Source organism: Bacteroidota bacterium (assembly GCA_013696965.1).
In the GTDB taxonomy this organism is placed as follows: domain Bacteria; phylum Bacteroidota; class Bacteroidia; order JACCXN01; family JACCXN01; genus JACCXN01.
Genome location: JACCXN010000083.1, coordinates 1 through 57,671, shown reverse-complemented (window position 1 = coordinate 57,671; position 57,671 = coordinate 1). Strand labels below are relative to the sequence as shown.

62 protein-coding genes are annotated in these 57,671 nt (G+C 33.7%); 16 read left to right on the top strand and 46 right to left on the bottom strand.

Features of this window, described 5'->3' with window-relative positions:
- The first annotated feature begins 39 nt into the window (after nucleotides 1-39).
- Nucleotides 40-1,488 carry a transporter substrate-binding domain-containing protein gene (locus H0V01_12385; protein ID MBA2584172.1) on the top strand — a complete coding sequence of 483 codons (1,449 nt, stop codon included), beginning with the start codon at nucleotides 40-42 and terminating at the stop codon, nucleotides 1,486-1,488.
- Nucleotides 1,489-1,509: 21 nt separating this feature from the next.
- The gene (locus H0V01_12380) at nucleotides 1,510-1,698 is read left to right on the top strand and encodes a hypothetical protein (protein ID MBA2584171.1); all 189 of its coding nucleotides are present in this window, start codon (nucleotides 1,510-1,512) and stop codon (nucleotides 1,696-1,698) included.
- A 73-nt stretch (nucleotides 1,699-1,771) separates the two neighbouring features.
- On the opposite strand, the gene H0V01_12375 is transcribed toward H0V01_12380, so the two are convergent.
- A complete protein-coding gene (locus H0V01_12375) occupies nucleotides 1,772-2,602 on the bottom strand; it encodes a hypothetical protein (GenBank protein ID MBA2584170.1) in 831 nt (276 codons plus the stop codon).
- An 85-nt stretch (nucleotides 2,603-2,687) separates the two neighbouring features.
- Here H0V01_12375 and H0V01_12370 point away from each other — a divergent pair, with 85 nt between their 5' ends.
- Nucleotides 2,688-3,137, top strand: coding sequence for a PaaI family thioesterase (locus H0V01_12370; GenBank protein MBA2584169.1), 450 nt, complete (start codon nucleotides 2,688-2,690; stop codon nucleotides 3,135-3,137).
- 28 nt (nucleotides 3,138-3,165) lie between these two features.
- On the opposite strand, the gene H0V01_12365 is transcribed toward H0V01_12370, so the two are convergent.
- The 3 genes from H0V01_12365 to H0V01_12355 form a co-directional block, all read right to left on the bottom strand.
- The gene (locus tag H0V01_12365) at nucleotides 3,166-6,543 is read right to left on the bottom strand and encodes a methylmalonyl-CoA mutase family protein (GenBank protein ID MBA2584168.1); all 3,378 of its coding nucleotides are present in this window, start codon (nucleotides 6,541-6,543) and stop codon (nucleotides 3,166-3,168) included.
- A 76-nt stretch (nucleotides 6,544-6,619) separates the two neighbouring features.
- Nucleotides 6,620-7,330: a DUF2807 domain-containing protein gene (locus H0V01_12360; protein MBA2584167.1), complete on the bottom strand. Its 711-nt coding sequence runs from the start codon at nucleotides 7,328-7,330 to the stop codon at nucleotides 6,620-6,622.
- Between the two features lie 82 nt (nucleotides 7,331-7,412).
- Nucleotides 7,413-8,456 carry an aminopeptidase gene (locus tag H0V01_12355; protein ID MBA2584166.1) on the bottom strand — a complete coding sequence of 348 codons (1,044 nt, stop codon included), beginning with the start codon at nucleotides 8,454-8,456 and terminating at the stop codon, nucleotides 7,413-7,415.
- 150 nt (nucleotides 8,457-8,606) lie between these two features.
- Between H0V01_12355 and H0V01_12350 the strand changes: the two genes are divergently transcribed.
- The 4 genes from H0V01_12350 (at nucleotide 8,607) to H0V01_12335 (ending at nucleotide 11,390) form a co-directional block, all read left to right on the top strand.
- Nucleotides 8,607-9,371, top strand: coding sequence for a YdcF family protein (locus tag H0V01_12350; GenBank protein ID MBA2584165.1), 765 nt, complete (start codon nucleotides 8,607-8,609; stop codon nucleotides 9,369-9,371).
- Nucleotides 9,372-9,569: 198 nt separating this feature from the next.
- A complete protein-coding gene (locus H0V01_12345) occupies nucleotides 9,570-10,019 on the top strand; it encodes a MarR family transcriptional regulator (protein MBA2584164.1) in 450 nt (149 codons plus the stop codon).
- Nucleotides 10,020-10,024: 5 nt separating this feature from the next.
- Complete coding sequence (locus H0V01_12340) at nucleotides 10,025-10,735, top strand: pirin family protein (GenBank protein ID MBA2584163.1); 711 nt, start codon at nucleotides 10,025-10,027, stop codon at nucleotides 10,733-10,735.
- A gap of 49 nt (nucleotides 10,736-10,784) precedes the next feature.
- Nucleotides 10,785-11,390, top strand: coding sequence for a YceI family protein (locus H0V01_12335; protein MBA2584162.1), 606 nt, complete (start codon nucleotides 10,785-10,787; stop codon nucleotides 11,388-11,390).
- A gap of 112 nt (nucleotides 11,391-11,502) precedes the next feature.
- Here H0V01_12335 and H0V01_12330 read toward each other — a convergent pair whose 3' ends face one another.
- Nucleotides 11,503-13,620, bottom strand: coding sequence for a WG repeat-containing protein (locus H0V01_12330; GenBank protein ID MBA2584161.1), 2,118 nt, complete (start codon nucleotides 13,618-13,620; stop codon nucleotides 11,503-11,505).
- 457 nt (nucleotides 13,621-14,077) lie between these two features.
- On the opposite strand from H0V01_12330, the gene H0V01_12325 reads away from it, so the two are divergent.
- Nucleotides 14,078-14,893 carry a hypothetical protein gene (locus H0V01_12325; GenBank protein MBA2584160.1) on the top strand — a complete coding sequence of 272 codons (816 nt, stop codon included), beginning with the start codon at nucleotides 14,078-14,080 and terminating at the stop codon, nucleotides 14,891-14,893.
- 213 nt (nucleotides 14,894-15,106) lie between these two features.
- Here the strand turns inward: H0V01_12325 and H0V01_12320 are convergent, their stop codons facing one another.
- From H0V01_12320 to H0V01_12310, 3 genes are all read right to left on the bottom strand, one after another.
- Nucleotides 15,107-15,676: a CoA pyrophosphatase gene (locus H0V01_12320; protein MBA2584159.1), complete on the bottom strand. Its 570-nt coding sequence runs from the start codon at nucleotides 15,674-15,676 to the stop codon at nucleotides 15,107-15,109.
- Nucleotides 15,677-15,759: 83 nt separating this feature from the next.
- On the bottom strand, nucleotides 15,760-16,095 hold the full coding sequence (locus tag H0V01_12315; GenBank protein MBA2584158.1) for a hypothetical protein: 336 nt from the start codon (nucleotides 16,093-16,095) through the stop codon (nucleotides 15,760-15,762).
- A gap of 9 nt (nucleotides 16,096-16,104) precedes the next feature.
- The gene (locus H0V01_12310) at nucleotides 16,105-17,271 is read right to left on the bottom strand and encodes a peptidoglycan DD-metalloendopeptidase family protein (protein ID MBA2584157.1); all 1,167 of its coding nucleotides are present in this window, start codon (nucleotides 17,269-17,271) and stop codon (nucleotides 16,105-16,107) included.
- A 169-nt stretch (nucleotides 17,272-17,440) separates the two neighbouring features.
- Between H0V01_12310 and H0V01_12305 the strand changes: the two genes are divergently transcribed.
- Nucleotides 17,441-19,078, top strand: a complete 1,638-nt coding sequence (locus H0V01_12305) for a cation:proton antiporter (GenBank protein MBA2584156.1) — start codon at nucleotides 17,441-17,443, stop codon at nucleotides 19,076-19,078.
- 62 nt (nucleotides 19,079-19,140) lie between these two features.
- On the opposite strand, the gene H0V01_12300 is transcribed toward H0V01_12305, so the two are convergent.
- From H0V01_12300 to paaZ, 9 genes are all read right to left on the bottom strand, one after another.
- Nucleotides 19,141-20,094: an NAD(P)-dependent oxidoreductase gene (locus tag H0V01_12300; GenBank protein ID MBA2584155.1), complete on the bottom strand. Its 954-nt coding sequence runs from the start codon at nucleotides 20,092-20,094 to the stop codon at nucleotides 19,141-19,143.
- 206 nt (nucleotides 20,095-20,300) lie between these two features.
- The gene (locus tag H0V01_12295) at nucleotides 20,301-22,253 is read right to left on the bottom strand and encodes a cation:proton antiporter (GenBank protein ID MBA2584154.1); all 1,953 of its coding nucleotides are present in this window, start codon (nucleotides 22,251-22,253) and stop codon (nucleotides 20,301-20,303) included.
- Nucleotides 22,254-22,292: 39 nt separating this feature from the next.
- The gene (locus H0V01_12290) at nucleotides 22,293-22,523 is read right to left on the bottom strand and encodes a PspC domain-containing protein (protein ID MBA2584153.1); all 231 of its coding nucleotides are present in this window, start codon (nucleotides 22,521-22,523) and stop codon (nucleotides 22,293-22,295) included.
- A 244-nt stretch (nucleotides 22,524-22,767) separates the two neighbouring features.
- Nucleotides 22,768-24,045, bottom strand: coding sequence for a DUF2851 family protein (locus H0V01_12285; protein ID MBA2584152.1), 1,278 nt, complete (start codon nucleotides 24,043-24,045; stop codon nucleotides 22,768-22,770).
- Between the two features lie 64 nt (nucleotides 24,046-24,109).
- The gene (locus tag H0V01_12280) at nucleotides 24,110-26,191 is read right to left on the bottom strand and encodes a tungsten formylmethanofuran dehydrogenase (protein ID MBA2584151.1); all 2,082 of its coding nucleotides are present in this window, start codon (nucleotides 26,189-26,191) and stop codon (nucleotides 24,110-24,112) included.
- A gap of 114 nt (nucleotides 26,192-26,305) precedes the next feature.
- Nucleotides 26,306-27,070: an enoyl-CoA hydratase/isomerase family protein gene (locus H0V01_12275; GenBank protein MBA2584150.1), complete on the bottom strand. Its 765-nt coding sequence runs from the start codon at nucleotides 27,068-27,070 to the stop codon at nucleotides 26,306-26,308.
- 224 nt (nucleotides 27,071-27,294) lie between these two features.
- Nucleotides 27,295-27,768, bottom strand: coding sequence for a hypothetical protein (locus tag H0V01_12270; protein ID MBA2584149.1), 474 nt, complete (start codon nucleotides 27,766-27,768; stop codon nucleotides 27,295-27,297).
- A gap of 171 nt (nucleotides 27,769-27,939) precedes the next feature.
- Nucleotides 27,940-28,131, bottom strand: a complete 192-nt coding sequence (locus H0V01_12265; GenBank protein MBA2584148.1) for a cold shock domain-containing protein — start codon at nucleotides 28,129-28,131, stop codon at nucleotides 27,940-27,942.
- 189 nt (nucleotides 28,132-28,320) lie between these two features.
- A complete protein-coding gene (gene paaZ, locus H0V01_12260; protein MBA2584147.1) occupies nucleotides 28,321-30,360 on the bottom strand; it encodes a phenylacetic acid degradation bifunctional protein PaaZ in 2,040 nt (679 codons plus the stop codon).
- Between the two features lie 307 nt (nucleotides 30,361-30,667).
- Between paaZ and H0V01_12255 the strand changes: the two genes are divergently transcribed.
- From H0V01_12255 to rlmB, 6 genes are all read left to right on the top strand, one after another.
- The gene (locus H0V01_12255) at nucleotides 30,668-30,862 is read left to right on the top strand and encodes a hypothetical protein (GenBank protein ID MBA2584146.1); all 195 of its coding nucleotides are present in this window, start codon (nucleotides 30,668-30,670) and stop codon (nucleotides 30,860-30,862) included.
- A 285-nt stretch (nucleotides 30,863-31,147) separates the two neighbouring features.
- Entirely contained in the window at nucleotides 31,148-31,852 is a 705-nt protein-coding gene (gene ung / locus H0V01_12250; GenBank protein ID MBA2584145.1) for a uracil-DNA glycosylase, read from the top strand.
- 19 nt (nucleotides 31,853-31,871) lie between these two features.
- The gene (locus H0V01_12245; protein ID MBA2584144.1) at nucleotides 31,872-33,623 is read left to right on the top strand and encodes a BamA/TamA family outer membrane protein; all 1,752 of its coding nucleotides are present in this window, start codon (nucleotides 31,872-31,874) and stop codon (nucleotides 33,621-33,623) included.
- 388 nt (nucleotides 33,624-34,011) lie between these two features.
- Complete coding sequence (locus tag H0V01_12240) at nucleotides 34,012-35,085, top strand: DNA recombination protein RmuC (protein MBA2584143.1); 1,074 nt, start codon at nucleotides 34,012-34,014, stop codon at nucleotides 35,083-35,085.
- Nucleotides 35,060-36,346: a GWxTD domain-containing protein gene (locus tag H0V01_12235; protein ID MBA2584142.1), complete on the top strand. Its 1,287-nt coding sequence runs from the start codon at nucleotides 35,060-35,062 to the stop codon at nucleotides 36,344-36,346. The genes H0V01_12240 and H0V01_12235 overlap by 26 nt, the downstream gene beginning before the upstream one ends.
- A 104-nt stretch (nucleotides 36,347-36,450) precedes the next feature.
- Nucleotides 36,451-37,212 (top strand): 23S rRNA (guanosine(2251)-2'-O)-methyltransferase RlmB, encoded by a 762-nt coding sequence (gene rlmB, locus H0V01_12230; GenBank protein MBA2584141.1) that lies wholly within the window; start codon nucleotides 36,451-36,453, stop codon nucleotides 37,210-37,212.
- Here the strand turns inward: rlmB and H0V01_12225 are convergent.
- A complete protein-coding gene (locus tag H0V01_12225; GenBank protein ID MBA2584140.1) occupies nucleotides 37,199-38,740 on the bottom strand; it encodes a hypothetical protein in 1,542 nt (513 codons plus the stop codon). The two genes, rlmB and H0V01_12225, sit on opposite strands and share 14 nt — an antisense overlap.
- A 168-nt stretch (nucleotides 38,741-38,908) precedes the next feature.
- Entirely contained in the window at nucleotides 38,909-39,103 is a 195-nt protein-coding gene (locus H0V01_12220) for a hypothetical protein (protein MBA2584139.1), read from the bottom strand.
- Between the two features lie 256 nt (nucleotides 39,104-39,359).
- Between H0V01_12220 and H0V01_12215 the strand changes: the two genes are divergently transcribed.
- Nucleotides 39,360-41,201, top strand: a complete 1,842-nt coding sequence (locus H0V01_12215; GenBank protein MBA2584138.1) for a UbiD family decarboxylase — start codon at nucleotides 39,360-39,362, stop codon at nucleotides 41,199-41,201.
- 98 nt (nucleotides 41,202-41,299) lie between these two features.
- On the opposite strand, the gene H0V01_12210 is transcribed toward H0V01_12215, so the two are convergent.
- The 27 genes from H0V01_12210 to rplV form a co-directional block, all read right to left on the bottom strand.
- Nucleotides 41,300-42,613 (bottom strand): citrate (Si)-synthase, eukaryotic, encoded by a 1,314-nt coding sequence (locus tag H0V01_12210; GenBank protein ID MBA2584137.1) that lies wholly within the window; start codon nucleotides 42,611-42,613, stop codon nucleotides 41,300-41,302.
- A gap of 146 nt (nucleotides 42,614-42,759) precedes the next feature.
- Entirely contained in the window at nucleotides 42,760-44,091 is a 1,332-nt protein-coding gene (eno, locus tag H0V01_12205; GenBank protein MBA2584136.1) for a phosphopyruvate hydratase, read from the bottom strand.
- A 38-nt stretch (nucleotides 44,092-44,129) separates the two neighbouring features.
- Nucleotides 44,130-45,266: a glutamine-hydrolyzing carbamoyl-phosphate synthase small subunit gene (gene carA / locus H0V01_12200; protein MBA2584135.1), complete on the bottom strand. Its 1,137-nt coding sequence runs from the start codon at nucleotides 45,264-45,266 to the stop codon at nucleotides 44,130-44,132.
- A 262-nt stretch (nucleotides 45,267-45,528) separates the two neighbouring features.
- Nucleotides 45,529-46,131: a 50S ribosomal protein L17 gene (rplQ, locus tag H0V01_12195; protein MBA2584134.1), complete on the bottom strand. Its 603-nt coding sequence runs from the start codon at nucleotides 46,129-46,131 to the stop codon at nucleotides 45,529-45,531.
- A gap of 60 nt (nucleotides 46,132-46,191) precedes the next feature.
- Nucleotides 46,192-47,184, bottom strand: a complete 993-nt coding sequence (locus H0V01_12190; protein ID MBA2584133.1) for a DNA-directed RNA polymerase subunit alpha — start codon at nucleotides 47,182-47,184, stop codon at nucleotides 46,192-46,194.
- 81 nt (nucleotides 47,185-47,265) lie between these two features.
- Complete coding sequence (gene rpsD, locus H0V01_12185; protein MBA2584132.1) at nucleotides 47,266-47,868, bottom strand: 30S ribosomal protein S4; 603 nt, start codon at nucleotides 47,866-47,868, stop codon at nucleotides 47,266-47,268.
- A gap of 56 nt (nucleotides 47,869-47,924) precedes the next feature.
- Nucleotides 47,925-48,329: a 30S ribosomal protein S11 gene (rpsK, locus tag H0V01_12180; protein ID MBA2584131.1), complete on the bottom strand. Its 405-nt coding sequence runs from the start codon at nucleotides 48,327-48,329 to the stop codon at nucleotides 47,925-47,927.
- 91 nt (nucleotides 48,330-48,420) lie between these two features.
- On the bottom strand, nucleotides 48,421-48,798 hold the full coding sequence (gene rpsM / locus H0V01_12175) for a 30S ribosomal protein S13 (protein ID MBA2584130.1): 378 nt from the start codon (nucleotides 48,796-48,798) through the stop codon (nucleotides 48,421-48,423).
- 30 nt (nucleotides 48,799-48,828) lie between these two features.
- The gene (gene rpmJ, locus H0V01_12170) at nucleotides 48,829-48,945 is read right to left on the bottom strand and encodes a 50S ribosomal protein L36 (protein MBA2584129.1); all 117 of its coding nucleotides are present in this window, start codon (nucleotides 48,943-48,945) and stop codon (nucleotides 48,829-48,831) included.
- 30 nt (nucleotides 48,946-48,975) lie between these two features.
- The gene (gene infA / locus H0V01_12165; protein ID MBA2584128.1) at nucleotides 48,976-49,194 is read right to left on the bottom strand and encodes a translation initiation factor IF-1; all 219 of its coding nucleotides are present in this window, start codon (nucleotides 49,192-49,194) and stop codon (nucleotides 48,976-48,978) included.
- Nucleotides 49,195-49,202: 8 nt separating this feature from the next.
- Nucleotides 49,203-49,982 carry a type I methionyl aminopeptidase gene (map, locus tag H0V01_12160; GenBank protein MBA2584127.1) on the bottom strand — a complete coding sequence of 260 codons (780 nt, stop codon included), beginning with the start codon at nucleotides 49,980-49,982 and terminating at the stop codon, nucleotides 49,203-49,205.
- A gap of 18 nt (nucleotides 49,983-50,000) precedes the next feature.
- A complete protein-coding gene (gene secY / locus H0V01_12155) occupies nucleotides 50,001-51,341 on the bottom strand; it encodes a preprotein translocase subunit SecY (protein MBA2584126.1) in 1,341 nt (446 codons plus the stop codon).
- A 6-nt stretch (nucleotides 51,342-51,347) separates the two neighbouring features.
- Nucleotides 51,348-51,794 (bottom strand): 50S ribosomal protein L15, encoded by a 447-nt coding sequence (rplO, locus tag H0V01_12150; protein ID MBA2584125.1) that lies wholly within the window; start codon nucleotides 51,792-51,794, stop codon nucleotides 51,348-51,350.
- Nucleotides 51,795-51,829: 35 nt separating this feature from the next.
- Nucleotides 51,830-52,009, bottom strand: a complete 180-nt coding sequence (gene rpmD, locus H0V01_12145; GenBank protein MBA2584124.1) for a 50S ribosomal protein L30 — start codon at nucleotides 52,007-52,009, stop codon at nucleotides 51,830-51,832.
- Between the two features lie 44 nt (nucleotides 52,010-52,053).
- A complete protein-coding gene (gene rpsE / locus H0V01_12140; protein MBA2584123.1) occupies nucleotides 52,054-52,572 on the bottom strand; it encodes a 30S ribosomal protein S5 in 519 nt (172 codons plus the stop codon).
- Between the two features lie 6 nt (nucleotides 52,573-52,578).
- Nucleotides 52,579-52,938, bottom strand: coding sequence for a 50S ribosomal protein L18 (rplR, locus tag H0V01_12135; protein ID MBA2584122.1), 360 nt, complete (start codon nucleotides 52,936-52,938; stop codon nucleotides 52,579-52,581).
- A gap of 89 nt (nucleotides 52,939-53,027) precedes the next feature.
- A complete protein-coding gene (gene rplF / locus H0V01_12130; GenBank protein ID MBA2584121.1) occupies nucleotides 53,028-53,579 on the bottom strand; it encodes a 50S ribosomal protein L6 in 552 nt (183 codons plus the stop codon).
- A gap of 27 nt (nucleotides 53,580-53,606) precedes the next feature.
- Nucleotides 53,607-54,002 carry a 30S ribosomal protein S8 gene (gene rpsH, locus H0V01_12125; GenBank protein ID MBA2584120.1) on the bottom strand — a complete coding sequence of 132 codons (396 nt, stop codon included), beginning with the start codon at nucleotides 54,000-54,002 and terminating at the stop codon, nucleotides 53,607-53,609.
- Between the two features lie 33 nt (nucleotides 54,003-54,035).
- A complete protein-coding gene (gene rpsN / locus H0V01_12120) occupies nucleotides 54,036-54,305 on the bottom strand; it encodes a 30S ribosomal protein S14 (protein ID MBA2584119.1) in 270 nt (89 codons plus the stop codon).
- 15 nt (nucleotides 54,306-54,320) lie between these two features.
- Nucleotides 54,321-54,875 (bottom strand): 50S ribosomal protein L5, encoded by a 555-nt coding sequence (gene rplE, locus H0V01_12115; GenBank protein ID MBA2584118.1) that lies wholly within the window; start codon nucleotides 54,873-54,875, stop codon nucleotides 54,321-54,323.
- Nucleotides 54,875-55,186: a 50S ribosomal protein L24 gene (gene rplX / locus H0V01_12110; protein MBA2584117.1), complete on the bottom strand. Its 312-nt coding sequence runs from the start codon at nucleotides 55,184-55,186 to the stop codon at nucleotides 54,875-54,877. The genes rplE and rplX overlap by 1 nt, the downstream gene beginning before the upstream one ends.
- A gap of 20 nt (nucleotides 55,187-55,206) precedes the next feature.
- Nucleotides 55,207-55,575 (bottom strand): 50S ribosomal protein L14, encoded by a 369-nt coding sequence (rplN, locus tag H0V01_12105; GenBank protein ID MBA2584116.1) that lies wholly within the window; start codon nucleotides 55,573-55,575, stop codon nucleotides 55,207-55,209.
- A 46-nt stretch (nucleotides 55,576-55,621) separates the two neighbouring features.
- Nucleotides 55,622-55,879: a 30S ribosomal protein S17 gene (gene rpsQ / locus H0V01_12100; protein MBA2584115.1), complete on the bottom strand. Its 258-nt coding sequence runs from the start codon at nucleotides 55,877-55,879 to the stop codon at nucleotides 55,622-55,624.
- 5 nt (nucleotides 55,880-55,884) lie between these two features.
- Nucleotides 55,885-56,091: a 50S ribosomal protein L29 gene (gene rpmC, locus H0V01_12095; protein ID MBA2584114.1), complete on the bottom strand. Its 207-nt coding sequence runs from the start codon at nucleotides 56,089-56,091 to the stop codon at nucleotides 55,885-55,887.
- 3 nt (nucleotides 56,092-56,094) lie between these two features.
- Complete coding sequence (rplP, locus tag H0V01_12090) at nucleotides 56,095-56,523, bottom strand: 50S ribosomal protein L16 (GenBank protein ID MBA2584113.1); 429 nt, start codon at nucleotides 56,521-56,523, stop codon at nucleotides 56,095-56,097.
- Between the two features lie 43 nt (nucleotides 56,524-56,566).
- Entirely contained in the window at nucleotides 56,567-57,298 is a 732-nt protein-coding gene (rpsC, locus tag H0V01_12085) for a 30S ribosomal protein S3 (GenBank protein MBA2584112.1), read from the bottom strand.
- A complete protein-coding gene (rplV, locus tag H0V01_12080) occupies nucleotides 57,298-57,618 on the bottom strand; it encodes a 50S ribosomal protein L22 (GenBank protein MBA2584111.1) in 321 nt (106 codons plus the stop codon). Before rplV ends, rpsC begins: the two co-directional genes overlap by 1 nt.
- Between the last annotated feature and the right edge of the window lie 53 nt (nucleotides 57,619-57,671).

Here is a 57,671-nt window from a genome sequence, read left to right as displayed (position 1 = left end):
AAGGCAGGAATTATTATTCTGCTTTTAATGTTTCTTTTTGTGGGCAAATATTTGATAAATAAAAATTCGAATGAAAACACTGAAAAATTCATACAACCAATTGCCTCAATAGATTTAGCTGAAATAAAAGCAAAAGGCAAATTAATTGCTATAACCGAAAACAGTTCCACAAGTTATTTTATTTACAAGGGCGAGCCAATGGGCTTTGAATTTGAAATGCTCAAATTATTTGCAAAGCATTTAAATGTTGATCTTGAAATAAGGGTAGCAAAGGATATGGATAAAATATTTACCCAGCTTACCAATGGCGAAGCCAATATTATAGCTGCAAATATTACAGTTACCAAGGAACGAAGCACAAAGGTAAAATTCAGTAATCCTTTAATGATAACCAAACAAGTGCTGGTACAAAAAAAACCGGGAAATTGGAGAAAAATGTCGGGTTCTGAATTGGAAAAACATTTGGTAAGAAATACGGTGGATCTAGCAGGAAAAACAGTTCATGTTAGAAAAGAATCATCCTTTTATCCTCGATTAATTAGTCTTTCAGATGAAATAGGTGCAAAAATATTAATAAGGGAAGCCCCTGGAAAAATGGATACTGAACAATTAATAGCACAAGTATCTTACGGCACAATTGATTATACAATAGCCGATGAAAACATTGCTTTGATGAATCAAACTTATTATCCTGATATTGATGTAAGAACTGCCATTAGTTTTCCCCAACAAATTGCATGGGCTGTTGGCAAGGATTCCGATGAATTTTTATTAGAGTTAAACAATTGGTTACAAAAAAAAGAAACTAAAACAAAAATTGCATTAATTCACAACAAGTATTTTAAAAACTCAAAAGCTGCTATAAAGCGTTCCGAAAGCAATTATTTTTCTTTAAATGGTGGGAATATTTCACAGTATGATCCATTGATTAAAAAATTCAGTACCCGAATTGGCTGGGACTGGCGTTTAGTTGCTGCATTAATATGTCAGGAGTCCAGATTTAATCATGATGCTGAATCATGGATGGGTGCTTCAGGTTTAATGCAAATGATGCCCTCTACCTATTCACATTATTATCCTGATAGCATAGATATTACTCCAGATTTAAGCATAAAAGCAGGAACAAATTATTTACTAAAAAGGGAGAAATACTGGAAAAAATACATTTTTGATGAAAAAGAAAGAATAAAATTTGTACTTGCATCCTATAATGTAGGACTTGGACATGTTATTGATGCGCGCCGCCTTGCAATTAAATATGAACGAAATCCAAACGAATGGGATGACAACGTGGCTTATTTCTTAATTCAAAAATCCTATCCTGAATTTTATAAAGATCCTGTAGTAAAACATGGTTATTGCCGCGGACAGGAACCAGTAAAATTTGTAAAAGAAATATTAATCAGATATGAACATTACAAAAATACTTTTAATGAAAACTCAGATAATGAAACCATTGTAAAAAATTCACGTAAAATACAACTCTGATGTTCACTAAAACCTTTGCTTATGAGTAATGAACAACTACAAGATATTGTCAGCTGGCTAACCCAACAGATAGACCATACGAATAAAGCAATAAATGAGGCAAACCAATCGCATAATTTTGGCAGAGAGGCTCAATATGAGGGAATGAGGGATGCATTTGTCAGATGCCTGAACAAACTAAAAATAAATAATTCTTTAGAAAGAAGTTAAATTATTCAATTTTTAGTTTCCAATCTATCCCTTCCTGTTTCCTTCCTGTTTCCTTTCTGGAAATTTCTTGATATTAATCTACTACAACAACCAGGTATTTAGATACGCTCCAGAATTCTATTGAATCAGAAATTATTAATACTTGTTTATTCCCCTCACTACTTATTTGATAGGAACCTTTGGGATGGTTGGTTATCAATTTAGCATTTTTACTAAATAACTGAATGGAAGGTGTTTGAGTAATGTCTAATTGAGTAAAATAACTCTTATTAAAATCATCCATTAATTTTGTTGCCTTTCCAATTCCAATGAAACCTCCTTCTTTGGTTAACACACCTTTTTCACGAAGCTCTTTTGCTGTACCAATAGCGTAAAATGCTGCATTAATTAGATTAGTTTGCTGATCCAGTTCATCAAGCCTGTTATTATATTCTGAAAAAAGATGTGCCAATGCACTGTTTACTTTTATCAGTTCAGCTTTTAGATTACCAATTTCCAAATCCTTATCCTGTATTTGTTTTGTTAGCGTAGCAATTAACTTCTCGAATTCTTTGCTTTGAAGTTTACTTTCTTTTAGGTGCTTCTCAAGTTCGGAAATCTTTTTTTTGTTTTTAACCATTAATTCATTTATCAGTTCTATATCTGATAGAATGCGGTCTTCCTTGCTGGATGATGATTCCTTACTCGTAATATCCAAAGAAAGTATATTTTCTTTTTGTTTTATTTCTGAAAGATTTTCCTCAATTTCATTTACAGAACTAATATAATAGCTAATGACAGAATCCTTGTAATTTGCCTCTGCTATTAATCGCTGATTTTCCAGAGAAACTTCACTTGGTTGTTCATTTTGAGCCTCTTTACAAGAAACAATTAACAGCAATAATGGAAAAATATATTTTATCATAATTTTGGTTTTTACAAATTTAACAATTCCTTGTCTATCTTAACCCTTATATTTGCATTATTAAAAATAATCACAAACAATGTAAATGGACAGATTACTTGAAATATATAACAAAATAAACAAATACGGTGAAGTAAACGGAATGAAGGTACATGTTATTGAGCCCGGCCATATTGTTTATGAAATGGAAATAAAAGATCAGCATATGGCAACACCAATTGCTGCACATGGTGGTGCAGTTGCAGGTTTCATGGATGGTGTTTTAGGAGTTGCAGCATTGTCCGCTTCTGCTCAGGAAGAGAATCTTGTATCAACTATTGAATTTAAAATCAATTTTCTAAATCCTGTATATAAATCTGATATATTAATCGGGACAGGAAGAGTTGAACAAAAAGGCAAGCGAATAATAATTGCAAGTGGTGAAATAGTATGTAAGAACCGTAACAATATTTTAATCGCCAAAGCAATTGGCACTTTTAATGCCTACCCCTTTGAAAAAGCTGATTTTGTAAACATGTTTAATGAACATGAATAAAATTACAGCTTATTCAAATTCTGTTAAATTACATATTCCTTCTATATTGTCCTCCAACTTCAAACAATGCGCTTGTTATTTGTCCTAAAGAACAATATTTACTTACTTCCATTAACTTCTCGAAAATATTGTTGTTTTGAATCGCAGCTATTTGCAGCTCCCTAAGCATTTGGCTAGCCTTATCCTTATTGGATTTATGCAATTGTTCAACCATTTCAATCTGATACTCTTTTTCTTCTTGAGTTGCCCTAATTACCTCAGCAGGAACTAGTGTTGGAGAACCTTTGGAAGATAAAAAAGTGTTAACACCTATAATGGGATATTCACCCGTATGTTTAAGTGTTTCATAATACAGACTTTCTTCCTGTATTTTGCCTCTTTGATACATTGTTTCCATGGCACCCAATACTCCTCCTCTCTCTGTGATCTTGTCGAACTCAACCAATACTGCTTCTTCCACAAGATCAGTAAGTTCTTCAATGATAAAAGAACCTTGTAGTGGATTTTCGTTTTTGGCTAATCCAAGCTCCCTATTTATAATAAGTTGAATTGCCATAGCCCTTCTCACACTTTCTTCAGTGGGAGTAGTAATTGCCTCATCATAAGCATTGGTATGCAAAGAATTACAATTATCATAAATAGCGTAAAGGGCTTGCAGGGTGGTTCTTATATCATTAAAATCTATCTCCTGGGCGTGTAAAGATCGTCCTGAGGTTTGAATATGATATTTAAGCATTTGAGAGCGTTCATTTGCTCCATATTTTTTCTTCATTGCTTTAGCCCAAATCCTTCTTGCAACTCTTCCTATCACTGCATATTCAGGATCAATTCCATTGGAGAAAAAGAAGGATAAATTCGGAGCGAACTTATTTATATCCATTCCCCTGGAAAGATAATATTCTACATAGGTAAAACCATTGGAAAGGGTAAACGCCAACTGAGTAATGGGATTTGCACCTGCCTCTGCAATATGGTATCCGGAAATGGATACAGAATAAAAATTCCGGATATTGTTGGTGATAAAATATTCTTGCATATCACCCATTAATCTAAGAGCAAACTCGGTGGAGAAAATGCAGGTGTTTTGAGCCTGATCTTCCTTTAAAATATCCGCCTGTACTGTTCCTCTTACTGCTGCAATTGTTTCTGCTTTTATCTTTTGATAAACCTCATCCGGCAAAACCTGATCCCCTGTAACTCCAATTAACATAAGCCCAAGACCATCATTTCCATGAGGAAGACTTCCCTGGTAGGAAGGACGGATGGTACCCTTTTGTTTATATATTTTTTCAATTTTATCTTTTACCTGCTGCTCAATTGCATTTTGTTTAATGTATAACTCACATTGTTGATCAATTGCAGCATTCATAAAAAATCCTGTTAACATTGCAGCTGGTCCATTAATGGTCATACTTACGGATGTTGAAGCGCTGGCAAGATTAAAACCTGAGTAAAGTTTTTTAGCATCATCAAGACAACAGATAGAAACTCCCGCATTGCCAATTTTCCCGTAAATATCCGGACGATGATCGGGATCATTACCATATAAAGTAACGGAATCAAAAGCTGTGGAAAGTCGTTTTGCAGGCAAACCAAGGCTTACATAATGGAACCTGCGATTTGTTCTTTCGGGCCCTCCTTCCCCAGCGAACATCCGGGTAGGGTCCTCCCCCTCTCTTTTAAATGGAAATACGCCCGAAGTATATGGAAATTCTCCAGGTACATTTTCCTGAAGGTTCCATTTTAAAAGATCTCCCCAGGCCTGGTACTTAGGCATTGCAATTTTAGGAATCTTAGAATGAGAAAGGGATTCATAATAGGTTTTAATTTTTATTTCTTTATCCCTTACCTTAAAAACAAAAAACTCGTTACTGTATGCTTGTGCTTTTTCTGGCCAGGTTTCTATTACTTTCCTGTTTGTTCCATCAAGGCTTAATTCCTGTTGGGCATAAGCCTGCTCCAATTTTTTTACAAGTGCGTCCTTATCCTCAATTTGGGAGCAGGAAATAGTTTCAATAGACTTTCTAAGACTATATAAAGTTTGGGCAATTTCAGCCTGATTTAAAACCCAGGTATCGTAACCTCTGTTATTTTCAGCTATTTCTGCAAGGTACCTTATTCTAGCGGGTGGAATAATAAATACTTTCTCTGACATTTCATCGGCAACATGAAAAGTAGATTTTAATTCAGAGCCTGTTTTTTCCACCAGCTTTTCCATGACCTTTTTATACAGCATATTCATTCCAGGATCATTAAACTGGGATGCAATTGTTCCAAAAACGGGTATGTCCTGGTCGGGAGTATCCCATAATTTATGGTTTCTTTTGTACTGCTTTTTAACATCCCTTAAAGCATCCAGAGCACCGCGTTTGTCAAATTTATTTAATGCTATTACATCGGCAAAATCAAGCATGTCAATTTTCTCCAGTTGGGTTGCAGCTCCATATTCAGGAGTCATTACATACAAACTCATATTGGAATGTTCAATAATTTCCGTATCGGACTGGCCAATACCTGAAGTTTCAAGAATCACAAGATCGAACATTGCCGCTTTAACTATTTCCACAGCTTCATTTACATGACGGGATAAGGCCAGGTTGCTTTGACGAGTAGCTAAGGAGCGCATGTAAACCCTTGGATTGCCTATTGCATTCATTCTAATACGATCGCCAAGAAGCGCTCCTCCTGTTTTTCTTTTTGAAGGATCAACGGAAATAATTGCGATCGTTTTATCTTTAAAATCAGCCAGAAACCTTCTCACCAATTCATCAACAAGCGAAGATTTTCCTGCCCCACCAGTTCCGGTTATTCCAATTACAGGAGTTTTAGATTTCAATGCTAGTTGCTTAACCTGATCAAGAACAGGAATTGATTGTTCATAAAAATTTTCAGCAGCAGAAATCAACCTGGCTATTGCCCTTGATTTCTTTTGAGAAAGTCCCTGAACCTCATCCATGCCTACTGATTTACCAGTTGGAAAATCGCATTTTTCGAGCATGTCATCAATCATGCCTTGCAATCCCATGGAACGCCCATCGTCAGGAGTATAAATTTTACAAATTCCATATTCCTGCAATTCCTGAATTTCCGAGGGCAGTATTACCCCTCCGCCACCACCGAACAATTTAATATGAGCACAACCATTTTCTTTTAACAGATCATAAGCATACTTAAAATATTCTGTATGTCCTCCCTGATAAGAGGTAATAGCAATAGCCTGAACATCTTCCTGTATAGCACAATCTACCACATCCTGTACAGACCGATCATGACCCAAATGAATCACCTCAGCCCCGCTTGCCTGTAAAATCCTGCGCATAATATTAATGGATGCATCATGTCCGTCAAAAAGAGAGGCAGCAGTTACAATCCTAATTTTATTCTTTAACTGATATGTTTCACTCATTGGATTTAGTTTTACCCCTTTCAGCGTATCTTTTTTTTCCTGGGTTGCTGAATTTTGTTGCTTTTGGTTCATGTTTTTACTTTTTAACAATTTCTCCAGAACCAGTAATTTCTGAAATTACTTTTGCTCCTGTATCCTTGTATTTAATATCTCCACTTCCAGTTATTGTTGCCTCAACCAATTCGGTTGCATGAATTGAAGCATTTCCTGATCCTATTGTTTTTATTTTTGTTATTAACGTAATAAAATCAGCTGCTTCTATATCTCCTGATCCTGTTATGGATGCCACAAAATTTGTAGCACTTCCACTTAACTTTACATTTCCTGAACCTGATATATCTGTTGAAACTTCTCTGGAATTAAGTATTAGATCAATATCACCAGATCCGGCTACTGAAATCCTCATCTGACTAACATTTAAGTTGTTTAAGCTTTTTACATTGCCTGACCCTGTAACTGTAATGGCTTCGATAGAAGGAGTGATAATATTTATTTCTATTTTTTTTGTCCGGACACACTCCTTAAATGCAATATCCCAGGTATTGTTTTTAATATCAGTATTTAACAAATGAATAATGTTTTCAGGAGCAATAATTTCTACTTTTTGTTCTACCCCTTGTGTAACGGTTACTCCCCAGCTACCGGTTAAATGAATAGCATTGAAGGATTCAAGAACCAAAGTTTTAATTACAGGTTCACCCTCACCTTTTACACAATCATTGCAAGAAGCAGTAAGAAGGGCTGATATTAATATAGAAGCAAGTGTGATTTTTTTAAAAATATTCATAGTGGTCCCCCTTAAATTAATAATTTAAAATATTATTTTCAAAGCACAAATTTAATCTTTAACGTTAACTAAAACAAGAAGTTTATAAAGAGGGGTATAAGGCTTTTAAATGAAGCAGATATGCCTTTAGGTCATTTTTAAAGAGCATATCAAGTTCCTGTTCAAAGTCATCCTGCTTGGCTCCATATCTAATGTAGGAGAGAAAAAAAGCATTTTTATAGTTCTCTATTTTTTTTGTAAGTTCTGTATATCTCTGTTTGTTATGTAACTCCAGGCTCTCTGATTGTGAAATAATCTCTTTAAGCATATTGTTTTTCAACTCTTCTTTTATATGGTTTTGCTGATTATCCATGGTCATATACAAGCTATCGAGTCTAAGAGCGCTTTTGTTTATATAATCATTGTACACTTTTTCATCGGTGCTGCTTTCCAGGTATTTTTGCATTTGAGGAGAATTTTCTCCGAATTTATAAACCAAAAATCTCAAGGCTCCTTGATGTCCAATAAAACTCGCCAGGTTTTCATTAAAATCAACATCGTCTTTCACAAATAAAGTATTGTGGGTAAGCTCGTGAATCACAAGATTAGCCAAATCTCCTTCATTCCTATTGAGCATATTGGATAATATAGGGTCATTAAACCATCCCAATGTTGACCATGCTCCTACAGCCCCCAGTTCTGCATCATATCCCTCTGATTTTAATTTTTCCAATTCTATTTCCCCTCTGCCATATTCGAAAAATCCTTTGTAAGAGACATTACCTAAAAATGGAAAAGACCATTCATATTCTTTTAATTGATAAGGATCAGAAGCAGTAAGTACCCACAATACAGGCTTGCCTTTTTGATCATATACCGAAGTGTAATTGTTTGATGGATTAATTCCAATATGTTGCATGGCAAAAGCATTAATTTCCTGTATCAAAATTAATTTATTCTTTAGAGAGTCTGGAAATAGAGGATCTGCCAGAACTTTTTCAATGGGTTGTGCATTAATTATAACATGCAATTGTCCTTTTAACTGAGAAAGCCCATAATTCAAAAGACTTAAATTAAAGATTAAACCTGACAAAATAAGCAGTCCGGTAAATCCAAAAAAATAAAATAGAGGTTTTTTTAGTTTCATCCTTAAATAATTTCAAAATTACACTTATTTTAATAACAGTTATTTTGAGTTTTTAATATTTCCACCACCTTTTTACATATTAGAAGATTATAATTAATGAAAATTTCAGTTCTTTGAAAACAATATGAGAATTTAAAGTTTTTAGCAGCCATGTTTTTTATCGCATCAAAAATATTAAGTTTTTTAACCACTCCTCTTATTTGGATTTTTGTTTTGCTCTTTATAGCATATTTTCAGGCTATTCCAAAGAGAAAAAACAGGATCCTTCTGATTTGCATTTTTTTAATTTACCTTTTTTCCAATGAATTTATTTTTAATGAAGTGGTTCGACAATGGGAAATTCCCGCAAAAAGCCAAAAAGAAATATCAAATTACGAAGTTGGCATTATACTAGGTGGAGCCACAACTTATGATGAAGAGCTCCAGCGGCTGCAGATTCACAACAGTTTTGACAGGGTTGTTCAAGGAGTGGATTTGTATAAAAAAGGATTTATAAGTAAACTTTTAATCAGTGGAGGCTCAGGAAGTCTTACTTTCCCAGATATGAAGGAGGCCAAATTTATTAAAGCATATCTATTAACAATTGGTATTCCTGAAAGAGACATAATCATTGAATTTGAATCAAAAAACACCAGAGAAAATGCTTTGTTCACATTTGAGGAACTTAAAAAGATTGGTCTACAGGATTCAAAATTGCTACTAATAACCTCTGGTTATCATATGCGAAGGTCACAAGCTTGTTTTGAAAAAGTTGGCCTGCAAACCACCTCCTATACCACTGATCGTTTAAGTGGAACAAGAAGAAAACAGCTTGATTTCCTCTTTCTGCCAAATATGCAAACCCTCTATAACTGGAGGGTAATAATTCATGAATGGCTGGGATATGTTATTTACTTCCTGGTTGGTTATGTTTAATTTTAGTTTTTAAAATAAATTTCATTACTTAAACCATTGCCATCTTTCTGTTTTTAATATTCACAGCCTTCTTTAATCAGGAATAAAATTTAATCACCAAGTATATTTAAATAAAAATCAAGCAATTAGTAAAAATATTTATTTAAATGTTGGTACATATAATGTCTTTACATATATTTGCGTTATAGAAATCAAAAGATGAAAATAGAACAGGAAATAAAACAAGAAGTATTTAAGGATGATTACCAAAAAGCAGTTATCAATATCCTTTATACCGCTTCGTGGCTTAATTTGAAACAAACACAATTGTTTAAAAAATATGGCATTACTCCTCCCCAGTATAATGTATTGAGGATTTTACGGGGCCAGTTTCCTAATACGGCAACAGTAAATTTAATTATCGACAGGATGCTGGATAAAAATTCAAATGCCTCTAGAATAGTGGAGAAATTAAGATTAAAAAAACTTATTGAGCGTATTACTTGTCCACAAGACAGGAGATCAGTAAATGTAAAAATAAATCAAAACGGACTTGAATTACTGGCTGAAATTGATAAAATTGAAAAACAGTTTGCTGAAGGCATTAATTCCCTTACACAGAAAGAGGCCGCACTTTTAAATGAATTATTAGATAAAGCAAGGGGTTAAACAAAATGAAAAAAACAATTTATCCTTCTAATAAACGTGGATTTGCTGATCATGGGTGGTTAAAAGCAAATCGCTCTTTTAGTTTTGCAGAATATTACGATCCTTTAAAAATGCATTTTGGAAAGTTACGTGTTTTGAATGATGATTATATTTCTCCAGGGATGGGTTTTCCTGAACATCCCCATGAAAATATGGAGATAATTACGCTTGTAATAAATGGAGCTTTAGCTCACAAGGATAGTATGGGGCATGTTTCGGTGATAAACCAGGGGGAAGTTCAGATTATGTCTGCAGGTAAAGGAATTACTCATTCTGAATACAACCATTCTAAATCAGAATCCATAAACCTACTACAGATATGGGTGTTTCCAAAAATAAAAAACATTATCCCTAAATACGGGGAAAAAAAATTTTTTCTTGAAGACAGAATAAATAAATTTCAAACAGTTGTTTCACCAAACATCCAGAATGACTGTTTATGGATAAACCAGGATGCATTTTTTTCTTTATGTCATTTAGAAAACAACCATACTGTTGATTACCATTTGAAGAACAAATCAAACGGAATATATTTCTTTTTAATTGAAGGAAAGGCAGAAATTGATGGGGAAACATTAAACAAACGAGATGCAATAGGAATATGGGAAACAGAAAATCTTAAAATAAAATCGCTTGAATCATGCGATTTATTAATAATTGAATTACCAATGAATTAACAATAAATAAATAAATAAATAAATAAATAAATAAACAAAACAAATAATTATGAAGAAGATCATTTTATTAGCATTAACAGTATCAATTACAGGATTTGCTATAGGACAAAAAAAAGAAGAAGCATATAAAATAAACAGTTCGGTAAGTAAAATTGAATGGACCGGAAAAAAAGTAACCGGAAAACACAATGGTGAAATTTCTATTTCAAACAGTGACCTTTTGGTTAAAAACGGTGCTATTCAAGGCGGTACAATTACCGTTGACATGACTTCCATAACTTGCTCTGATATGCAGGGTGAAATGGGAGAAAAACTGGTAGGACATTTAAAATCCGATGATTTCTTTGCTGTGGATAAATTCAATACGGCTGTTTATGTTATAAAAAGTATAAAACCCATTAAAGGCGCAACCGAAGGAAAACCTAACAATACGATTTCCGGTGATTTAACAATTAAAGGTATTACGCATGAATTGTCTTTTCCTGCTATAATTTCTGTAAAGGATGATAATATTGTAACGGTAGGTGAAGTAACTATTGACAGAACAATATACGATGTTCGTTATGGATCAGCAACATTTTTTGAAAACATTGGTAACAAGGCAATTTCAAATGATTTTACTTTGAATTTCAAATTAGCAGCAAGTAAAAAATAATATTAAATAAGTGAAAACAAAAAGAGGCTGCCCTTATTTGGTCAGCCTCTTTTTTATTTGTTGTTTTTTAGTAGAAAAATTCCTTTAAACGTCATCTTTTAAAACCAAAATTTCAAAATCCATCTTCCTTCCAAACATATTGTTTTAAAGTGTAATTGAAATAAGCCATTTTGCCTGCTTTTTTCAAAAGCAAAATAGAGGGAATATCTAAAAATTCAATGTCTGAAAATTCAAGGGATAAAACAATTTGACCTTTATCATCCAATATTCCCCATAATGCTTCTTTCTTAACCAGGGCCAATCCATTTGTAAAATCTTTGGCATCTTCATAATCTGCAGGAATAAATAAAGCACCATAATTATCAATAAAACCCACCTTTTCTCCTTTTTTAACCCGAGCTTTTTTTTCATTAAAATTCCAGACATAATCATATATGTTTGAAACTACAACCTTATTGCTTTTATCAATAAACCCCCATTTATCTTTTTTCTTAAACCCTGCCAATCCTTGAGAAAAAATCATTAAATCCTCATATTCTACAGGAATAATAATTTTTCCTGTCTTATCAATAAATCCTTTCTTTTTGTTTTTATCTACTCTTGCAAGCCCTTCGTTAAATCCACCCAAAACGGTAATTCCAGGAGTATAATCATAAAGCAAAGGGATAACAATATTTCCTGAACTATCGGCAAATCCAAATTTATTGTTTTTAGAAACAAGGATCATTCCTTCAGAGGATCTATCTATCATATCATATTCATAGGAAATAATAAGTTTTCCAGCATTGTTTATCAAGCCATATTTATCTTCTCTTTTTACCCGTGCAATGCCATTGTAGAAACTTTCTGTCCATTCAAATACTGCAGGAATAAGAAAAAATCCTGTTTGATTTATGAATCCATATTTATCATTAACTTTTACCTTTGCAAGCCCCTCTGAAAATCCCGAAGCGTCTTCAAATTTGCAATCAATGGCAATTCGTGCATCCTCATCAATGTAGCCATATAAATCATCCTTTATTACAAGGGCATAACCTTCATGAAATTCAAATATATCCTCATATTCCAATGGAAGCAATATTTTCCCCTTGCGGCTTATCACTCCTGCAAGATCATTTGATTTTACAACAACTATGTTTTTTCTGAATTCCTCAACTTCATCATAAATAAAGTCAATATGCACTTTCCCCTGTTTATCAACAAATCCTGCTTTACCATTTTTTTCAACATCAACAAGACCAAATGAAAAATCACCAGCTCCATCAAACTCAAATTCTACAACAACATTTCCTTTTAAATCGATAAATCCCCATTTGTTTTTATTCCTGGCTCTAATATAAGTAACCTGAGATAGCTCTATATCTTTATCAACTTGTTCAATAAAAGGAAATTCAGGATAATCAAACCGGAAATCAACAAAAGTTTCTGGCCTCCTGTCTTCAGTATATATTGTGTAAATCATCTGCCATGCATTATTTACATTGCGGTTTAATGGATGCTTTTTAATAAACCTATGAAAATCCTCCAAATCACCCCCTGCTGTTTCCATTTCATAAATATTGTTTTCAGCTGCCCTAATATAAGGGCTTTCCGGGTACTTTTGTATAAAATCAAGATAGGAATAAAGGGACTTGTCTTTGGTAAAACTATAATATAAGGTTTTGTCATATAACACTTTTGCCTCTGTTACCTCTTCTGAATTGGGATAGGATTCAATAAAATTAAAATAGGATTCAGGTGTATCGAGAATTGAGGCTTGTTGAAAGGCAAGCAAATTTCTTTTGCGAATGGCAAGATCAATAAATTCTGAATCAAAATAAAATTCGATATATTTATTATATGCTTTTACTGATTGCTGCATATCTGTAGCCTGATAAGCTTTTTCGCAAACATTGTTTTTATGTTTGGCAATGGCTAAGGAATCGATTTTTAAAGAAGCAAGCTTTATTTTATTCCTTTCAGAAAGTAAAGGATAATTTTCCAATGCGGCTTTAACATTAGCATATGCTGAATCAAAATTATGGAAAGGATTCTTTTCATTAAAATAGATAAGGCTTAAACCATAGGAAGCACCGCATACATTTTTTTTCAAGACAGACTCGAAATATTTTTTTGCCTTAAAGTAATCGTAAACTTCCAAGGCCTGATACCCTTTTTCAAGTTTACCGGCAAATACTTGACCAGCCAAGGAAATAAAAAAAGCAATTATTAAAACCCTACACAATTTCATTCTTTTAAACTTTCTTTATTTGAATGCAAAAATATATAAAATAACTATCCGAAACCGGAAAAGGTATTTAAGCATAAAAGCTAATAGATTAAATGAATATTGTTGGATTTATTGTAAAAAACAATAAAAATATCTCCTGCTTTATAATGGAATTTGAACTATATAATTTATGGAGTGGCTTATTTCCTTAAAATAAATTTATTCTTTTTAACTTAATACTTGTTTTATTGAGTCTTTCTTAATGGTTCAAAAATTAAAACAAGAAAAAAGATTTAAAAAAAATAAATGGTTTTTATTTTATTGATTTAGCAGGGGCACATTTTAAAAAAAACATTTAATTCTCCCTGAATTTTCGGTTTTTAATTAAAAAACAAACTGGTTGTGATTAACCTGATAATTATTTATATTTGCACCAATTAAGAAAAGTAAATAATCATTTAAAATACGAGCAGAAAGAATGAAAAACACAATTATCCCATTTGTTTTTTTATTGTTTTTTAATTTATTCGGCAATCTTGTTCATTCAAAAATAACTTCCGGCAAAGGAATTATTATTTTAGAAGGAAAGTACCAGAATAAAAATTTGTATGTTCAAAATAGTTTTGCTAGTTCCGGTGTTGGATTTTGTGTATATGAAGTTACCATAAACGGCAAAGTCACTACTGATCCAATTAATTCAAGTGCTTTTGAAATTGATTTTAACCAGGAGATGATTGCAGTTGGAACAGACGTAATTGTTGAAATAAAACACAAAGATGGTTGTTCTCCAAAAGTTCTTAACCCTGATGTGCTTAAACCTATGCCTACCTTTGAAACCACATCCATTAAAGTTAACCATGATGGAATAATAAACTGGTCTACAAAAAACGAGACGGGTTCATTGCCCTATTACGTTGAACATTTTAAATGGAACAAATGGGTAAACGTTGGGGAGGTACAAGGCAAAGGAACGCCAGAGGAAAACGCATATTCATTTAAAATTCCTTTAGTTTCAGGCGAGAATAAGTTTAGAGTAAAACAATTGGGAAATAACAATAAGCCAAGATATTCGGAAGAAATAAAATTAAGGGCTAAAATGACTCAAGTCAGCTATTCATATTCAAAATCCTCAAGAGAAATCGTTTTTAGCTCCGAAACCAGTTATGAAATTTATGACAAGTATGGCAATCTGGCCAAAAAAGGATATGGCAAAGTTATTTCCTGCACTAACCTGGAAAAAGCAGTTCATTACCTTAACTACGATAGTTCCACAGAAGAAATCAGTTTAAAGTAAGTTTTCCGCGATTCAAATGAATTTTACACAAGGCCAAGTAATATTCGCCCTATTTTTTGTGCTGGCTTTCATAATTGGTATAGCTTGGGCCTATCGGAAAGACTACCAGAAAAACAAAAAATATTTTAAAGGAACGGCCCTGATTATTGTGAGCTTTATTCTTATCTATCTTATTTTTTGGATGTTTGTAAGGGTTATTGGAGCCTAATAAAACTATAGTTTCATTCCTGTCATTTTCACAAGCTCTATAAACTCACTTGTAATCATAGCAGTTGCCCCCCATATAAGATGTTGTTCAAATTGATAAACAGGAGCGGTAATAACCCTATCAGACACAGTTCGTATTTTAGTTGTTGCAACATTTTCAGAGGCCTTTAAAATAGTATTGAGTTCTACCTCAATAAGTGCTGCAACTTCTTTTTCTTGAATTTTAAATTGAGGTCGAATTGGAATAAAACCAACAAAAGGTGTTACAATAAAATTACTGGCTGGAATATATAAATCACTTAATTGTCCTATTATTTCTACCTCTTCTGGAAATACACCTATTTCCTCATAAGTTTCTCTTAATGCTGTATTTTCAGCACTAATGTCCCTTGGTTCGAACTTCCCACCCGGAAAACTAATTTGCCCACTATGTACTCCCGTGTATTCAGTTCTTTTAATATAAGCAGTTAACCAAAGGTTGTTATGGGGATAAATTGCAATTAAGATGCTTCCTTTTTTTGAATTTAATACTGAAAAATCAGAACAATTAAAACTTTTTCGACCATGAGGGGCCATTTTTTGCTGTGCCTCGCTACCAGGCAAGGGCAGTAAAAACTGTTTTTTGAGTAATTCTATAAATGAAAAAGGAGCCAAAATAATTATTTCAGGGCATTTACAATCATTCCGGTTACTGCAAGGGCCATCATAATAAAAAACAAAGACAATACAGTATATCTTAAATATTTATCAGAAATAAAAGGCTTGCGAAATTTACCATTTGAAATATTGTTGAGTTCGTTTACTTTTGTAAAATCGGATTTTCGAATCCCATAATAAACAAGGAAATTTTTCTCGTTTTCCAGGTGCTTTTCAAAAAATAAATTATTTTGTGTTAATAACTGCTCAAAATATAGCGATTGATCTTTATGGTCAAAATGAAAAACCATAAAGTCTTTCTTAGTGGAATGTATTTTATAATTTGTAAAGTCAATCATCTTATTATTTTAGCTTACCCTAAGCCTTTGGCCAACCTGTAAAATTGATTTTCGGCTTAAGCTATTAAATTCACATAGTTGAATAACGGATAAACCATAACGTTCAGCAATCTCAGATAAGTATTCCCCTTTTTCCACAAGGTGGTATTCAGCTCCTTCCGCACATATAGAATAGGACCATTTAGTCTTATTCAATACAATGGCCTCGTGCTTTAATTGTTTTTCAGAAAAATTTATTAAATGATTTGGGTTCAGAGGCTTTCCTTTAAAACGAACCTCAAAATGCAAGTGACTACCTGTTGAGCGCCCTGTATTTCCGCCAAGTCCTACCAGCTGCCCCGCCGCAATCTCCTGGCCAGGTTTTACTTTAATTTTGTGTAAATGGGCATACAATGTTTCCAGGCCATTGTAATGTCTTACAACCACAACATTTCCATACCCACCATGATTCCTTGCTATTCTTACTTTCCCATCAAAGGCAGAAAGTACAGGCTCTCCAGTTCTTAAACTAATGTCAATTCCATTGTGATTTTTACCATCGCGCCTTCCAAAATTAGAACTCACCTTACCTTTATGAGGGTGTATGTAGTTGCAAAAATTCATGGTATCGCGCAAAACAAGCACAATGGGAGAAGAGTCTTCTCTCCAAAGATCATCAGTGTAGGGGTGAGTAACATGCGTATCCCAGCTATCATAAAAACAATTCCCAGGAAATTCCGATTCATCATAAAATGAAGTAATAGCAACCGCCTTTGTAATATCAACCTCTGTTCCCGCTCTTGTGGCTACAAAATAATTTATTTGATTAATCAAGGCATAGGGTACATGTTCCAATTCAAACAATGAATCAATAAGCATATAAATTTCACTTTCTGATTTTTCTTTAACCGCTATAAAAAGATTGATTTGTTTTATTAACTCATCAGGTCTTGAAGGCATATTGAACAGTGAATCAATATATTGAAAAACGATTTCTTCGGAAAATTTTGCAGAAGGTTTTATAAGAAATTTGTTTCCGTATAAAACTATTGCCCTTACTGTATCCTTTACCTCCTTTTCATCCTCTGATCCTCCTGCAGTATTAGCAAAAGCAGACTGATTAAATAAGCCAAAGCAGCCTATTAAAAGCAAAAAAACAAAAGAAAAAAACTTGGAATATTTAAAATAAAATAACAATAACCCGGGGTTTTATTTAAACACTGTAATTTTAAAAAGAAAGCTAAAGTATAAAAAAATATTCCAAAACCATGATTTTAAAATTGTTTTTTAACAGCCTTTTGTGAATAAATGGTTGTGGTGGTTATTAAAAATATAATCTTTATTTTTAATAAAGCCTTTTTAGCAAATGTTGCAATTAATCGAAAATCCATTTATTGAGTTTGCTGCTATCCTTATCACAAGTGCCTTACTTGGTGCCTTAGGAAGATTGCTAAAACAACCTTTAATTGTAGCCTTTATTGCTGCTGGAATTTTAATAGGTTCTTCTGGATTTAACCTAATCCGATCCACAGAACAAATCCTTCTTTTGTCTGAAGTAGGGATTTCAATCCTTTTGTTTGTAGTTGGTCTTAAATTGGATATTAGCTTGATTCGCTCTACAGGCAAAGTTTCTACCCTTACTGGTCTTGGCCAGGTTGTTTTTACCTCTATTTTTGGTTTTATCATTGGAAAAGTGCTTGGATATGAGAATCTTATTGCCTTGTACATTGCAATTGCACTAACCTTTTCCAGTACCATTATTATTGTTAAGCTACTTTCGGATAAAAAAGAAATTGATTCTTTACATGGTCAAATAGCCGTAGGTTTTTTAATAATTCAGGACATAGTTGTTGTGATTATGATGATTTTTTTATCAGCCCTTGGGACGGGTACAGGTGAGAATATCGCTTTTGATGTATTTATTGTTTTTTTGAAGGGCATTGGTATGCTTCTAATTGTAGGCTTATTAATGAAATATGTACTGCCTGTATTATTAAAAAAACTTGCTGATTCTGTGGAGCTTCTTGTATTGTTTTCTGTTTCTTATGCAATTTTACTTGCCGCAGCAGGAGACATAATGGGATTCAGCAAAGAAGTAGGAGCTTTTGTTGCGGGCATTTCACTTGCTTCAACAGAATATAGGGAGATTATAAGTGGAAGACTATTAGGATTGCGCGATTTTTTACTTTTGTTTTTCTTTATAAATCTCGGGGCACAGATTGATTTATCCTTGCTAAATGTTCAGATAATTCCTGCTGTGGTATTTTCCTTATTTGTGCTCATTGGAAACCCATTAATTGTTTTATTGATTATGGGAATGATGGGCTACCGCAAGCGAACGTCATTTCTTGCAGGGCTTACAGTAGCTCAAATTAGTGAATTCTCACTCATATTGGCCACAATGGGTTTCACATTAGGTCATATAGATCATGAAACAATGGGCCTTATTACTCTTGTAGGTTTAATCACTATTGGCTTATCTACCTACATGATAATATACTCTCACCAGCTTTACACTAAATTGTCTCCCCTACTGGTGATTTTTGAACGTAAAATAGCTTACCGTGAAACTGGCGATAAAGCTTACCGGGGCGATCCTGTAGATGTTATAATATTTGGTTTGGGAAGGTATGGTAACAACGTGGCCAAAAGCTTAAGCCGGGAAAATTATAAAATACTTGGTGTAGACTTTGATCCAAAATTAGTTAGTTCATGGAGAAACAAGGGAAAAAATGCCCAGTACGCAGATGTTGAAGATCCTGAAATTACTGCCATTTTACCACTTTCAAAAGCAAAATTCGTAATAAGTACAATCTCCGATGTTACCATAAACCTTTCATTACTGAAATATTTAAAAGAAGCAGATTATAAAGGAAAAATAGCACTAACTGTTCATCATAATAAAGATGCGGAAAGATTAACAAAAGCAGGAGCTGATATTATTCTTTTTCCTTTTGTAGATGCTGCTTCTAGCATTATTAAGAATTTGACAATGCACAAATAAAAATCAAAGCTCATTTTTATCTGTGCATTTATTTTGGACTAAAAATTTATTTCAAGCAAAAGCTATTTGGATTTAACCTGTTTTAGCTGTTGATTTAATATTTCAAGTCCCTCTTCAAAAGTATGTGGTTCGTATCCTAATTCTTTTCTTGCTTTATCAAGAACAAAGCCTGTTCTAGGAGGCCTTTTTGCAGCTTGGTTTAAACTTGATGATTTAATGGTGCTTACATTTGATTTATCAAGATGAAAATACGAAGCAACACGATTAACAATATCTATGATACTCATGATATCTTTTCCTGAAACATGAAATATACCTGTTGCTTCTTTCTCAACAGCCAATAAACAAGCCTGGGCAAGATCTTCTGCAAGAGTAGGAGAACGAAACTGATCGTCAACTACCTGAATAGCCTGTTTTTTTTCAAGTGCATCTTTCGCCCAAAGCACAATATTGCTTCTGCTCATTTCATCCCCTGTTCCATAAACAATAATTGTCCTGAGAATACACCATTTGAGGCTACTGTTTTTTACTGCTTTTTCCGATTCCAGTTTTGACCATCCATAGTAACTCAAAGGATTTGGTTCATCTTCTTCTTTATATGGCCCATGTTCACCATCAAAAATAAAATCAGTGGAAAGATGGATGAAATGAGGTGTTTCAGCATTTTTTACATTCAATTCCTTTGCTAAATCCTCTAAAGTTTGAACCATGTTTTTTACGGCAGAAATATTTAAAGCCACACAATCCTCTTTATCGGTTTCACAAACATCCACATTAGTCATAGCCGCAGTGTTTATTACCGTATCAGGCATGTGTTTTCTGAACAAAACCTCAACCTGCTTTTTATCCGTTATATCGAGTGTTTCATAAACATATCCTGATTTATCCTGTATCCTGTTTTCTCCTTTTGAAGTAGCTATTACTTCAAATTCCATTCTCGTTTTTAAGATATGTACCAGCTTTTGACCAAGTAAACCATTGGAACCTGTAATAATTATTTTTTTCTTTTTTATCATTTGAATTACTTAAAAAATAGGAAATTTTAAGGTACAAAGTTAAATATTACAACTTGAATAAATTTAAAAAAAAAGGATTTTGTCTTCATTTAACATAAAATTTTAGGGACATTACCAATTGAATGCATTCAGGCGAAAGCACTGTAATTAAATAAAAATTCAACTTTATAAAAACCCCGGTAAACTTTGATAACTATCCTAATAAACTAAGTGAAATTATCTAAATACTCTACAGCCATATCCAACTTATCCTGGGTGCCAAAAACAACAAGGGTATCCAATCTTTCTACTTTAATATCCTCACCAAATTCAGTAATTATTATATCCTCACGAATAAGGCCGATAATCCTTGCCTTTTTGAATACCTGCATTAACTGACTATTGATTTTTATTACTTTTTTGCCAATTAAACCTGGGTTTTCGATTGCCAGATACGTTTCATTAAAAAATTCTATATCCGCTAATTCGGCAATTTTTAATTGATTTTCTACAGCTTGGTCTTCAGTAAAAAAACGATAATGCCTTTTTCTTAATTGATCTGATTTTATTTTGGCAATAGGTTCAGCAATTCCAAAAAATTTAAGCACATAGGATGCAATCTGCAAGGAAGCTTCAAAGTCTTGTGAAATAACCATATTTGCACCTAAATCATAAAGATTTTCAATTTGAGAAATAAATTCAGACCTAACAATTATCTGTAAATCCGGATTGTTTTTTCTACTAATATCTATGGCCTTTTGGGTGGCCTCTGCATCGGAAATTGCAATAACCAACATTGTTGCTTTTTCTATTCCTATTCGTTTTAGATTTTCTAATTGTGTAATATCTCCAAAAACAATGGGTTCTCCGGCTTCTTTAAATTTTCGAACAGTAGCAGGATTCATATCAATAATTCGATAGGAAATATTTAAAGCTTTAAAAATCCTGGAAAGATTAATTCCATTTATACCAAAACCAGCAATTATAACTTCCTTTTGTTCAATAAAATTTTCATCCACTTTTTTCATTAAGCCCTGCTGAGTTCTGAGTTTCTCTCCAAGTATTAATAAAAGTGGGGTTATCAGCATAGAAATTACAGAAACCGAAAGAAACAACTGGTAAAAATCCTCACTGATAATATCAAGTGGATGGGCTATACTTAAAAGCATAAATGCAAATTCTCCGATTTGTGAAAGCCCCAATCCTGATTTTAAAGAAATATTTATAGGGTTTTTAGAAAAGAATAAAATAGAGGTAATAATTATTGTTTTCAATATGAGAATTCCAGCCAAAACCAATAAAATTTTAATCGGGTTAGCAATCAAATAATCAACATCCATTAGCATGCCCACCGTAATAAAAAACACAGATAGAAAAAGGGTTTTCAGCGGTTTTATATCTGCCTCAATTTGATGGATAAAATCTGATTCGGCTAAAATCATTCCAGCTATAAATGCTCCTAGAGCAACAGAGAACCCTAAGGAATACGTTAACAAAGCAAGTCCAAAGGCAAGGCCAATTATTAACAAAATAAAAATCTCAGAAACACGGGAGTTTATCACATAATCAAAAATCTTAGGAAGCAGATATTTTGCCGACAAAAAAATTATCAGGATTAAACCGAATGATCCAGCTAATTTAAGTAATACTTCTAATGCATCAACTTCCCCAACGGTTCCAAGCAATGGGGTTAAAATTATCAGGGGAACTATGCATAAATCCTGGAAGAGTAAAATACCTAGCATTATTCGACCATCTGGTGTTTGCAATTTTCCTTTATCCTGCATTATTTTCATAACAATAGCAGTACTGCTAAGTGAAATCACAAAAGCTGCAAAAATTGATTCTTTAGTAGAAAAACCTGTGAAAAACAGTATAATCCATACTGTTAAAATAGTGATCAATACCTGCATGCCACCGTAAATTAATACCTGGCGCTTCATTTGGTTCATCCTGGATATTGAAAACTCCAGGCCTATTGTAAACATGAGCAAAATAACACCAACTTCAGCCATTACCTCCAATTCATGCCCTGCTTTAATATAACCGGATCCCACGGTGCCAATTAATATTCCGGTTAATAAAAAGCCAATTACAGAAGGAACTTTAAGGCGAGAGAGAATCACCAAGACTCCAACAGCAGTCAATAATAAAATAATAAAATTCTGGAGAACTCCCATTTACAGTGAAAAATCTAAGGGTTTATTGACAAATATAAATTACAAATCCCAAATTGAAGCCCTACTCTTGCGGAATTTTAATTTAAAATAGGATTTATGTTCAAGGATAAATGCCATTGCCAGGTATATAATAATTGGAGATCCGGCAGTAAAAAAAGAAAGATAAATAAAGAATAAGCGGATGGAAGTGGTTTTTATTCCCAGTTTTCCGCCCCACCATGTACAAACACCAAATGCCTGCTTTTCAAAAAAAGATGTTACTTTATTTATCATAAATAACCTTGGTGTTTCTTTAAGAAAAAACTACTGTTGTTTTGAATATCTGCAAAATGTAAAGATAAGAAACTTCATCAAGAAAAAAGAAACTGAAATATAAATCTATGCCTTTTAAAATTCTTATTGTTTTAAAACTAGTGACTTTGTTTTTAAATTAATGCATCAGGCAACTGTTTTTTTGATTCGTCTATTTTGTTTCTAAAATATTCCGGATTTAATATTGCCATGGCAAGGAAAACTAAATCCCCCTTTTTAAAATACTATTTCCTATGCTACATTTTAAACATCTTTTTAAATCACAATAATTCAGTTTTAATTCAAGCAAAGCTTGAGATCGAAAAGCAGAATCACACTTCATTCCTGTTTTTTTCCATTCTCTAATTATACTATTCCCCTCCCCCTGGAGAGTTTCGAGCAGCTCCAAAGCTTTTTCCTTAAATTTATCCTCTTGTTTTTGAATTCCATAAACAAATAAGAAAGGAACTACTGTATTTATTAGAATTCCTTCTACAGAAGATTTTCCTAAAGCCTTTTTACTGAAAATTGATTGTTTTCCAAATGTAAAATGTGTATCCCAATAATCCGAGGAACTCACATTAAAGAGGTCATAATATTGCTGAAGGTTATTACATTCCAAAATTTTCACAAATAAATTTTCCCATTTACATATTAGATTAGCAAATTGAGAAAGCCGTATAGTAGGGAAACTTACTGGCCTTAGTCTAAGGAATTTCCATAAGTGGTTATCAATTGGATTTAAACTGTACTTATATTTAAGATAATTGTATTCTTTTTGTAAATGACAAGAATATTCATCTTCAATTATTGATTCTAACATTCCTGCTTGTCCAAAAATCATGGCTTCTATTTGAACAAGATTATCCCGATGCTTAATAAGATATAACAAGGGAAGGGATTTTGACATTAATTCGAAAGGTTCCGCATTTAGCTGGAATCCGAAATTACGGGCTAAATGATGATAAAATGTTTCTTGCCAATTATTGTTTGTTAGTTTCAAAGAATTAATAATGGTTTCTGCCTTTCTCTCTAACCGTTCTATCAATAATCTACTTAGCCAATTACTAACAATGAATTCATCCACATCATTTATATTCTTACTGCAACTAATCCACTGAGTACTTTTCAATAATTCAGAGTAACAAGAAAAAACAGCAGGATTAATCCTGCCTTTTAATTCAATAGCTGGGATTGTTTCTCCGGATATCCTTTGAATAATGCAATCATCATTATAAACTACATGTAAAACAACATTATTATAGGCCTTATCTTCAGAATGGTTGTGTTTGTTCCAGTCGGATGAGTTAATATGGATTTCGACATTTCCAGCCCACAAAGTCTCTCCTATTTTTAGAACTGAATTGAAAAAATCCGGTCCGGCATTCAGATTGTGGTCTCCAGGCTTAATGATTTCTATGGATTCTCCAGTTTGTGCTTTTAGTCCTGAATTGTCAAAATTCCGGAATTGCCAAATGTAATGTAGAAAATCCTCTGTCATAAAAACCACTAAACACCTTTACTTAAATATAAGTATTATTTATGGTTTTTTTGATGATTTATCCTTAATAGGCAATGCATTTCCGAATTACCTCCTCTACTTTGGAAACAGAAGGAACCATGGTTTGTTCTAAAGTAGAATTCAATGGAATAGCAGGCATATTTTCTGAACCAATTATCTCCACTGGTGCATCTAAATAGTTAAAACAATTTTTCTGAATTCTTCCTGATAATGCCTGGGCAAATGAATTGTTAACTGGCTCTTCAGTTACAACCAAACAGCGGCTATGTTTTTTAACAGAATTAAAAACTGTTTCTTCATCCAATGGATGAATTGTTCTAAGATCCACTATTTCAATTTGTCCTGGGAAAGCTTTTGCGGCATTTTTAGCCCAATAAACACCCATTCCATAGGTAATAATGGAAAGAGTTGGCTTATCAGTTTGAGAAGGAGTTTCTAACACCATTCTTGCTTTTCCAAAAGGTATAATATAATCTTCGTCAGGCTCAATAGTTTTTGCATCCTCAGTACCTTTTATTTTAGACCAGTACAATCCTTTATGTTCTAACATTACAACCGGATTAGGATCATAATAAGCTGATTTCATTAAACCTTTTAAATCAGCACCCGTTGAAGGGTAGGCAATTTTAATACCTCTGATATTTGCTAGAACAGATTCCACGCTAGATGAATGATAGGGACCACCGCTTCCATAGGCACCAATTGGAACTCGAATAATACAGCTTACAGGCCATTTGCCATTGGTCAGGTAACAGGAACGACTAACTTCTGTAAAGAGTTGATTTAAACCAGGCCAAATATAATCTGCAAACTGAACTTCAACAATAGGTTTTAAACCAACAGCAGACATTCCAACTGTGCTACCTACTATAAAGGCCTCTTGAATTGGGGTATTAAAAACACGGTCATTACCAAATTTTTGAGCAAGTGTAGCTGCTTCACGAAATACCCCCCCCAACCTGGCTCCAACATCCTGTCCATACAGAAGGCATTCTTTATGTTTTGTCATTAATTCCTGAACAGCAAATAAAGCACAGTCCACCATTACAGTCGGCTCTTTTCCAGCGGGACACCTATTTCCTTTTTCTTCAGTGACTGGCGTTGGGGCAAAATCATGGTCGAATAAGTCTTCAGGACGAGGGTCTTCAGCCTTTAATGCTTTCTGATAATCTCCGTTTACTTTTTCTTTTGCAGCATTTTCAATAGAAGATAGTTCTTTGGCATCAAAACCACTAACTATTAAACGGTTTACGAGTTTTGGAAAAGGGTCCCTTTTTGCTTGCTCTTCCAGATCGTCCCTGTACCATTCTTTTCTAACACCCGAAGTATGATGGTTTAATAAAGGTACTTTGGCATGAATCAGAACAGGTCTTCTTTCTTTACGAATGATGCTTAATACATCTTTGATTGTTTCATAGCATTTATTAAAATCAGTGCCATCAATGCTTCTTACTTCCATCCCTTTAAAACCTTTTGCATATTCACTTGCATCCTGAGCGCGTATTTCTCTTGCATGAGCAGAAATATCCCACTCGTTATCCTGCACAAGGTAAAGAATTGGTAATTTTTTCAATACTGCCATTTGAAAAGCTTCTGCAACTTCACCTTCGGTAACAGACGCATCGCCCAAAGAACATACTGAAACGGGGTTTTCCCCATGATAATCAATAGACAATTTTTGGTTTTCCAGGTATTGCATTCCCATTGCAACTCCTGTGGCAGGAATTGCCTGCATACCTGTAGCAGAAGATTGATGAGGAATTTTAGACATATTCTCCCTTCTTAAGCTTGGATGACTGTAATAGGTTCTGCCTCCAGAAAAAGGATCATCTCTTTTAGCCAACAACTGCAACATTAATTCAAAAGGTTCAATACCAATACTAAGCAGAATAGAATCATCTCTATAGTACGGAAAAACGTAATCCTGAGCTTTTAGCTGCAATCCCAAGGCAATTTGAATAGCCTCATGTCCCCTTGAAGTAGCATGTACGTATTTAGCCGTTACCTTTGAATTTTCTTCATACAGTTCAGTCATTGCCTTTGCTGTACACATTAACTCAAAAGCCCTGCGCAAAACATCCTTTTCTATTTGAGTTCCTATCGTTTTCTTTTCTATTTCCTGCATTTTCAACTAATTTGGGAATGGTTTTAATAGTATACTTTTTTTTCTGAATATATGATTAGTCAAACAGCTACAATAGTTTTTAAGAAGTAATTCTTTTTATCAACAATTAGAATATCACTTTACCGTCTTAAATTTATTTATGGCATTTACAGTAAAATCTGAAAGAACTAATTTCCCACTTATTTCTGCTCTATCAATTAATAGTTCATCCCAGTTTTCTGTGCCTTCCCAAAACACTTTTTTCAACATAGACATGGCTTCAGGGTTACTTTTTGAAAGTATTTGTGCCAGTTCATCAATTGCATTATCCATTTTATATGTATCCGAAAACACCTCGGAATAAAGTCCATTTTCCTTTGCCCACTGAGCTGACTGCCATTTTGTTGCATTAATAGAAAGCGCCTGAAATGCTGCTGTACCTATTTTACGGGCAACAGCAGGCCCAACCACAAATGGTCCAATTCCTACTGCAAGCTCACTTAATTTAACTGAAGCTTGCTCTGTGGCAAATGCATAATCTGCAGCACTAGCAATTCCAACTCCACCTCCAACAGCCTTTCCTTGAACTCGAGCTATAATAAATTGCGGAGCCTTGCGCATTGCATTGATTATTCCAGCAAAACCCGAGAAAAACTCTTTGCCTTTTTCTAAACTATCAATCCCAATTAATTCATCAAATGATGCTCCTGCACAAAAAGTTTTTTCCCCCTCACTCTTTAATATAATAACTTTTGTATCTGAATTGTTGCCAAGTGCGGTTATTTCATGGGCAATTGCTTTTAAAAGAGTACCAGGAAGAGAATTACTCTGAGGATGAAAAAAGGAAATTGTACCAATTCCTTCTTCTAACTTAACTTCAACTTTTCCTATATCTTCCATATTTTTAATCGTTTTAAATTAAGGTACAATAATAATAAAACTAAGGCTTTAAATAAGCAAAATTCAAACAAATTAGGCATTTTGGGCAAAAACAATTAAAACTAAAATGTTTTTGAATTGCTTTGTAAAAAGGACTAACAATACAAATAGGAGTTTTCTGATTAAATCAAAAAAAAGGGCGGAATAAATTCCGCCCTTTTTAACCTAAACCTAAACAATAACCATTAATTAACTAGTTCTAATTTTTCTTTCGCATTGTTTTTAAATGCTGGAATTTTTCCTTCCTTAACCATCGCCTCGCACTTTGCTTTATGTTCCTGAAAATTTCCGAAACATAGCGCATCAAGCATTTCATTACGACTCATTTCTGGCTGGTCAAGTTTTTTACGTATTTCAGTTGAACATCTGTCAACGAAATGTTCAAATCTTTCTGGGGCCCATATAAATTCTGTTTTTTGCCAATCTGGATTTTCACGGTTTATTTTAAATTCCTGAGGAAGTTCCCCTTGAATTTTGCTTTTAATTTCGAGCGTTTCGTATCTTTTTGGCAAATTTCTATTGTCAAAAACAAATGGCCTACTAATGCTTATTACGTGCTTCTTACGCTTTGGATCAATTAACAATAACCCCTCAACCTGCATTCCTTTTTTCTTCAGGTTAACATATTTATCTTCAAACTTCTTTAAAATATCATACATGATGGTAGGTGGTTTTAAACAAACTTACGTTAATAAATTTAATTTATACTATAAATTAGACTGTTAATTATTAAATTTAAGCTAAATGGGGCAGAAAGAAAGATTAAAATTAAAAACCCTGTAATTCTCAATGAGCCTTACAGGGTTTTTGGTAAATTACCAGGAAATTATTTATGCCAATCTTACGTTAACAGCATTTAAACCTTTTTTACCTTCTTGAACTTCGAAAACAACTTCGTCATTTTCACGAATTTCATCTTTCAATCCTGACACATGAACAAAAAATTCTTGGTCAGAACCATTTAACTTGATAAAACCAAATCCTTTGGTTTCATTAAAAAACTTTACAGTTCCATTTTTCATAATAATTGCAATTAAAAATTTATTTCTACAAACATAACATAATTATTTTTAAAATATTGTAATAAAAAAATTATTTTTTCCCTGAGCGACTGCATTTTCTATCAAAAAATCAAAAAACAGCAATGGGAACAGGTGTTTTATTTGTATTTGAGTTTATATTAATAATATAACGAATGTAATGACTAAAAATTATTCTTTGCGTTGTACAAGAGTTAAAATAGTTGCAAGCGCCACAGTTTCTCCAGTTTCATCATATACATCTACCTGCCATTTTACCACTCCTTGAGCCAATTCATCCTCCCTCTTTTCCTTTGATATCTTTTCTTTACAAGTTAAACGAACTCCTATTGTTGCACCAACATATACAGGTTTAATAAATCGCAATTCATCCAAACCGTAATTTGCCAGGACTGGCCCCTTTTTTGGATCAACAAATAAACCTGCAGCTGCTGAAATAATGAAATAACCGTGAGCTACTCTGGATTCAAAAATAGAACCCTGTAGGGATGTAACATCCATATGGGCATAGAAATTATCTCCGCTAATATTGGCAAAATTCACAATATCAGTTTCTGTAACCGTTCTTTTATGGGTAACCAAAGTTTCACCTATCTCTAAATCATCAAAATATTTTCTAAAGGGATGGATTATATCTTCTTTTTGTTCAGCCCCGGGTTGATAAACATTTGTTATTTTGGTTAAGGTAGTTGGTGAACCCTGAATTGCAGTGCGTTGCATATAATGAAAAACACCCCTTATACCACCCATTTCTTCACCACCTCCTGCCCTTCCGGGCCCACCATGAACAAGATGGGGCATAGGAGAACCATGACCTGTTGATTCTTTCGCACAGGAGGCATTTACTATCATTATCCTTCCATGCATACTGGCAGCTCCAAGAACTATATCACGGGAAAAGTCATCATCAGAGGTGAAAACTGAGCAAACAAGACTTCCTCTTCCCATTTTGGCCAATTCAGTTGCCTCTTCTGTTGTTTTATATGGCATTACTGTACTTACTGGCCCAAAAGCTTCTACACTATGAGGCTGAATATGTTTAAAGGGCTCTTTACAATAAAGCAGCATGGATGGCATAAAAGCTCCTTTGTCCTTATCGGCTCCCATTACTTCAAAACTATCGTAATTACCATGTGCTACTTCACATACTTGCATAAGTTCTAACACTTTTTCTCTAACATCCCTCACTTGGTCCTTTCCAGCCAATGGTCCCATTTTAACCCCTTCCATAGCGGGATTGCCTAATGTGGTTCCTTTTAATCTTTCCGAAATAGCTTTAATTACATCATCAACCAGTTTTTCAGGGACAATAGCCCTTCGAATAGCAGTACATTTTTGGCCTGCCTTTACTGTCATTTCCCTTGCCACCTCTTTTATGAAAAGTTTAAATTCTTCTGTTTCCGGTGTTGCATCCGGACCTAAAATAGAGCAATTCAACGAATCAGCTTCCATGTTAAATCTTACCGAATTTTCTATAATTGCTTTGGATTGTTTTAGCATTTTCCCAGTAGTTGCAGAACCAGTAAAGGTTACTACATCCTGCTCTGTAACATAGTCAAGCATGTTGCCTGCACTCCCACAAATTACCTGTAATGCACCCGGAGGTAAAATTCCAGAATCAATGATTTCCTTTGCCATTAGTTCGGTAAGAAAAGATGTTACTGTTGCAGGTTTTACTATTGCCGGCATTCCGGCTAGAAAATTAACTGCTATTTTTTCCAACATTCCCCAACAAGGAAAGTTAAATGCATTAATATGTATAGCTACACCCTCCATTGGAACGCAAATATGATGTCCTATAAATGTGCCTCCTTTTGAAATAACTTCCGGTTTGCCGTCTACATAAAATGTTTCATTGGGTAATTCCCTTCGCCCTTTACTTGCATAAACAAATAAATTACCTATGCCTCCCTCTATATCGATCCAGCTATCTACACGGGTAGCTCCAGTTGCCGCTGACAAAGCATAAAACATTTCCTTTTTTGCAGTTAAATGAAGGGCTAGTGCTTTTAACATAAGGGCCCTTTCATGAAAGGTCATTTTTCTTAGAGCAGGAGATCCTGTTTTTCTTGCATATTCCAACATACTTTTAAAATCAACACCTTGTGTGGATGCGGTTTTTATATGCTCTCCAGATACCGCATTAAACAATGCCGTACCATCTCCTTCACCCTCAACCCATTGTCCTTCTATATAATTCTTTAACTTCATATTTATATCTTTTATGATTTAAGGTTAATGCCCAAAAATAAGAAAATATTGTAAGTAGCATCGAGTATTTGAAAGGATATCCATGAATTACTCCTGAAGATAAAAGAAAATAATCCTTTTTCTTTTAAAATTATCAAAAATTAATAAAAAAAGGAGTCAGAATCAAAACACCCAAATGTAAAACAATCATTTCTCACTAATAGTTCTAAATACAAAAGTAAAAACACCACAAGAAACACCAAAAGAAATAGCGTACCTTTGAAAAAGAAATGAATTAATTTTTGCATTTAAGATAAAAGACAGAATTATGAACTTAAAAAAAATATTTGGAGCCCTGCTTACTCTCTTGGGTGTAATTGGTCTTATTTATGGAGCCATACTTTTTGTAAATATTTCCAATGACACAGTAAACACCAGGGCCCTCATTACCTATGGAATAATAGGATTTATCTTTTTCATTGCCGGAATCGGCCTTATTCGTAATTTGGATGATAAAGAATAATCCTTACGAATTACTTAAAAAGGATTGATTTCAAATAAGCATTTAAATTTACTAAGAGTTCGAATTCTAGTTCTCTTTCTAAATAAAAGCATCTCACACAAGTCTAAAATATACTATTTTTACTTTCATTGAAAATAAACGATTTTTGAATTTTGAACGTTAGTAATAATTACAAAAAGTCCAAATTGAAAATTACTTCCTTTTTGTTATTTTCCATTGCATTGCATAGAAACAGAAACAATAGTTATTATTAGCTTATTTATTGATTAAGTAATAAACATAGAGGTGCAAAATTTTAAATTCACAAAAAAAGAAATTGAACCGGGATGGCAAAAAGTGCTAAAAGAAGAATTTGATTGTTTATATTTTAGGGATTTAATGCAGTTTGTTGAGGAAGAAAGCAAGGAACATTCTGTTTACCCTCCATTTAATCAAATCTTTTCAGCATTTAACAAAACTCCTTTTGATAAAACAAAAGTGGTAATTATTGGACAGGATCCTTATCATGGTCCGGGCCAGGCGCACGGATTAAGCTTTTCTGTATTTGAGGGGATAAAACTTCCCCCTTCTCTTGTAAATATTTTCAAAGAAATTAAAAATGACCTTGGATTATCAGTTCCTTCAAAGGGAGATCTCACCCCTTGGGCAGAACAAGGAGTTCTATTGTTAAATGCTACTTTAACTGTAAAGGCTCACAATGCCGGTTCTCATCAAAAAAAGGGTTGGGAAACATTTACGGATGCTGTAATCCGAATTATTTCAGAGAAAAGGACGGGAGTAGTATTTTTGCTTTGGGGAACTTATGCACAAAGCAAGCAAAAATTAATTGATACCAGCAAACATTTTGTTTTGAAAGCAACTCATCCTTCACCACTTTCAGCATATAGAGGTTTTTTTGGATGTGGTCATTTTTCTAAAACAAATGAAATTCTAAAAAAATTGGGTTTAAAAGAAATTGACTGGAGCTTAAATACGAATAAAGCACAATAAACTTTTTATAAAATTAATTTTGTTCAAAGCATTCTATCTGACATTGTTTTTTTGCGCGCTTTTTAGCTCCGCAACTGCACAACATGCTTTTGATTTAAAAATTGAATTATCCGATTCCATATTAAATGAAAAATCTTTGCGAAAATTAATTAACGCAAAGCATAAAATCTCTAGTGGAGCAGAAAGGAACAAAAAAATTCAAAACCTGCTTTTGGCTTTTTATGAAAAAGGATATTTAGCGGCCACAATAGATAGTCTGGTTCATGACAGTCTTTATTCAACCTGTTATATAACTGCTGGCCCTACATACAAATGGGCAAGATTATCTCCTGGAAATGTTAATGAAGGTATGTTGAGCATCGCAGGATTTAGAGAGAAGGTATATTTTAACAAACAATTGCATTTCAATGAGGTGGAAAATCTATCACGCAAACTTTTAGAATGGTCTGAAAACAATGGTTTTCCTTTTGCATCTTTTAAGCTGGATTCTTTGAAATTTTCATCCTCAAATACAATTGAGGCATCATTAAATTTGCAAAAAAACAAGGAAATACGAATCGATAGTATTGTTATTAGAGGCAATGCAAAAATAAATCCTGTTTATTTCTATAATTACATTGGAATTAAACCTGGCGACCTTTATGATGAATCAAAGGTAAAAAAATTAACAGCCAGAATAAAAGAGCTACCATTTTTAAAGGAAACCAGGAGCTTTGAAATAAGTTTTTCAGAATCTGTATCAAAACTTGTTTTTTTTCTTGATCATAACCAGGCAAGTCAGTTTGATGGTGTATTGGGTGTATTACCCAACAATGATATTCCGGGCAAGATATTACTTACAGGTGATTTACAACTAAAGTTACTAAATTCATTTGGAAGTGGTGAATTAATTGATTTGAACTGGCGAAAACTTCAGGATGAAACACAAGATTTAAAAGCTCAGTTTACCTATCCCTTTGTTTTTTCAACTCCCTTTGGAATTGATGCAAAACTTGATCTATATAAAAAGGATACTACCTTTTTAAATGTTAACTCAATTATAGGGATTCAATATATTTTGAGTGGAGGCAATTATTTTAAAGTTTTTATGAATACAAAAAATTCAATCATCTTATCAGATTATGGTTTGGAATTTCTTTCTCAACTCCCCCAATATGCAGATGTAAAAACCATATTGTATGGCATTGGATATAAAAATGAACACCTTGACTATAGGCTGAACCCAAGGAAGGGCCATCGATTTATACTAAATGGAGCTGCGGGAAACAGGAAGATTTTGAAAAATCCAAAAATCAAAGAAGAGCTTTATGAAAACCTGGCATTAAAAACGGTTCAATATGATCTTAATCTTGCAATTGATTATTTTATACCACTTTCAAAAAGAAGCACATTAAAATTAAGTAATTCTTCATCTTACCTAATTAGCCCTTCAGCATTCGAAAATGAATTATACAGAATAGGCGGATTAAAAACACTCAGGGGCTTTGATGAGGAATCTATTTTGGCATCTTCTTTTTCCATGTTTACAGTAGAAGCGCGTTATTTGCTTGAACAAAACTCCTACGCCCATGTTTTTTGGAACGGTGCCTGGTATGAAAATAATACAATGAACAAATTTGTTACTGATACTCCCTGGGGATTCGGAGCTGGAATGAGTTTTGAAACAAAAGCAGGAATTTTCTCCCTTAACTATGCACTTGGAAAACAATTTAATCAGAATTTTCAACTTCGAACAGGAAAAATTCATTTTGGGATTGTCAATTATTTTTAATCCTGATACACATTTTTAAATCTTTTTTCTCCTATATTTTCTCTATATATTCCATCAATACAGGGATTGTAAGTAAATAGCAACTGTAAATAAATTATTCTTAATTTTACAGGAATAATTTATTTACATGGAATTTATTTTTTTAATAACAGGATTAATAGCAGGAATTGCCTCGGCTTACTTTTATTTTATTAGCAGGCTTTCAACTCAAAAAATAAATAATACTCAAGAAACATTTAATCTTCAACAGGAAAACATCAAGCTGCAGGAAAGGTTAACTTTTATTTCACTAGAATCTGAAAAGATTAAGGCTGAAATAAGCCTTGAAAGAGAGAAATCAAATGCTGCCAATCAGCGGTTAGCAAGAGCTGAAGAAGCATTTAAGAACATGAATGACAAGCTTGGAACTCAAAAAGCAGAAGTGGAACAACTTCAGGAAAAGTTTAACACTCAATTTGAAAACATTGCAAATAAAATTCTTGAAGAAAAAAGTAAAAAATTCACGGATCAGAATAAAGTAAACCTTGATCAAATAATAACCCCACTAAGAGAAAGAATAAAAGATTTTGAGGAAAAGGTTGACAAAACATACAAAGCTGAATCAGATGAACGAATTACCCTTAAGGCAGAAATAAAAAACCTTGTAGATTTAAATAAACAAATAAGCCAGGAAGCCAACAATCTTGCAAGGGCAATGAAGGGTGACAATAAATTTCAAGGTAACTGGGGAGAAATAATTCTTGAAAAAATTCTTGAAAGATCAGGCCTCATTAAAGATCAAGAGTACAAAACCCAAGTTAATAGCTCTGACGAAGAAGGAAAAAGAATTTTACCAGATGTTGTAATTTACCTTCCTGATGAAAAGCACATAATCATTGATTCTAAAGTTTCTCTTGTAGCCTATGAGTCTTATGTAAATTCAACTACTGAGGAGAACAGTTTAATATCCATTAAAAACCATATTGAATCAATCAAATCTCATATTAGAAATCTTAGTGAAAAAAATTACCAGAACTCCTCAAGTTTTAATTCTCCTGATTTCGTTTTACTTTTTGTCCCCATTGAATCATCATTTGGAGTAGCAATACAGGCAGATCAGGAACTATTTAATTACGCTTGGGAAAGAAAAGTTGTAATTGTTAGTCCATCAACCCTTCTTGCAACCCTACGAACCATTGCATCAGTTTGGAAACAAGAAAGACAAAATAAGAATGCATTGGAAATTGCACGACAGGGGGGAGCTTTATTTAACAAATTTGTAAGCTTTTTGGAAGATTTGGAAAAAATTGACAAAGGAATTAAAGCCACTGCTATAGCATACGATAATGCAAAAAAGAAATTAGAAGGACATGGGAGTCTGATTTCACGGGCTGAGAATATTCGCAAGCTAGGAGCAAAAGCAACCAAAGCAATCCCTGAAACTTTTTTAACTACTGATGATACAGAAATCGCACTTGATTAAGTTTGATAAATACCTGATTATTATTTTTGCTTTAATAGGCATTTTGTTTTCCTGTGAAACAAATAAAAGAATAAGCAATCAGAATGTAGCTTTTTTATATAAAAGAGAAGCTGCCTCATTCAACCCTGAATTTTCAGTTCTTCATATAAACGATAGTGTTTCTGAACTACATTTTAAAATTAGCAGCAATCAAGTTCTTTACGCAAGAACAGCACCCGGAGCACCTTTTTCAGCCAATGTAACTCTATCCTACAGGATTTTTGATGATTATGAAGCACGTTTAACTTATGATACAAACAGTGTAAATATTAAGGATGTAGCAAATGAAGACCAATTGCGTGATTTAATTAGCACCATAAAATTTAAAGCCCTAAAAGGTTTTGATTATATTATGGAAATAACAGTTACAGATATTAACCGAAGCAAAACAAAGAAAACCTATATTACTATTGAAAAAAACAACTTAAACAACCGGCAGAATTTTTTAATGAATTCTCCTGAAACAGGCTCTCCCATATTTAAAAATCATATCAATAGCAACAGCGTTAAAATTAAATATGGTTTTCCTGCAACAACAGCTTTTGTTAGGTATTACAAAAGGGATTTTGAAATAGCGCCTCCCCCTTTTGTCACACTAAATCACCAGTCTTTTCATTATAAAGCCGACAGCATTTTCGAACTCCCGGTAAATGAAAATAATATCCTTATTGAAAATTTTAAATCCAAAGGTTTTTATCATATTCAAATCGACAGCGCCATAAATAAAGATGGCTTTACTTTGTATCATTTCAATGGAAATTTCCCGGAAATAAAAAATACTGAGGATATGATAAACCCTTTGAGGTATATAACCAGTAAGCAAGAATTTGAGGGGCTTGTAAATGCCGAAAATAAAAAAGAAGCCTTGGATAAATTCTGGCTTGATCTTGCAGGAAATCCAGAGAGAGCACGTGAATTAATCAGTATATTTTACAACAGAGTTCAGGACGCTAATTTGCATTTCACATCCTATATCGAAGGATGGAAGACTGACAGAGGAATGATTTATTTAATATTCGGCCCTCCGAATGTAATTTACAAAAGTGTTACCAACGAAAGTTGGATTTATGGAGAAGATAAAAACCTGATGTCTCTTAACTATAATTTTTACAAAGTGGACAATCCCTTTTCCGCCAATGATTTTAGCCTGGAAAGATCCGTTATATATAAAACAAACTGGTATAGGGCCGTTGATATATGGAGACAAGGAAGAATATATTGATCTATACTATCAAACAAAAAAAAATATTTCCTGAATGGCTATGAATTTTAAATTAATTCACAAATTCCTCTGCAATTATATTAATTTTGACTTTTAAATAAAAGATGAACTACAGGAATCAGGAAGAAAAAAGCCAATTAATTTTTGGAATAAGGCCTATAATTGAGGCAGTTAACTCAGGAAAAGAAATAGAAAAAGTGTTAATCCAACCGGGGTTAAAAGGCGATAATTTTGGCGACCTCAAACACCTTTTAAATAAAAAAAACATTCCCGTTCAATATGTTCCTCAAGAAAAACTTAATAGGGTTACTTCTAAAAATCATCAAGGAGTAATTGCATACGTTGCTCCAATTGTTTTTGGTGATATTGAAAATATTATTCCTGAAGTATATGAAAAAGGAAAGCAACCTTTTGTTTTAATCCTTGATAGAATTACTGATGTAAGGAATTTTGGTGCAATTGTACGAACTGCAGAATGCGCAGGAGTGGATGCCATCGTTATTCCCTCAAAAGGTTCTGCACAAATCAATGCTGATGCTTTAAAAACTTCCGCAGGAGCACTATTTAAAATGCCTGTGTGCAGGGTGGAAAATCTTAAAGCGATAATTGATTTTTTAAAAGATAGTGGATTAGATATTATTGCTTGTACAGAAAAAACGGATCAATTGTTTGACACTGTAAATTACACCAAACCTCTTGCAATAATTATGGGATCAGAAGAAGATGGAATATCTCCTGAATACCTGAAAAGAGCTGATTACAAGACTAAAATCCCATTGCTGGGATCAATTGGATCACTAAATGTTTCTGTGGCAGCTGGAGTAATTCTTTTTGAAGCAGTAAGACAAAGGCTTAAAGCAGTTTAGAAACTGCTTTTTCCTTTACAATTTCAGCAAAAGAGCGTTGATTTATTTTAGATTCAAGCCAGGAAATAAAATCTATATATTGCAATGCTATTTTTTCATTGCTGTCTTTAACTATTTCCTGTAAACCACTTTTAATTACTTTAAACAATATTCTCCTTTTCTCTGGATCAGCAGTTTTGGCCATCTTTTTAAAATAACGCAAAATCAGCATCTCAAACTTATAGTCCCTCTTGTGCTTGATATGGTAGCGTTGAGTTGATTTTGTTATATATTCGAGAAGATCAATGTTTTGTAATTCAAAATGAATAAGAAGGTTTAATATCCTTGCAAAGCTACAAATATCATGTCTTACTTTAGCCTCATTATCATTTAGTAATTTATTAACCCAAACAAGGGCTTTATTAAACTCACCTGCTCCAAAACATAAATAGGCAACATTATAGTAAAAAAGTATTTCAGATTCCTTATTTATTTTTCCTTCGAACTCTGCCATTCCATTTACAATGGAATCCAATTTCTTTATGCCTTTTTCAAAATCCCCCATTCTTGCATAAGCAAGTAATTCAGAATTGCTCGTTGACATGAAAATTTTCATCTTTAAATCAACATTCTTATATTCCTCTTTCTCCACAAAACCTTTCATCGTATCGATAAGGGCAAAAAAGTTTTCATGTTGCCCTGCTTCATTGTATGCCAAAAGCAAATAATTGAAGGTTTTAACACGTCTTTTCTGCAAATCTTTTGCTATTGATGGATTCTTATCCATCTTTTCTAAAACTTTTAAAAAAAAACTAATTGTATCGTCAAAATCATTGTTCGTAATGGCACATAATCCTTTTATATAATAACACATTGTGGAAGCCCTCACAGAAAGAGCTGTGTTTTTACCCACAATTAAAGGATGGTTTGAAACGCGTTCCACAATTTCACGCTCTTTTTCATTTCTAGAATAACCTCCTTGCCGAAAAACATAGTTTATTTGGGAATATAACATCTGATACTCCCCTAGATTACGCATTTTTAGAATGTTTTCAACTTCTTCTCTATTTAATTGATCAAGATTGGTTTCCAAATCACCAAACAATTGTTCCTCATCAGCCAACTGCTTCTCCCAATTTAATATTTCAAAAATATAATCGAATTTTTCATATTCATAAGATATTTTTTTTGCCCTATTCACAACTTTGTTACACTCATTGTAAAGTGTTTTATTATACAAAATTTCTATATCCTGAAGTAGTTCCTTTAATATTGAGCTTATAGAGCTCTCAGAATGGAACATTCTCAAGCTTTTTAATATCTGACTGTATAAATGATTTTTTTCTGACGGAAAATGCTTGATAAAAGCAGCATCCTTAAGCTTAACTTTTATGATATTCTCATCATAAGTGTTTTCTTTTTCGATAGCATCAAAAAGTTTCAGGTAGTTTTTTTCCCCAGACTGTAAGGAAGAGTATAATTTAAAATAGCGCTTTTCTGATTTTGTTAAAGATTTTATCAGATAAAAAAGCTCATTTGTAGGTTTCATAGTATTTATAGAATATTCAAATATAAAAAAAACAAACTACAATTCAAGCTGTTACACTAAAACAGTGTGAAATAATTTTTATTTCACACTGTAAAAAATTGATAAATTGACATAAAAAAAAGGGAGGAATTTACATCCCCCCCCTTTATCTATTTTTTATTGATTTTGTTACTTTTTCATTGTTGCATTTCCAGCTTTTACAGCGGCTAATGCATTAGCTTCAGAAAGCATAGTAGTCATTTTATTACCTGCTTTGTCTTCACCCTGCGCCATATAGCCACCTCTTGCGGTTTTGCTAACGACAGCTTTTAACATGTCAACATTTTTCTCTTTGGTTTTCATACAATAAGCTGTAATTTTCATAATGTTTTGGTTTTTGGTTTAATTTATTAATTATTAATATAATTCTTAATTATTTTCTATACACTTCCAATAATTAAAAGCAATCCCGGCAAAGTTATTATTTTATATACTTGGGATTATAAACAAATCATAATTCTATTAACAGTTAATGGTTGAAAAATATTACAATTAATAAAGATAAACAGACTATTAAATTTAATATTCACAAACTTATGAATTGTTTAATAGTAGTACCTTTGCTAAAGAAACAAAAAAAATGAATTACAAAAGCCTGAATCAATGTCTTTCAGATCTTGAAAAACATGGTCACCTAATAAGAATAAAGGAACTGGTTGACCCTGAACTTGAAATGGCAGCTATACATTTAAGAGTGCATGAGGCTGCAGGACCAGCCATCCTTTATGAAAATATTAAGGGATGTAAATTCAAAGCAGTTTCAAACCTTTTTGGCTCATTGGATAGAAGCAGGTTTATTTTTCGAAATTCATTGCAAACTGTAAAAAAGTTAATTGAACTAAAAAACGATCCTATACTTGCTCTTAAAAACCCCTTTAAATATGCTGGAACTGGAATTTCTGCGATTAACGCTCTACCCTTAAAAACAAGGAACAATCCTGTTTTATTTAAAGAAATTACAATAAAAGAATTGCCGCTGATTAAATGTTGGCCAATGGATGGTGGAGCTTTTATCACTCTGCCCCAAGTATATACTGAAGATATTGAAAAACCTGGTGTAATGAATTCAAACCTTGGCATGTATCGTATTCAGTTAAATGGAAATGATTATGTAGCAAATAAGGAAATTGGATTGCATTACCAATTACACAGGGGAATTGGAGTACACCAAACAAAAGCAAACAAAAAAGGAGAACCATTAAAAACAAGCATCTTTGTTGGTGGGCCTCCTGCTCATAGCTTAAGTGCGGTAATGCCTCTTCCCGAAGCACTCTCAGAGCTTACATTCGCAGGAGTAATGGGCAATAGAAGGTTCCGTTATTCATATAAGGATGGTTATTGCATTTCTTCAGATGCAGACTTTGTAATTACAGGAGATGTATATCCTGGAGAAAACAAGCCAGAAGGCCCTTTTGGAGACCATTTGGGTTATTATAGCCTAGAACACAACTTTCCATTAATGAAAGTAAAAGCAGTTTATCACCGTAAAGATGCAATTTGGCCATTTACAGTGGTTGGAAGACCTCCACAGGAGGATACAAGTTTTGGAGCCCTTATTCATGAGATAACAGGACCTTTGATTCCCAAAGAAATACCAGGATTGATCGAAGTAAATGCCGTGGATGCTGCTGGTGTACATCCGCTTTTACTAGCAATAGGAAGTGAAAGATACACTCCATATATTGAAATAAGAAAACCCCAGGAAATTTTAACTATTGCGAATCATATTCTTGGTTTTGGGCAGATGTCCCTTGCTAAATATTTAATTATAGTTGCTGGAGAAGATAATCCAAGCTTAAAAACACATGATATTAAAAGCTTTTTCAGCCATGTTTTAGAACGTGTTGATTGGAAAAGGGATCTGCATTTTTATACTAAAACCAGCATTGATACTCTTGATTACAGTGGTACAGGTTTAAATTCAGGATCAAAAGTGGTTATTGCTGCTGCTGGAGAAAAAAAGAGAGAACTGGCAACAGAACTTCCTCATGATTTTATATTGCCAAATGATTTAAAAGCATGCATTATTATTATGCCAGGGGTAATTGCCATTTCTGGTCCAAATTACAAGGGTGTAAACGAAACTTTAGCTTTTGTAGAGAGAATAAGCGGTTGGTTTAAAAATGTTCTTCCAGATTTTGATCAAAAATTCCCCCTAATAATACTTTGCGATGACAGTAGATTTACCTCTGCAACATTAAACAATTTTTTATGGGTCACCTTTACCAGAAGCAACCCTTCGCATGATATTTATGGAGTGGACAGCTTCACTCAACACAAGCACTGGGGCTGCACAGGTTCTTTAATAATTGATGCACGGTCAAAACCACATCACGCTCCTCCCCTATATTCAGATCCATCCATTGAGAAAAAAGTAGATGCATTAGGTGAAAAAGGAGCTAGTTTATTCGGTATAATTTAACAAAAAACAAAACTGTTTTTTAAGTGCTTTTTAAGGGACAAAAAAAAAGAGGCATGAGTTTTAACTCTTGCCTCTTTTCGAACCCCATTTTGTATTGATTATGAAACTTGTATTCCAATTTTTTTCTTCATCCCTTCAGTAGTTATAGAACTAGGTCTTTCTAATGGACTTCCTAATGCTCTGTCCCAAATTAGAGAAGCAAGAACTCCTAATGCTCTGGAAACACCAAACAATACAGTATAAAACTCATATTCTGTCATCCCATAATGAACTAAAAGCGCACCGGAATGAGCATCAACATTTGGCCATGGATTTTTAATTTTTCCGGTTGATGCAAGAATATCTGGAGCCACTTCATAAACCATTTGAACGATTTCGCATATATCGTCTTTTTTAATATATGTTTTATAAAAATCCTGTTGGGCAGTAAAACGAGGATCGGTTTTTCTTAAAACTGCATGACCATAGCCGGGAACAACTTTTCCTTCGGCAAGCGTTCTCTGAATATATTCAGCAATTTGTTCTTTGGATGGTAAGCCACCACCTAACTCTTCACGAAGCTTCAGTATCCACTGGATTACTTCCTGATTTGCTAATCCATGCAATGGACCAGCAAGCCCGTTCATTCCTGCTGCGAAAGCAAGGTATGGATCACTTAAAGCAGAACCAACTAAATGAGTTGCATGTGCACTTACATTTCCTCCTTCATGATCAACATGAATTGTAAGATAAAGACGCATTAATCTTTTAAAATCAAACGATTCATAACCCATCATATGGGCTAAATTAGCCGCCCAGTCAAGTTTATGATCTGGTTCAATATGAACATTGTTTTTATATTTTTTTCTATAAATATATGCGGCAATCCTAGGCAGCCTGGCAATAAGATTCATTGAATCTTCATATGTATAATCCCAATATTCCTTTTTGCTAATTCCTTTTTTATAAGCAGCGGCAAACAGTGATTCAGTCTGCATTGCCATAACCGCAATACTAAATTGGGTCATTGGATGTGTTGACATGGGCAATGAATCAAGCGTATCGAAAACATGGCGCGGAACAATACTTCTTCTTGCCCAATCATTACTTAAACTTTTAACTTCTTCTTCTGTTGGAAGCTCCCCAACCATCATCAAATAGAAAATCCCTTCAGGCAAAGGCTCTGTACCTCCAGGCGCTTTTGGCAATTTCTCTCTTAATTCAGGTATACTATAACCTCTAAATCTAATTCCCTCTTCAGGGTCTAGTTTTGATGTTTCCGTTACCATTCCTAACATACCCTTCATGCCCTGGTACACTTGGGCAACTGTGTATTCTCCAATTACTTTTTCACCATGTTCCTTAATGATGGTTTTAATTTCGGCGGCCATTGGAATTGCTTTTGCAGCAAATTTCTCTTTCAGTTTATCCATTTTCTTATAAAATTAACAAATATTCAGGATTCTATCATTTATAGAAGTGCTGCTAAATTAAAATTCCTTTTAGGAATTTCAAAGGTTTTTAATCGGAATTATTAAAAATAATAAGGAATATTAGTAACTCCTATTCAATGAAAATATTAAATTATTGGAATTCCAGTAAATGAGCTTATTTTATCTGCTTTTTTACAATATTTAAAATCCTTTCCTGTATACCTGGCGCTTCCACCAAGATATTCTTCAATTCTAAGCAACTGGTTGTATTTTGCGATCCTGTCTGAACGCGATGCCGATCCTGTTTTTATTTGTCCAGTACTTAGTGCAACGGCCAGATCAGCAATGGTAACATCTTCAGTTTCGCCAGAACGATGACTCATCACTGAGGTATAAGAATTTGTTTGTGCCAATTGTACCGCATTTACTGTTTCCGTCAATGTTCCTATCTGGTTAACTTTAACCAGGATGGAATTAGCCACACCCTTATTAATTCCTTCAGCTAATTTAGAGGTGTTTGTAACAAACAAATCATCACCTACCAGTTGAATTTTATTCCCTAATTTTTCTGTCAAAAGTTTCCAACCATCCCAATCATCCTCATCAAGGCCGTCCTCAATAGAAATAATCGGATATTTTTTAGTCCAGTCCTTCCAAAAATCCACCATTTGTGCAGAACTTAGTTTGTCTCCTGTTGATTTTTTAAGATGATAAACTTTTTCTTCTGCATTATAAAATTCAGATGCTGCAGCATCAAGAGCAATATAAATATCCTCTCCTGGTCTGTATCCTGCAGCTTCTATTGCCTGTAAAACAACTTTTATGGCTTCTTCATTAGATTTTAAATTAGGTGCAAATCCACCTTCGTCTCCCACATTAGTTGAAAGCCCTTGTTTTTTTAAAACTGCTTTAAGATGATGAAACACTTCAGTTCCCATTCTTAGCGCCTCACTAAAAGAATTCGCGCCAACTGGCATAATCATGAATTCCTGAATATCAATACTATTATCTGCATGAGAACCTCCATTAAGAATATTCATCATTGGAATAGGTAATAAATTGGCATTAACACCTCCTACATACCTGTATAGAGGTAAGCTAAGTTCATTCGCTGCTGCATGTGCTACTGCCAGAGATACTCCCAAAATAGCATTTGCACCCAGATTGGATTTGTTGGATGTGCCATCCAGTTCGATCATCATCCTGTCAATTTGAGTTTGGCTGAAAATATCCATACCCATTATTTCTTCGCTGATGGTACCATTTACATGGCCAACTGCTTTTGAAACTTCTTTTCCAAGATATCTTCCCTTATCGCCATCTCTCAACTCCATTGCTTCGTGTTTCCCTGTAGATGCTCCTGAAGGCACAGCAGCTCTTCCATATCCGCCTGCATCAGTTATTACATCAACTTCAATTGTTGGATTCCCTCTAGAATCTAAAATCTGTCTTGCTTTTATTGAAGAAATATATCCCATGAATAATTTAATTTTTTTATTATTTATAAATCATTATATTAAAGTACTTCTGATTCTAGTTTTTTAGCAGCTTTAAATTCCAACATTTGATCAATGAACATATCAAAAAGATACCTGGAATCTAATGGTCCTGGGCCTGCTTCAGGATGGTATTGAACAGAAAAAGCCCTTTTGTTTTTTACTCTAAATCCAGCAAGGGTTCCATCATTTAAATGATAATGAGTTAATTCAACTTGATCGCTATTCTCTGCATCCTCTTTGCTAACACAAAACCCATGATTTTGAGATGTAATTTCACCTTTACCAGTAATTGTATTTTTTATAGGATGATTTATTCCCCTATGCCCATTGTGCATTTTAAAAGTTGAAAGTCCGCTTGCCCATGCTAATATTTGATGACCAAGGCAAATTCCAAATAATGGATAATCTTTTTTAACAATTTCTACAACCTTTTGAACAGTATCAGGCATTACTTCTGGATCACCAGGGCCATTGGAAATTAAAAAACCATCTGGGCTCCAGGCTAACATTTCTTCAACTGAAGTGCTCATTGGAAAAACTTTAATAGTGCATCCTCTTTCTTCAAGATTCCTCAAACTGTTATATTTAACCCCAAGATCAAGTACCGCAACTTTATATTTCCCTTCCTGGCTTCCCCAATTATATGGCTCCTTGGTTGTAACTTTAGATGATAACTCTAGCCCCTTCATGGATGGAACTTGAGATAATTTGTTTTTTAATATTTCAATATCCGTTTCTTCAGAAGAAATAATAGCATTCATGGTACCTTTATTTCTTATGTATCTTACTAATGCACGAGTATCAATATCTGATATACCAACAACATTGCCCTCAACAAAATAATTCTGCAATGATTTTTCGGCTCTTACTCGTGAATATCCTTCATTAAAAATTTTACAAACCATTCCTGCAATTTTAATAGACCCTGATTCAGCCTCATCATCCAAAACTCCATAATTTCCTATATGGACATTGGTCATAATAATTATCTGACCAAAATAAGAAGGATCTGTAAATATTTCCTGGTATCCGGTCATTCCTGTATTAAAGCAGATCTCACCAGTAGTAGTTCCTATTTTTCCAGCTGACTTACCATGGAATATTTTTCCATCTTCTAAAACTAAAACTGCAGGGACTTTTTCAGTAAATTTCATTTGTGTATTTTTAAATTGTAGCTTATTTAATTGAACCTATCCTTAAAATATAACGTCAAAATTACTTTATCCTTTATTAAAAATAAGGTTTTATTTTCAGAACTTATTCACTTTTCTTTACTTATTATTTAACAAGTATTCAATATCCGCTCTAATTTTAATCCAATGCGATTTCAATTGTCATTTAAACTTCATTTTATGACATAAAAAAAAGGATAAAGTGAAAACACCTTATCCTTTTCTTTTAAATTATAAAATCAAATTACTCACTTTTTGTCTCTTCATCATTTGATTTTGGAGCTTTTTCTTCTGTTGATTTTGCTTTAGGAGTCTTTGCTTTAGCAATTGGAGCTTCAGCAGATTTAGCTTTTGCTTTAGGAGCTTTTTCCTTAACCTCAGTAGTGCCTTCAGCTTCCGTGGCTTCTGTGCCTTCAGCTTTTTTCTTTGTAGTACGTCCTCTTCTGGTTGTTTTAGCTTTTTTCTCAGTCTTATCCTTTAACATTAACTCATTGAAATCAACAAGCTCAATTATACACATTTCTGCATTATCACCAAGTCTGTTAGCCAATTTAATTATTCTTGTATATCCACCTGGTCTGTCAGCAATTTTTGGAGCTACATCTCTGAACAATATTGTTGCAGCATCTTTATCCTGAAGATAACTAAAAGCGATTCTTCTTGAATGGGTAGTATCTTCTTTTGATTTTGTAAGAAGTGGCTCAACATATACTCTTAAAGCCTTTGCTTTAGCAAGTGTAGTACTGATTCTTTTGTGTAAGATTAAAGAGGCAGACATGTTTGAAAGCATAGCTTTTCTGTGACTGCTTGTCCTGCCTAAATGATTTATTTTTTTACCGTGTCTCATCGTATTATATTTAAAAAATCAGTTCAGAAATTAATAACATTACTATTTCTGATTGTAAATTTAGTCTTTATCTAGTTTGTATTTAGATAGGTTCATTCCAAAATGTAAATTTTTAGCATGTACCAAATCTTCAAGTTCTGTTAAGGATTTCTTACCGAAATTTCTGAATTTCAATAAGTCATTCTTGTTAAAAGAAACAAGTTCACCAAGAGTTTCAACATCTGCAGCTTTCAAACAATTCAAAGCTCTTACTGAAAGATCCATGTCAACAAGTTTGGTTTTCAAAAGTTGACGCATATGCAATGAAGTTTCATCAAATTCTTCAGTAGCTGATTTCTCTTCAGTATCTAAAGTGATTTTCTCATCTGAGAACAACATAAAATGATGAATAAGAATTTTTGCAGCTTCTTTTAAAGCCTCTTTTGGATGAACTGAACCATCAGAAACAATTTCGAAAATTAGTTTTTCATAATCCGTTTTTTGCTCAACACGGTAATTCTCAATACTGTATTTAACATTTTTGATTGGAGTGAAAATAGCATCAATTGGAATTTGACCAAAAACGGCATTTACCGGTTTGTTTTCCTCTGCAGGAACATAACCTCTACCCTTATCGATATTCATCTCCATTTTAATCTTAACATCAGTTTCCATATTGCAGATAACCAAATCAGGATTCAAAACTTGAAAACCTGAAATAAACTTACCTATATCACCTGCAGTAAAAACATTTTTACCAGTAAAGTTAACAGTAACTCTTTCGTTATCCTGCAACTCGATTTGTTTTTTAAACCTGATTTGCTTGATGTTTAATATAATTTCGGTTACATCTTCAACTACTCCTTTAATGCTGGAGAATTCATGATCTACACCTTCAATTTTGATTGATGTAACTGCATATCCCTCTAAAGAAGAAAGTAGGATTCGTCTAAGGGCATTACCTATAGTAATTCCATATCCTGGTTCAAGGGGCCTGAACTCAAATTGACCTTCAATCTCATTTGAGTTTAACATTATTACCTTGTCAGGTTTTTGAAAAGCTAAAATTCCCATATATTTAATTTGAATTTGGTTTATTAAAATTTATTGTGTTTTGTCTTTTACTGTTTTTAGTTTAAACAATACAGTAAAATATTATTTAGAGTACAATTCAACAATTAATTGTTCCTTAATGTTTTCTGGAATTTGTTCTCTTTCTGGTATTGCAAGAAATCTTCCCTCCAAAGTTGTTCTATTAAAATCAAGCCATGGATAAGTAACACCTCTTGAAACAGAATTTGTAATAGTTTCAAGGGATTTGGATTTTTCTCTCACTGCAACAGCATCTCCTACTTTTAATTTATAAGAAGGAAGGTTAACAATATTTCCGTTTACCGTAATATGACGGTGAGAAACCAATTGTCTTGCACCACTTCTGGTTGGAGAAATTCCTAAACGATATACAACGTTATCTAAACGAGATTCAATAAGCTGAAGTAAAATCTCACCGGTGATACCTTTAGATCTGGAAGCCTTATCAAAAATATTAGCGAATTGCTTTTCTAATATACCATAAGTATATTTAGCTTTTTGCTTTTCGGCTAATTGAATAGCATACTCTGATTGTTTTCCTCTTCTTTTGGAAACACCATGTTGTCCTGGAGGATAATTTTTCTTTTGAAGTGCTTTATCCGGTCCAAAAATCGGATCTCTGAATCTTCTTGCAATTTTAGACTTTGGGCCTGTATATCTTGCCATTTCTTATTTTTATTTTTAATTTTTAATGTTTTTAACCAAGTAACCGGTTAATTTAATTATACTCTTCTTCTTTTAGGTGGACGGCAACCGTTATGTGGTATTGGCGTAACATCTACAATTTCTGTAACTTCTATACCTGAATTATGAATTGTTCTGATAGCAGATTCTCTTCCAGCTCCTGGTCCTTTAACAAAAACCTTAACCTTTCTTAAACCCATGTCATAAGCAACCTTTGCACAATCTCCTGCTGCCATTTGAGCTGCATAAGGTGTGTTTTTCTTAGAACCTCTGAATCCCATTTTTCCTGAAGATGCCCAGGAAATTACCTGCCCCTGGTTGTTTGTAAGGGAAATAATTAGATTATTAAAAGTTGCATTAAGGTGGGCTTGTCCTACTGCCTCAACTTTTACAACTTTCTTTTTTGTAGTTTTTGCTTTTTTACCGTCTGTCGATTTTGCCATTTTATTTATTTGATGATTTGATATTTTGTTGATTTGATATAATCTTAACGATTTTCAAATTAACCTTTTTTATCAAATGGTTATTTGGTTATTATTTGGTTACTTTCTTTTTGTTAGCAACAGTTTTTCTCTTTCCTTTTCTAGTCCTGGAATTGTTTTTGGTTCTTTGTCCTCTTAAAGGCAAGCCAATACGATGACGAATCCCTCTGTAACATCCAATGTCCATTAAGCGTTTAATGCTCAATTGAACTTCAGAACGAAGTGCACCCTCCACTTTGATTTTATCAGTAATAAAATTCCTGATATTAACCAACTGGTCATCATTCCAATCCTGTACTTTGATACTTCTATCAACACCTGAGGAATCTAATATTCTTTGAGCGGTGCTTCTACCTATACCGAAAATATAAGTTAAAGCAATTTCGCCTCTTTTGTTTTTTGGTAAATCTATACCTGAAATCCTAGCCATAGCTATATTCTGTTTTTATTATTGTTATTATTAACCTTGTCTTTGTTTATACTTAGGATTCTTTTTGTTTATAACATAAACTCTTCCTTTTCTACGTACAATTTTGCAGTCTACACTTCTTTTTTTGACTGATGCTCTTACTTTCATGAGTGAAAATATTGTTTAATTTAAATCTAATTATTTATATCTGTATGTAATTCTTCCTTTTGTCAAATCATAAGGCGACATCTCAACTTTAACTCTGTCACCAGGCAAAATTTTAATGTAATGCATTCTCATTTTCCCGGAAATATGAGCAATTAAAATATGACCGTTCTCAAGCTCTACACGAAACATTGCATTTGACAGTGCTTCTATAATAGTTCCATCCTGCTCAATTAATCCTTGTTTAGACATTTACTTTATTAATTCTTATTATTTAAAACTTCTTCAATATATTTAAAAGTAGATAATATATCCGCTTTATCCTTTCCAACTGCTACATCATGTTCAAAATGTGCAGAGGGAAATCGATCGGCAGTAATAATTGTCCAACCATCTTTATCCTGCATTACTTCCTTTCTTCCAAGATTAATCATTGGCTCGATTGCCAATACTAATCCTTCCTGTAACTTTATTCCCCTGCCTTTTTTACCGTAATTAGGTACTTCAGGACTCTCATGCAAATTTTTGCCTAATCCATGGCCCACTAATTCTCTAACAACGGAAAATCCGTTTTTTTCAGCATGATCTTGAATTGCAGATCCTATATCACCCATCCTAGCACCAACAACTGCATGTTCAATACCAAGTAAAAGACATTCCTTTGTTACCCTAAGCAGTTTAAGTATTTCAGGTTTCACTTCTCCTATAGCAAAGGTATAAGCAGAATCTCCATAAAATCCATTTTTCAAAACACCACAATCAACAGAAATAATATCTCCATCGCGTAATTCCTTTTTATTTGGTATTCCATGAACAACCTGCTCATTCACCGAAATGCACAATGAATTAGGGAAACCGTTATAATCTTTAAAGCCTGGCTTGGCATTGTTATCTAAAATAAATTGCTCTGCAATTTTATCCAGATCCAATGAAGTAATCCCGGGCCTTATAGCTTTAGCTACTTCCGCAAGTGTTTTTCCAACAAGTAAAGAACTTTCTCTTAATAATTCAATTTCTTCTTTCGACTTATAGTATATCATCCGTAATCCTCTTTTGGATTATCCGGCCATACTTACCGGTGATGAACTCCTGCCTTTAATTCTTCCGGATTTCATCAAACCATCATAATGACGCATTAATAAATGGCTTTCAATTTGTTGCAAAGTATCAAGTACAACACCTACTAATATAAGTAAAGATGTTCCGCCAAAGAACTGTGCAAATCTGTTATTTACTCCGAATATAATTGCAAATGCAGGCATAATAGCAATAAATGCTAAGGCCAAAGCACCAGGAAGAGTTATTTTAGACATAATATTATCAATAAATTGAGCAGTTGTTTTACCAGGTTTAACTCCAGGTACAAACCCTCCATTACGTTTCATATCTTCAGCCATTTGATTCGGATTTACAGTAACAGCAGTATAGAAGTAGGTAAATACGATAATCATCATAGCAAAAGTGAAATTATACCAAAATCCTGTAAAGTTGGAAAAAGTAGCAGCAAAGCCAGACAGTGCTTCAGATTCGGCAAGACCTGCAAGTGTTATTGGAACAAACATAATAGCCTGAGCAAAAATGATTGGCATTACGCCAGAGGCATTAACTTTTAAAGGTATATATTGTCTAACTCCACCATATTGATTACTACCAACGATTTTCTTAGCAAATTGAACCGGAATTCTTCTCACACCCTGAACAATTAGAATTGTTCCTACAACAATGAAGAATAAAACAAGTAATTCAACAATAAAAACAACCATTCCACCACCAGCTTCTTCAAGTCTTGAAGTAAATTCAGCAACAAAAGCAAAAGGAAGATCAGCAATAATACCAATCATAATCAAAATTGAAATACCATTTCCAATTCCTTTATCCGTAATTTTTTCACCTAACCACATTACGAACATAGTTCCAGTAACCAAAATCAGGATTGACTGAACCCAAAAGAACATTCCTGGATTAACAATTGCAGCAGCTGGTATTTGTGATGCAATATAACCAGGAGCTTGTCCTAAGGTTATTACAATAGTCAATAACCTTGTAATTTGATTAACTTTCTTTCTCCCACTCTCGCCCTCACGTTGCAATTTCTGAAAATATGGAACCGCCATACCAAGTAACTGTATCACAATGGATGCAGAAATGTATGGCATAATACCAAGTGCAAAAATAGAAGCTCTGGAAAAAGCTCCTCCGGCAAACATATTAATTAAATCGATAATTCCGCGACCACCGTCTCCAGCAACAGGAGCTTCCAACATGGCAGAATCAACGCCTGGAAGTACTATATATGAACCTAAACGATATATAAGAATAAATCCAAGGGTGTTTAAAATTCTCACCCTTAGATCTTCAATCTTAAATATATTTTTTAAAGTATCGTAAAACTTTTTCATTATTTATTATAATTTTATAATCTCGCCACCCTGGCCTTCAATAGCAGCTTTTGCTGATGCGGAAAATCCATGTGCTTTAACCTGAAGCTTAGTTTTAAGTTCGCCTCTTCCTAATATTTTAATCAAATGGTTTTTAGAAACCAATCCGCTTGCAATTAAAGCAGCCTGATCAATCATGTCCACCTTTTTATCGTCAGCAATTTTTTGCAACATATCAAGGTTAATTCCACGATATTCGATACGGTTTACATTTTTAAAACCAAATTTCGGAACTCTTCTTTGCAAAGGCATTTGACCACCTTCAAATCCTGGTTTAGAAGAATATCCAGAACGAGATTGAGCTCCCTTGTGTCCTCTTGTTGAAGTTCCACCTCTACCGGATCCCTGTCCTCTTCCTATTCTTTTTCTGTTTTTTACCGAGCCTTGAGCTGGTTTCAGATTACTTAAGTCCATTTTATGTATGCTTTTATGTTTTAATTAGATCAGAATTATATTTCTTCAACTGAAATAAGGTGTTTCACTTTATTTACCATCCCAAGAATCTGAGGAGTTGCTTCAACCTCTACGGGTCGGTTCATTTTGTTCAAGCCCAAAGCTTTTAGCGTTCTTTTTTGACGCTCTGGCCTGTCTATTCCACTTCTAATTTGTTTGATTCTGATCTTTGCCATTTTTATTTTATATTATACAAACTTATAAAAGAATGTTATTTATCTTATCCGTTAAAAACCTTATCAAGAGTAACGCCTCTTTGTTGTGCAACAGTATTTGCGTCTCTTAATAGAGTTAATGCTTCAATAGTAGCTTTAACAACGTTATGAGGATTGGATGAGCCTTTTGATTTGGCTAGTACATCCGTTATTCCAACGCTTTCAAGAACAGCACGCATGGCACCACCAGCAATAACTCCAGTTCCGTGTGATGCAGGCTTTAAAAACACAAGAGCTCCACTATATTTACCATATTGCTCATGTGGAATTGTACCTCTAAGAATTGGAACTTTTATCAAATTCTTTTTAGCATCATCAATACCTTTAGCAATTGCTTCAGTAACTTCTTTAGCCTTTCCAAGTCCGTGTCCAACAATTCCGTTTTCATTTCCAACCACAACTATGGCTGAAAAACTGAATGTTCTACCACCCTTAGTAACTTTAACAACTCTTTGAATGCTAACCAGTTTGTCTTTTAATTCAATATCACTGGTTTTAACTCTTTTTATATTCACGTTTGACATATTTCTCTAGAATTTAAGACCTGCTTCTCTTGCAGCTTCTGCTAATGATTTAACTCTTCCATGGTAAAGGTAACCGCCTCTATCAAAAACAACTGCACTAATACCTGCTTGTGTTGCTTTTTCAGCAATTAACTTACCTACTAATTTTGCCTGATCAACTTTATTGCTTTTTTCTGAAGCAGCAAGTTCTTTGTCAAGTGAAGATGCAGCTACAATTGTAACACCTTTTACGTCATCAATAATCTGAACGGAAATATTTGTATTACTTCTGAAAACACTCAATCTTGGCCTTTCAGTTGTACCATTTACAATCTTCCTGATTCTTTTTTTGATTCTTGACCTTCTGTATTCTTTAGTTATTGACATTTCTAATAATTTGATAATATAATACTATGATAATGTGTCAATTTAAAGTTTGAAAATATATAAATAATCAAACATTCAAATTAATTTTATTATTTACCTGCTGATTTACCAGCTTTTCTTCTTAATACTTCGCCAACAAATCGAATACCCTTGCCTTTGAAAGGTTCTGGTTTTCTAAATGATCTGATTTTAGCTGCAACCTGCCCCAATAGTTGTTTGTCCACTGATTCAAGTGTAATTGTTGGACTTTTACCTCTTAAAGTTTCAGTTGCTACTTTAACCTCAGCTGGTAATTGAAAAACAATATTATGAGAATAACCTAAAGTAAGCTCAAGCATTTGTCCTTGATTGGTAGCTTTATAACCTACACCAACTAATTCTTGTTTAGTAGTAAATCCTTTGCTTACGCCTTCTACCATGTTAGCAATCAATGCTCTGTAAAGACCATGTTTTGCTCTATGATCTTTTTGATCAGATTCTCTTTGAAGAGTTATAGTTGAATCTTCAATTGTTACTTTAACACAAGAATCTACATTTTGAGTTAATGTACCAAGAGGTCCTTTTACAGTTACCACTTGATCGTTTACTTTAACTTCAACTTCTTTGGGTAGATTTATAGGTAATTTTCCAATACGTGACATAATATTTTCAGTCTCTGTTGTTAATTTTTAATATACGTAGCAGATTACTTCTCCGCCCACTTTATCTCTTCTTGCTTCCTTATCAGTCATAAGGCCTTTAGATGTAGATATAATAGCAATACCTAAACCATTTAAAACCCTTGGCAATCTTTCAGCACCTGCATATTTTCTCAAACCAGGTGAACTAATCCTGTCAATCTTTGTGATAGCAGGTATTTTAGATACTGGGTGATATTTTAAGGCAATTTTAATGTTGCCCTGAGGGCCGATATCTTCAAATTTATAATTAAGGATGTACCCCTTATTAAATAAAATTTTCGTGATCTCCTTTTTTAAATTAGATGCCGGAATATCCACAACTCTGTGGTTAGCATTAACCGCATTTCTTACTCGGGTTAAGTAATCCGCAATTGAATCTGTCATTGTTATTTATATTAGTTCTTTAAAATACTATTACTACCAGCTTGATTTAGTCACTCCCGGTATTTTTCCAGCAAGCGCAAGCTCTCTAAAAACAATACGCGAAACACCAAATTGACGCAGATAACCTCTAGGACGACCTGTTAATTTACATCTGTTTCTGCCACGAACAGGACTTGCGTTCTTTGGCAATTTTTGTAAACCATCGTAATCACCAGCTGCTTTTAATGCTGTTCTTTTTTCAGCATATTTATCAGCAATTCTTTTTCTTTTAACTTCTCTTGCTTTTATTGATTCTTTAGCCATTTGCTTTGTTTGCTATTATTGTTTTTTTGTAAATGGTATGCCCAACTCTTTTAAAAGTGCGTGAGCTTCTTTATCGTCTTGGGCAGAAGTTACAAATGTAATATCCATACCTAAAATTTTGTTTACTTTATCGATATCGATTTCTGGGAAAATAATTTGTTCAGTCACACCTAAAGTGTAATTTCCTTTTCCATCAAAACCTTTAACGTTCACTCCTCTGAAGTCACGAATCCTAGGTAAAGCTACAGAAATAAGCCTATCAAGAAATTCATACATTCTATCACCTCTAAGTGTCACCCTAGCACCAATTGGAACACCTTTTCTCAATTTGAAATTGGAAATATCCTTTTTAGATTTAGTAGCAACGGCTTTTTGACCGGCAACAATTGTCATTTCATTTAGCGCGCCTTCCAAAAGTTTTTTATCAGAAACTGCAATACCCAATCCTTGGTTAAGGCAAATCTTTTTCAACTTTGGAACCTGCATAGGAGATTTGAAATTAAACTCCTTCATTAAAGCTGGAATAACATCCGCTCTGTATTTGTCTTTTAATCTTGCTGAGTAAGCCATTATATTACAACCTCCCCTGTTTTTTTAGAGTAACGAACTATTTTATCATTTTCGATTCTGCGTCCTACACGAGTAGCAGTACCGTTATACACAAGCATCAGATTGGAAATCTGAATTGGTGCTTCTTTTTTAACAATTCCACCTTGTGGACTTGCTGAACTTGGTTTAGTGTGTCTTGAAACCATATTGATTCCCTCAACAATAGCCCTGTTCTTGTCGATGATAACAGAAAGAATTTTTCCTTCCTGACCTCTGTAATTTCCGGCTAGAACCTTTACAGTATCGCCTTTTTTTATTTTTAACTTTGGCATAACGCTTTTTAATTTTTTCATTACAGCACCTCTGGGGCCAATGAAACTATTTTCATAAATTGTTTTTCTCTTAACTCTCTTGCAACAGGTCCGAAAATACGAGTTCCTCTCATCTCCTCGGTTGCACTTAACAATACTACTGCATTGTCGTCAAACCTTATATATGAACCATCCGCTCTTCTAACTTCTTTCTTAGTTCTAACAACCACTGCTTTAGAAACAATTCCTTTTTTCACATTACCTGAAGGAAGTGCATGTTTAACTGAAACAATGATTTTATCTCCAAGAGAAGCATATCTTTTTTTGGTTCCACCCAAAACTCTGATACAAAGTACTTCCTTAGCTCCACTGTTGTCGGCAACTGCCAGACGAGATTCTTGCTGTATCATAACTTATTTCTGTATATCGATTATATAAATTAACGCTTATAATTAATTATTTTGCTCTTTCAAGAACTTCAACTAATCTCCAGCATTTGCTTTTGCTCAATGGTTTTGTTTCCATTATGCGTACTGTATCTCCAATGTTGCAATCATTTTTTTCATCATGAGCCATAAACGTAGAAGTTCTTTTAATGAATTTCCCGTATTTGGGATGCTTCACTTTACGTTCAACAGTAACAACTATAGATTTAGTCATTTTGTTACTCTTAACAACACCGACTTTTTCTTTTCTTAAATTTCTGGTTTCCATTTGTATTATTTTTTAGAAGCTTCAAGTTTAATTCTTCTTGTCAGTTCAGTTTTAAGCCTAGCTATTGTTCTTCTGGATCCCTTGATTTTCATAGGGTTTTCCAAAGGTGAAATAGTATGGGTCAATTTCATTTTAGCAAGGATTGCTTGCTCATCGGTTGTCTTTTCACGAAGTTCATTCGTTGAAAGCTCATTTATTACAGATTGCTTCATTATTTATATTATTTCTTCTGAAAAATCTCTTCTTACTAAAAATTTGCATGTGATTGGCAATTTTTGTGCTCCTAAACGTAAAGCTTCTTTTGCAACTTCAAAGGGAACCCCCTCGATTTCAAAAATCACTCTACCTGGTTTAACAACAGCAACCCAATATTCAGGACTACCTTTACCTTTACCCATCCTTACCTCGGCTGGTTTTTTAGTAATTGGCTTATCAGGAAAAATTCTAATCCAAAGCTGTCCTTCACGTTTCATGAAACGGGTAACAGCAATACGAGCTGCTTCAATCTGCCTACTAGTAATCCAGGCACCTGCTTCAGCTTTTATTCCGAAAGAGCCAAATGAAAGTTGAGCACCTCTATTGGCATTCCCCTTCATTTTCATCTTATGCATTTTCCTAAACTTGGTTCTCTTTGGCTGTAACATTATACTACGGTTATATCGTTATTATATTCTGAATCTTAATAAATTATTTCTTCTTCTTATTTCCACCACTACTTGGAGCTCTGAATTTTGGAGCAACAGGTTTTTTATCTTTTGCAGCAGAAAGTCCTAAGTTTGGAGAAAGATCTCTTTTACCAAAAATCTCACCTTTGCAAATCCAAACTTTCACACCAATTCTACCATAAGTTGTATGGGCTTCGGATAAAGCATAATCAATATCAGCTCTTAATGTGTGAAGAGGAGTTCTTCCTTCTTTATAACCTTCAGACCTGGCCATTTCTGCGCCACCTAATCTTCCAGAAACAAGAACCTTAATACCTTCAGCACCCATTCTCATTGTAGAAGCAACCGACATTTTTGCAGCTCTTCTAAAAGAAATCCTACCTTCAATTTGGCGGGCAATTCCATCAGCAACAAGTTTTGCATCAAGTTCAGGCCGTTTAATTTCAAATATATTGATCTGTACTTCTTTTTTTGTTATTTTCTTAAGTTCTTCTTTAAGCTTATCAACTTCCTGTCCGCCTTTTCCAATAATAATTCCCGGACGAGCAGTATTTATGGTAACAGTAATAAGTTTTAAAGTTCTTTCGATAATGATTTTGGAAATGCTTGCCTTAGGAAGACGCGCATATAAGTATGTTCTTATTTTTTCATCCTCTACCAATTTATCAGCATAGTTTTTACCACCGTACCAATTAGAATCCCATCCTTTGATGACACCTAACCTGAATCCTATTGGATGTACCTTTTGTCCCATTAATTCGAATTATTTACTTCGTTAACAACTTCTTTATTATCTAAAATCACAGTTACGTGATTTGAACGTTTTCTGATTCTGTGACCACGGCCTTGTGGGGCTGGTCGCAATCTTTTAAGTTGACGTCCGCTATCTACGAAAATCTCTTTAACATATAAATTGCTATCACCAGCTCTTTGCCCTGATTTGGATTCAAAATTAGCGATTGCCGATGTTATTAATTTTTCAACTCTTACGGCAGCTTGCTTTGAAGTAAACTGCAATAAGCTTAATGCCTTATAAACATCTAATCCTCTAACCATATCAGCAACCAAACGCATTTTTCTTGGAGATGTAGGGCAGTCATTCAACTTAGCGATGTAAGTTGTTTTCC

Coding starts and splice junctions, on each gene's coding strand:
- H0V01_12380 (MBA2584171.1), top strand. CDS start 1,510: ATGAGTAATGAACAACTACAAGATATTGTCAGCTGGCTAACCCAACAG.
- H0V01_12375 (MBA2584170.1), bottom strand. CDS start 2,602: ATGATAAAATATATTTTTCCATTATTGCTGTTAATTGTTTCTTGTAAA.
- H0V01_12370 (MBA2584169.1), top strand. CDS start 2,688: ATGGACAGATTACTTGAAATATATAACAAAATAAACAAATACGGTGAA.
- H0V01_12365 (MBA2584168.1), bottom strand. CDS start 6,543: ATGAGTGAAACATATCAGTTAAAGAATAAAATTAGGATTGTAACTGCT.
- H0V01_12360 (MBA2584167.1), bottom strand. CDS start 7,330: ATGAATATTTTTAAAAAAATCACACTTGCTTCTATATTAATATCAGCC.
- H0V01_12355 (MBA2584166.1), bottom strand. CDS start 8,456: ATGAAACTAAAAAAACCTCTATTTTATTTTTTTGGATTTACCGGACTG.
- H0V01_12350 (MBA2584165.1), top strand. CDS start 8,607: ATGTTTTTTATCGCATCAAAAATATTAAGTTTTTTAACCACTCCTCTT.
- H0V01_12345 (MBA2584164.1), top strand. CDS start 9,570: ATGAAAATAGAACAGGAAATAAAACAAGAAGTATTTAAGGATGATTAC.
- H0V01_12340 (MBA2584163.1), top strand. CDS start 10,025: ATGAAAAAAACAATTTATCCTTCTAATAAACGTGGATTTGCTGATCAT.
- H0V01_12335 (MBA2584162.1), top strand. CDS start 10,785: ATGAAGAAGATCATTTTATTAGCATTAACAGTATCAATTACAGGATTT.
- H0V01_12330 (MBA2584161.1), bottom strand. CDS start 13,620: ATGAAATTGTGTAGGGTTTTAATAATTGCTTTTTTTATTTCCTTGGCT.
- H0V01_12325 (MBA2584160.1), top strand. CDS start 14,078: ATGAAAAACACAATTATCCCATTTGTTTTTTTATTGTTTTTTAATTTA.
- H0V01_12320 (MBA2584159.1), bottom strand. CDS start 15,676: ATGGCCCCTCATGGTCGAAAAAGTTTTAATTGTTCTGATTTTTCAGTA.
- H0V01_12315 (MBA2584158.1), bottom strand. CDS start 16,095: ATGATTGACTTTACAAATTATAAAATACATTCCACTAAGAAAGACTTT.
- H0V01_12305 (MBA2584156.1), top strand. CDS start 17,441: ATGTTGCAATTAATCGAAAATCCATTTATTGAGTTTGCTGCTATCCTT.
- H0V01_12300 (MBA2584155.1), bottom strand. CDS start 20,094: ATGATAAAAAAGAAAAAAATAATTATTACAGGTTCCAATGGTTTACTT.
- H0V01_12295 (MBA2584154.1), bottom strand. CDS start 22,253: ATGGGAGTTCTCCAGAATTTTATTATTTTATTATTGACTGCTGTTGGA.
- H0V01_12285 (MBA2584152.1), bottom strand. CDS start 24,045: ATGACAGAGGATTTTCTACATTACATTTGGCAATTCCGGAATTTTGAC.
- H0V01_12280 (MBA2584151.1), bottom strand. CDS start 26,191: ATGCAGGAAATAGAAAAGAAAACGATAGGAACTCAAATAGAAAAGGAT.
- H0V01_12275 (MBA2584150.1), bottom strand. CDS start 27,070: ATGGAAGATATAGGAAAAGTTGAAGTTAAGTTAGAAGAAGGAATTGGT.
- H0V01_12270 (MBA2584149.1), bottom strand. CDS start 27,768: ATGTATGATATTTTAAAGAAGTTTGAAGATAAATATGTTAACCTGAAG.
- H0V01_12265 (MBA2584148.1), bottom strand. CDS start 28,131: ATGAAAAATGGAACTGTAAAGTTTTTTAATGAAACCAAAGGATTTGGT.
- paaZ (MBA2584147.1), bottom strand. CDS start 30,360: ATGAAGTTAAAGAATTATATAGAAGGACAATGGGTTGAGGGTGAAGGA.
- H0V01_12255 (MBA2584146.1), top strand. CDS start 30,668: ATGAACTTAAAAAAAATATTTGGAGCCCTGCTTACTCTCTTGGGTGTA.
- H0V01_12240 (MBA2584143.1), top strand. CDS start 34,012: ATGAATGACAAGCTTGGAACTCAAAAAGCAGAAGTGGAACAACTTCAG.
- H0V01_12235 (MBA2584142.1), top strand. CDS start 35,060: ATGATACAGAAATCGCACTTGATTAAGTTTGATAAATACCTGATTATT.
- rlmB (MBA2584141.1), top strand. CDS start 36,451: ATGAACTACAGGAATCAGGAAGAAAAAAGCCAATTAATTTTTGGAATA.
- H0V01_12225 (MBA2584140.1), bottom strand. CDS start 38,740: ATGAAACCTACAAATGAGCTTTTTTATCTGATAAAATCTTTAACAAAA.
- H0V01_12220 (MBA2584139.1), bottom strand. CDS start 39,103: ATGAAAATTACAGCTTATTGTATGAAAACCAAAGAGAAAAATGTTGAC.
- H0V01_12215 (MBA2584138.1), top strand. CDS start 39,360: ATGAATTACAAAAGCCTGAATCAATGTCTTTCAGATCTTGAAAAACAT.
- H0V01_12210 (MBA2584137.1), bottom strand. CDS start 42,613: ATGGATAAACTGAAAGAGAAATTTGCTGCAAAAGCAATTCCAATGGCC.
- eno (MBA2584136.1), bottom strand. CDS start 44,091: ATGGGATATATTTCTTCAATAAAAGCAAGACAGATTTTAGATTCTAGA.
- carA (MBA2584135.1), bottom strand. CDS start 45,266: ATGAAATTTACTGAAAAAGTCCCTGCAGTTTTAGTTTTAGAAGATGGA.
- rplQ (MBA2584134.1), bottom strand. CDS start 46,131: ATGAGACACGGTAAAAAAATAAATCATTTAGGCAGGACAAGCAGTCAC.
- H0V01_12190 (MBA2584133.1), bottom strand. CDS start 47,184: ATGGGAATTTTAGCTTTTCAAAAACCTGACAAGGTAATAATGTTAAAC.
- rpsD (MBA2584132.1), bottom strand. CDS start 47,868: ATGGCAAGATATACAGGCCCAAAGTCTAAAATTGCAAGAAGATTCAGA.
- rpsK (MBA2584131.1), bottom strand. CDS start 48,329: ATGGCAAAATCGACAGACGGTAAAAAAGCAAAAACTACAAAAAAGAAA.
- rpsM (MBA2584130.1), bottom strand. CDS start 48,798: ATGGCTAGGATTTCAGGTATAGATTTACCAAAAAACAAAAGAGGCGAA.
- rpmJ (MBA2584129.1), bottom strand. CDS start 48,945: ATGAAAGTAAGAGCATCAGTCAAAAAAAGAAGTGTAGACTGCAAAATT.
- infA (MBA2584128.1), bottom strand. CDS start 49,194: ATGTCTAAACAAGGATTAATTGAGCAGGATGGAACTATTATAGAAGCA.
- map (MBA2584127.1), bottom strand. CDS start 49,982: ATGATATACTATAAGTCGAAAGAAGAAATTGAATTATTAAGAGAAAGT.
- secY (MBA2584126.1), bottom strand. CDS start 51,341: ATGAAAAAGTTTTACGATACTTTAAAAAATATATTTAAGATTGAAGAT.
- rplO (MBA2584125.1), bottom strand. CDS start 51,794: ATGGACTTAAGTAATCTGAAACCAGCTCAAGGCTCGGTAAAAAACAGA.
- rpmD (MBA2584124.1), bottom strand. CDS start 52,009: ATGGCAAAGATCAGAATCAAACAAATTAGAAGTGGAATAGACAGGCCA.
- rpsE (MBA2584123.1), bottom strand. CDS start 52,572: ATGTCAAACGTGAATATAAAAAGAGTTAAAACCAGTGATATTGAATTA.
- rplR (MBA2584122.1), bottom strand. CDS start 52,938: ATGTCAATAACTAAAGAATACAGAAGGTCAAGAATCAAAAAAAGAATC.
- rplF (MBA2584121.1), bottom strand. CDS start 53,579: ATGTCACGTATTGGAAAATTACCTATAAATCTACCCAAAGAAGTTGAA.
- rpsH (MBA2584120.1), bottom strand. CDS start 54,002: ATGACAGATTCAATTGCGGATTACTTAACCCGAGTAAGAAATGCGGTT.
- rpsN (MBA2584119.1), bottom strand. CDS start 54,305: ATGGCTAAAGAATCAATAAAAGCAAGAGAAGTTAAAAGAAAAAGAATT.
- rplE (MBA2584118.1), bottom strand. CDS start 54,875: ATGGCTTACTCAGCAAGATTAAAAGACAAATACAGAGCGGATGTTATT.
- rplX (MBA2584117.1), bottom strand. CDS start 55,186: ATGCCAAAGTTAAAAATAAAAAAAGGCGATACTGTAAAGGTTCTAGCC.
- rplN (MBA2584116.1), bottom strand. CDS start 55,575: ATGATACAGCAAGAATCTCGTCTGGCAGTTGCCGACAACAGTGGAGCT.
- rpsQ (MBA2584115.1), bottom strand. CDS start 55,879: ATGGAAACCAGAAATTTAAGAAAAGAAAAAGTCGGTGTTGTTAAGAGT.
- rpmC (MBA2584114.1), bottom strand. CDS start 56,091: ATGAAGCAATCTGTAATAAATGAGCTTTCAACGAATGAACTTCGTGAA.
- rplP (MBA2584113.1), bottom strand. CDS start 56,523: ATGTTACAGCCAAAGAGAACCAAGTTTAGGAAAATGCATAAGATGAAA.
- rpsC (MBA2584112.1), bottom strand. CDS start 57,298: ATGGGACAAAAGGTACATCCAATAGGATTCAGGTTAGGTGTCATCAAA.
- rplV (MBA2584111.1), bottom strand. CDS start 57,618: ATGCGTTTGGTTGCTGATATGGTTAGAGGATTAGATGTTTATAAGGCA.